At 70.1% G+C, this 57,671-nt stretch carries 47 protein-coding genes, 2 tRNA genes and 1 pseudogene; 25 read left to right on the top strand and 25 right to left on the bottom strand.

The window, feature by feature from the left end; genetic code table 11:
- Nucleotides 1–14: 14 nt before the first annotated feature.
- The 5 genes and pseudogenes from AB0O93_RS14700 to AB0O93_RS14680 all read right to left on the bottom strand — a co-directional run.
- Nucleotides 15–440 (bottom strand): TadE/TadG family type IV pilus assembly protein, encoded by a 426-nt coding sequence (locus AB0O93_RS14700; protein ID WP_363344575.1) that lies wholly within the window; start codon nt 438–440, stop codon nt 15–17.
- 1 nt (nt 441) lies between these two features.
- Nucleotides 442–651: a hypothetical protein gene (locus AB0O93_RS14695; RefSeq protein ID WP_363344573.1), complete on the bottom strand. Its 210-nt coding sequence runs from the start codon at nt 649–651 to the stop codon at nt 442–444.
- 20 nt (nt 652–671) lie between these two features.
- On the bottom strand, nt 672–1,601 hold the full coding sequence (locus tag AB0O93_RS14690; RefSeq protein ID WP_363344571.1) for a type II secretion system F family protein: 930 nt from the start codon (nt 1,599–1,601) through the stop codon (nt 672–674).
- Nucleotides 1,598–2,464, bottom strand: a complete 867-nt coding sequence (locus AB0O93_RS14685; RefSeq protein ID WP_363344569.1) for a type II secretion system F family protein — start codon at nt 2,462–2,464, stop codon at nt 1,598–1,600. The genes AB0O93_RS14690 and AB0O93_RS14685 overlap by 4 nt, the downstream gene beginning before the upstream one ends.
- Nucleotides 2,464–3,591: pseudogene (locus AB0O93_RS14680) on the bottom strand (ATPase, T2SS/T4P/T4SS family); the annotation flags it as partial. The gene AB0O93_RS14685 and the pseudogene AB0O93_RS14680, both read right to left, overlap by 1 nt.
- A 174-nt stretch (nt 3,592–3,765) precedes the next feature.
- On the opposite strand from AB0O93_RS14680, the gene AB0O93_RS14675 reads away from it, so the two are divergent.
- The 3 genes from AB0O93_RS14675 (at nt 3,766) to AB0O93_RS14665 (ending at nt 4,927) form a co-directional block, all read left to right on the top strand.
- Nucleotides 3,766–3,978: a PLDc N-terminal domain-containing protein gene (locus tag AB0O93_RS14675; protein ID WP_363344567.1), complete on the top strand. Its 213-nt coding sequence runs from the start codon at nt 3,766–3,768 to the stop codon at nt 3,976–3,978.
- Nucleotides 3,979–4,018: 40 nt separating this feature from the next.
- Nucleotides 4,019–4,100: transfer RNA gene (locus AB0O93_RS14670), tRNA-Leu, on the top strand.
- A gap of 53 nt (nt 4,101–4,153) precedes the next feature.
- Nucleotides 4,154–4,927, top strand: coding sequence for a DedA family protein (locus tag AB0O93_RS14665; RefSeq protein ID WP_363344565.1), 774 nt, complete (start codon nt 4,154–4,156; stop codon nt 4,925–4,927).
- Nucleotides 4,928–4,940: 13 nt separating this feature from the next.
- Here the strand turns inward: AB0O93_RS14665 and AB0O93_RS14660 are convergent, their stop codons facing one another.
- Entirely contained in the window at nt 4,941–5,786 is an 846-nt protein-coding gene (locus AB0O93_RS14660; protein WP_363344563.1) for a Ku protein, read from the bottom strand.
- Between the two features lie 46 nt (nt 5,787–5,832).
- Here AB0O93_RS14660 and AB0O93_RS14655 point away from each other — a divergent pair, with 46 nt between their 5' ends.
- Nucleotides 5,833–8,265, top strand: coding sequence for an ATP-dependent DNA ligase (locus tag AB0O93_RS14655; RefSeq protein ID WP_363344561.1), 2,433 nt, complete (start codon nt 5,833–5,835; stop codon nt 8,263–8,265).
- 11 nt (nt 8,266–8,276) lie between these two features.
- Here AB0O93_RS14655 and AB0O93_RS14650 read toward each other — a convergent pair whose 3' ends face one another.
- The 3 genes from AB0O93_RS14650 to murI are packed head-to-tail and all read right to left on the bottom strand — an operon-like array spanning nt 8,277 to nt 10,536.
- Nucleotides 8,277–8,912 carry a non-canonical purine NTP pyrophosphatase gene (locus AB0O93_RS14650; protein WP_363344559.1) on the bottom strand — a complete coding sequence of 212 codons (636 nt, stop codon included), beginning with the start codon at nt 8,910–8,912 and terminating at the stop codon, nt 8,277–8,279.
- Nucleotides 8,909–9,661 (bottom strand): ribonuclease PH, encoded by a 753-nt coding sequence (gene rph / locus AB0O93_RS14645; RefSeq protein ID WP_363344557.1) that lies wholly within the window; start codon nt 9,659–9,661, stop codon nt 8,909–8,911. Before rph ends, AB0O93_RS14650 begins: the two co-directional genes overlap by 4 nt.
- A gap of 29 nt (nt 9,662–9,690) precedes the next feature.
- Nucleotides 9,691–10,536 carry a glutamate racemase gene (murI, locus tag AB0O93_RS14640; RefSeq protein WP_363344555.1) on the bottom strand — a complete coding sequence of 282 codons (846 nt, stop codon included), beginning with the start codon at nt 10,534–10,536 and terminating at the stop codon, nt 9,691–9,693.
- A gap of 40 nt (nt 10,537–10,576) precedes the next feature.
- Here murI and AB0O93_RS14635 point away from each other — a divergent pair, with 40 nt between their 5' ends.
- Nucleotides 10,577–11,917, top strand: a complete 1,341-nt coding sequence (locus tag AB0O93_RS14635) for a nicotinate phosphoribosyltransferase (protein WP_363344553.1) — start codon at nt 10,577–10,579, stop codon at nt 11,915–11,917.
- Here AB0O93_RS14635 and AB0O93_RS14630 read toward each other — a convergent pair.
- Genes AB0O93_RS14630 through AB0O93_RS14620 form a run of 3 tightly spaced genes read right to left on the bottom strand, consistent with a single transcriptional unit; the run spans nt 11,887 to nt 15,112 of the window.
- Complete coding sequence (locus AB0O93_RS14630) at nt 11,887–12,162, bottom strand: DUF3039 domain-containing protein (RefSeq protein WP_363344551.1); 276 nt, start codon at nt 12,160–12,162, stop codon at nt 11,887–11,889. The genes AB0O93_RS14635 and AB0O93_RS14630 overlap by 31 nt on opposite strands.
- A gap of 38 nt (nt 12,163–12,200) precedes the next feature.
- A complete protein-coding gene (locus AB0O93_RS14625; protein ID WP_363344549.1) occupies nt 12,201–13,691 on the bottom strand; it encodes a hypothetical protein in 1,491 nt (496 codons plus the stop codon).
- A 53-nt stretch (nt 13,692–13,744) separates the two neighbouring features.
- Complete coding sequence (locus tag AB0O93_RS14620; protein ID WP_363344547.1) at nt 13,745–15,112, bottom strand: ABC transporter ATP-binding protein; 1,368 nt, start codon at nt 15,110–15,112, stop codon at nt 13,745–13,747.
- A gap of 198 nt (nt 15,113–15,310) precedes the next feature.
- On the opposite strand from AB0O93_RS14620, the gene AB0O93_RS14615 reads away from it, so the two are divergent.
- Nucleotides 15,311–16,003, top strand: a complete 693-nt coding sequence (locus AB0O93_RS14615) for an NTP transferase domain-containing protein (RefSeq protein WP_363344545.1) — start codon at nt 15,311–15,313, stop codon at nt 16,001–16,003.
- Between the two features lie 114 nt (nt 16,004–16,117).
- Nucleotides 16,118–17,524 (top strand): phosphotransferase, encoded by a 1,407-nt coding sequence (locus tag AB0O93_RS14610; RefSeq protein WP_363344542.1) that lies wholly within the window; start codon nt 16,118–16,120, stop codon nt 17,522–17,524.
- A 9-nt stretch (nt 17,525–17,533) separates the two neighbouring features.
- Here AB0O93_RS14610 and AB0O93_RS14605 read toward each other — a convergent pair whose 3' ends face one another.
- On the bottom strand, nt 17,534–18,823 hold the full coding sequence (locus AB0O93_RS14605; protein WP_363344540.1) for a CDP-glycerol glycerophosphotransferase family protein: 1,290 nt from the start codon (nt 18,821–18,823) through the stop codon (nt 17,534–17,536).
- A gap of 63 nt (nt 18,824–18,886) precedes the next feature.
- Between AB0O93_RS14605 and AB0O93_RS14600 the strand changes: the two genes are divergently transcribed.
- Nucleotides 18,887–19,981 (top strand): glycosyltransferase family 2 protein, encoded by a 1,095-nt coding sequence (locus AB0O93_RS14600; protein ID WP_363344538.1) that lies wholly within the window; start codon nt 18,887–18,889, stop codon nt 19,979–19,981.
- Between the two features lies 1 nt (nt 19,982).
- On the opposite strand, the gene AB0O93_RS14595 is transcribed toward AB0O93_RS14600, so the two are convergent.
- From AB0O93_RS14595 to AB0O93_RS14585, 3 genes are read right to left on the bottom strand one after another with little or no spacing between them, the layout of a single operon-like run.
- Nucleotides 19,983–21,434, bottom strand: a complete 1,452-nt coding sequence (locus AB0O93_RS14595; protein ID WP_363344536.1) for a CDP-glycerol glycerophosphotransferase family protein — start codon at nt 21,432–21,434, stop codon at nt 19,983–19,985.
- Nucleotides 21,431–22,699: a CDP-glycerol glycerophosphotransferase family protein gene (locus AB0O93_RS14590; RefSeq protein ID WP_363344534.1), complete on the bottom strand. Its 1,269-nt coding sequence runs from the start codon at nt 22,697–22,699 to the stop codon at nt 21,431–21,433. The genes AB0O93_RS14595 and AB0O93_RS14590 overlap by 4 nt, the downstream gene beginning before the upstream one ends.
- A 37-nt stretch (nt 22,700–22,736) precedes the next feature.
- Nucleotides 22,737–24,173 (bottom strand): trypsin-like peptidase domain-containing protein, encoded by a 1,437-nt coding sequence (locus AB0O93_RS14585; RefSeq protein WP_363344532.1) that lies wholly within the window; start codon nt 24,171–24,173, stop codon nt 22,737–22,739.
- Nucleotides 24,174–24,287: 114 nt separating this feature from the next.
- On the opposite strand from AB0O93_RS14585, the gene AB0O93_RS14580 reads away from it, so the two are divergent.
- Complete coding sequence (locus AB0O93_RS14580; RefSeq protein WP_363344530.1) at nt 24,288–25,505, top strand: aminotransferase class I/II-fold pyridoxal phosphate-dependent enzyme; 1,218 nt, start codon at nt 24,288–24,290, stop codon at nt 25,503–25,505.
- Here AB0O93_RS14580 and AB0O93_RS14575 read toward each other — a convergent pair.
- Nucleotides 25,489–26,307, bottom strand: coding sequence for a carbon-nitrogen hydrolase family protein (locus AB0O93_RS14575; RefSeq protein WP_363344528.1), 819 nt, complete (start codon nt 26,305–26,307; stop codon nt 25,489–25,491). The two genes, AB0O93_RS14580 and AB0O93_RS14575, sit on opposite strands and share 17 nt — an antisense overlap.
- A 112-nt stretch (nt 26,308–26,419) precedes the next feature.
- Between AB0O93_RS14575 and AB0O93_RS14570 the strand changes: the two genes are divergently transcribed.
- The 8 genes from AB0O93_RS14570 (at nt 26,420) to AB0O93_RS14535 (ending at nt 32,270) form a co-directional block, all read left to right on the top strand.
- Nucleotides 26,420–26,493, top strand: a tRNA-Met gene (locus AB0O93_RS14570).
- 156 nt (nt 26,494–26,649) lie between these two features.
- Nucleotides 26,650–27,198 carry an isopentenyl-diphosphate Delta-isomerase gene (gene idi, locus AB0O93_RS14565; RefSeq protein WP_363344526.1) on the top strand — a complete coding sequence of 183 codons (549 nt, stop codon included), beginning with the start codon at nt 26,650–26,652 and terminating at the stop codon, nt 27,196–27,198.
- Nucleotides 27,195–28,247, top strand: a complete 1,053-nt coding sequence (locus AB0O93_RS14560) for a polyprenyl synthetase family protein (protein ID WP_363344524.1) — start codon at nt 27,195–27,197, stop codon at nt 28,245–28,247. Before idi ends, AB0O93_RS14560 begins: the two co-directional genes overlap by 4 nt.
- Nucleotides 28,244–29,122 (top strand): squalene/phytoene synthase family protein, encoded by an 879-nt coding sequence (locus AB0O93_RS14555; RefSeq protein ID WP_363344522.1) that lies wholly within the window; start codon nt 28,244–28,246, stop codon nt 29,120–29,122. Before AB0O93_RS14560 ends, AB0O93_RS14555 begins: the two co-directional genes overlap by 4 nt.
- Complete coding sequence (gene crtI / locus AB0O93_RS14550) at nt 29,119–30,711, top strand: phytoene desaturase family protein (protein ID WP_363344520.1); 1,593 nt, start codon at nt 29,119–29,121, stop codon at nt 30,709–30,711. The genes AB0O93_RS14555 and crtI overlap by 4 nt, the downstream gene beginning before the upstream one ends.
- 1 nt (nt 30,712) lies before the next feature.
- The gene (locus tag AB0O93_RS14545) at nt 30,713–31,072 is read left to right on the top strand and encodes a lycopene cyclase domain-containing protein (protein WP_363344518.1); all 360 of its coding nucleotides are present in this window, start codon (nt 30,713–30,715) and stop codon (nt 31,070–31,072) included.
- Nucleotides 31,069–31,383, top strand: a complete 315-nt coding sequence (locus AB0O93_RS14540) for a lycopene cyclase domain-containing protein (RefSeq protein ID WP_363344516.1) — start codon at nt 31,069–31,071, stop codon at nt 31,381–31,383. Before AB0O93_RS14545 ends, AB0O93_RS14540 begins: the two co-directional genes overlap by 4 nt.
- A complete protein-coding gene (locus AB0O93_RS14535; RefSeq protein ID WP_363344514.1) occupies nt 31,380–32,270 on the top strand; it encodes a prenyltransferase in 891 nt (296 codons plus the stop codon). Before AB0O93_RS14540 ends, AB0O93_RS14535 begins: the two co-directional genes overlap by 4 nt.
- Nucleotides 32,271–32,360: 90 nt before the next feature.
- Here AB0O93_RS14535 and AB0O93_RS14530 read toward each other — a convergent pair whose 3' ends face one another.
- Together AB0O93_RS14530 and AB0O93_RS14525 are read right to left on the bottom strand one after the other, a co-directional pair.
- Nucleotides 32,361–35,279 (bottom strand): UPF0182 family protein, encoded by a 2,919-nt coding sequence (locus AB0O93_RS14530; protein WP_363344512.1) that lies wholly within the window; start codon nt 35,277–35,279, stop codon nt 32,361–32,363.
- A gap of 65 nt (nt 35,280–35,344) precedes the next feature.
- Nucleotides 35,345–36,463 carry a PDZ domain-containing protein gene (locus tag AB0O93_RS14525; RefSeq protein ID WP_363344510.1) on the bottom strand — a complete coding sequence of 373 codons (1,119 nt, stop codon included), beginning with the start codon at nt 36,461–36,463 and terminating at the stop codon, nt 35,345–35,347.
- A 126-nt stretch (nt 36,464–36,589) separates the two neighbouring features.
- On the opposite strand from AB0O93_RS14525, the gene AB0O93_RS14520 reads away from it, so the two are divergent.
- Complete coding sequence (locus tag AB0O93_RS14520) at nt 36,590–37,954, top strand: zinc-dependent metalloprotease (protein WP_363344508.1); 1,365 nt, start codon at nt 36,590–36,592, stop codon at nt 37,952–37,954.
- Nucleotides 37,955–38,718: 764 nt separating this feature from the next.
- On the opposite strand, the gene AB0O93_RS14515 is transcribed toward AB0O93_RS14520, so the two are convergent.
- Both AB0O93_RS14515 and nudC read right to left on the bottom strand, forming a co-directional pair.
- Nucleotides 38,719–40,500, bottom strand: a complete 1,782-nt coding sequence (locus AB0O93_RS14515; protein WP_363344506.1) for an ATP-dependent helicase — start codon at nt 40,498–40,500, stop codon at nt 38,719–38,721.
- On the bottom strand, nt 40,497–41,411 hold the full coding sequence (gene nudC, locus AB0O93_RS14510) for an NAD(+) diphosphatase (RefSeq protein WP_363344504.1): 915 nt from the start codon (nt 41,409–41,411) through the stop codon (nt 40,497–40,499). Before nudC ends, AB0O93_RS14515 begins: the two co-directional genes overlap by 4 nt.
- A gap of 26 nt (nt 41,412–41,437) precedes the next feature.
- Here nudC and AB0O93_RS14505 point away from each other — a divergent pair, with 26 nt between their 5' ends.
- On the top strand, nt 41,438–42,700 hold the full coding sequence (locus tag AB0O93_RS14505) for a phosphotransferase (RefSeq protein ID WP_363344502.1): 1,263 nt from the start codon (nt 41,438–41,440) through the stop codon (nt 42,698–42,700).
- A 32-nt stretch (nt 42,701–42,732) separates the two neighbouring features.
- Here the strand turns inward: AB0O93_RS14505 and AB0O93_RS14500 are convergent, their stop codons facing one another.
- Nucleotides 42,733–46,050, bottom strand: a complete 3,318-nt coding sequence (locus AB0O93_RS14500) for an ATP-dependent DNA helicase (protein WP_363344500.1) — start codon at nt 46,048–46,050, stop codon at nt 42,733–42,735.
- Nucleotides 46,047–49,169 (bottom strand): ATP-dependent DNA helicase, encoded by a 3,123-nt coding sequence (locus AB0O93_RS14495; RefSeq protein WP_363344498.1) that lies wholly within the window; start codon nt 49,167–49,169, stop codon nt 46,047–46,049. The genes AB0O93_RS14500 and AB0O93_RS14495 overlap by 4 nt, the downstream gene beginning before the upstream one ends.
- Before the next feature lie 136 nt (nt 49,170–49,305).
- On the opposite strand from AB0O93_RS14495, the gene AB0O93_RS14490 reads away from it, so the two are divergent.
- On the top strand, nt 49,306–49,530 hold the full coding sequence (locus AB0O93_RS14490; protein ID WP_053548434.1) for a DUF3107 domain-containing protein: 225 nt from the start codon (nt 49,306–49,308) through the stop codon (nt 49,528–49,530).
- Nucleotides 49,531–49,533: 3 nt separating this feature from the next.
- Nucleotides 49,534–49,824 (top strand): hypothetical protein, encoded by a 291-nt coding sequence (locus AB0O93_RS14485; protein WP_363344496.1) that lies wholly within the window; start codon nt 49,534–49,536, stop codon nt 49,822–49,824.
- Nucleotides 49,825–49,848: 24 nt separating this feature from the next.
- Here the strand turns inward: AB0O93_RS14485 and AB0O93_RS14480 are convergent, their stop codons facing one another.
- Nucleotides 49,849–50,562, bottom strand: a complete 714-nt coding sequence (locus AB0O93_RS14480; RefSeq protein WP_363344494.1) for a ferritin-like fold-containing protein — start codon at nt 50,560–50,562, stop codon at nt 49,849–49,851.
- 209 nt (nt 50,563–50,771) lie between these two features.
- Here AB0O93_RS14480 and AB0O93_RS14475 point away from each other — a divergent pair, with 209 nt between their 5' ends.
- Nucleotides 50,772–52,271 carry a DEAD/DEAH box helicase gene (locus AB0O93_RS14475; protein ID WP_363344492.1) on the top strand — a complete coding sequence of 500 codons (1,500 nt, stop codon included), beginning with the start codon at nt 50,772–50,774 and terminating at the stop codon, nt 52,269–52,271.
- 37 nt (nt 52,272–52,308) lie between these two features.
- On the opposite strand, the gene AB0O93_RS14470 is transcribed toward AB0O93_RS14475, so the two are convergent.
- Entirely contained in the window at nt 52,309–53,172 is an 864-nt protein-coding gene (locus AB0O93_RS14470; RefSeq protein WP_363344490.1) for a PHP domain-containing protein, read from the bottom strand.
- Nucleotides 53,173–53,259: 87 nt separating this feature from the next.
- Here AB0O93_RS14470 and AB0O93_RS14465 point away from each other — a divergent pair, with 87 nt between their 5' ends.
- The 3 genes from AB0O93_RS14465 to AB0O93_RS14455 all read left to right on the top strand — a co-directional run bounded on the left by AB0O93_RS14465 (nt 53,260) and on the right by AB0O93_RS14455 (nt 57,554).
- Nucleotides 53,260–54,282, top strand: coding sequence for an endonuclease/exonuclease/phosphatase family protein (locus AB0O93_RS14465; RefSeq protein ID WP_363344488.1), 1,023 nt, complete (start codon nt 53,260–53,262; stop codon nt 54,280–54,282).
- Nucleotides 54,283–54,315: 33 nt separating this feature from the next.
- Nucleotides 54,316–55,737 carry an aminopeptidase P family protein gene (locus AB0O93_RS14460; protein WP_363344486.1) on the top strand — a complete coding sequence of 474 codons (1,422 nt, stop codon included), beginning with the start codon at nt 54,316–54,318 and terminating at the stop codon, nt 55,735–55,737.
- 89 nt (nt 55,738–55,826) lie between these two features.
- Nucleotides 55,827–57,554 carry a gamma-glutamyltransferase gene (locus tag AB0O93_RS14455; protein ID WP_363344484.1) on the top strand — a complete coding sequence of 576 codons (1,728 nt, stop codon included), beginning with the start codon at nt 55,827–55,829 and terminating at the stop codon, nt 57,552–57,554.
- Nucleotides 57,555–57,671: the final 117 nt, after the last annotated feature.

Here is a 57,671-nt window from a genome sequence, read left to right as displayed (position 1 = left end):
GGTCACGGGGACGTTCAGTCGAAAGACTCGGCCGGGGCATTCGCGCTCACCTCCCATGCTCCGGGAACACCCCACAGGCCGAGGACCGGCAGCGGTGCCCTCACACGTACCGTGACCGTCGGGGCGCCGGACACGACGCTCTCCGTGACGGCGATGTCCTCCGCGTACGCGGTCCCGATCGCCCGTGTGATGACCTGGCGCGTACGCTCGATTCCCTCGCGGTCCTCGGTGTCGGCGAGCGCCGCATGGAACGCGCCCTCGACCGCTGCGTCGTGGACGACGTTGCGCACGTACACCGCAAGGCCGAGCTGCAGCACACCCAGGGTGAGCGCGGTGAGGATCATTCCGACGAGGATGAACTCCACCGGAGCAGAGCCGGCGTCGTCGCCGCCCGAGCGGTCGGACTCCTCCGCGGCCCGAGATCGCTCACCTCGGGCCACGTCACAACCCGGAGACGCGGGCGATCGCCGACTCGAAGAGCCCGGCGAGGGCCGGCCCCGCCAGCGCCCAGATCAGCACGACGAGCCCCGCGGTCATCAGCGTGATGAGCACCCAGCCGGGTACGTCCCCGGTCTCATCCTCCAGTAGCGGCGGGAGGCCCTGTTCGGCCGATAAGCCCGCGAGCGGGGTGTTCTGCGATGGCGTGTCCATCGTTTCTCCTTTCATCGGCGTCAGCCGAGTCCGATTCGAAGCATGAGGATGCCGGGGAAGACGGCGAAGAGGACGCTCAACGGCAGGATCGCGAACACCAGGGGGATCAGCATGGTGATCTCCTTGCGGCCCGCACCTTCGATGAGGGCCCGCTTCGCCTCCTCCCTGGCATCCGACGCGTGAGCGTGGAGGACCTGGGCGAGCGGGGCGCCGCGACCGAGCGCGGCGACCAGCTGGTCCACCGCACGTGTCAGTGCGGGGAGGTCGAACCGCGTCGCGAGGGCGGCGAGTGCATCCGGCAGAGGCTCGCCCGTGTCGACGGCGAGGACCACTCGACGCAGCTCCGTCGCCAACTCGCCGGATCCCACGGCGCTCACCCGCCGCACGGCGTCGAGCATCCCTTCCCCGGCGGACAGGCACAACGCGAGGAACTCCAAGACGGTGGGGAGTTCTTCCTGCACCCGCGCACGCCGCGCGGATGCCGCACGGGTGAGGGTGGAATCGCAGGCCACGGCGGCGGCGAACGCCGCGAGCAGCGGCACGGCACCGACGAGGGTTCCGCCGCGCTGCGTCATGGTCAGGAGGACGGCGACGAGTCCGCCGACGAACAGACCTGTCAGCGCCCAGAGGATCTGGCGCTGACGGAATCCGCCCGCATCGATCGCCCAGGCCGCTCGACGCAGGCGGCCGGTGATCTCCGCCTCGCCGCCGATGGATCGCGCGAGGCGCGCCCCGAGTCGGGCGCGACTCCCCCCGACATCCGCCCGACCGGGCACGGCGACCGGCTCGATCCCGAGGGGGTCGGCGAGGTCGCGAAGATACGGTGCGATCCGGCGGTGAAGGCTCGCCGCGCCCCAGCGAGGGGTGCGGGAGACGATGAGCAGCACACCCACCCCGAGCGCGACGCCCCACGCGATCGAAACGGCACCCGCGTCCAACGCCGTCGTCACGCGAACCATCTCCTCGGCTCCGGAAGCCGCCCGATGCGCACCATGATCCAGAACGCGGCCGCCGACACGATCGCTCCGACGAGGACCAGCGCGGCACCGGCCGCCGACCCGTATGCCTCCGCGCCCTCCGGACGCAAGGAGAGCAGGATGAGGATCACCCAGGGCGCGCTGACGCCGAGTACGGCAGCCCCGCGGATCCATGACTGGCGCGCTTCGACCTCGGCGCGCAGCGCGGCGTCGGCGCGGACGGATGCCGCGAGGGCACGGAGCACCGCGGTCAGATCGGTTCCCCCGACGTCGCGCGCCATCCGCAGCGTCTCGATGATGCGGTCCGCGACCGGATCCGCGAGTGTTCCCTTCAGGCGCGTCAGTGCCGACGAGAAGTGGCCGCTCGCGGCCAGATCCCGCGCGAAGACCTCGAACGCGGGGCGCAGCGGTGCCGGCACGGAGGTCGAGAGGCTGGCGACCGCGTCCGGCAGCGACATGCCGGCACGTACCGATGCGATGAGGAGGTCGCAGACGTCGGGCCACAGTCCCCGGCGCTCCTTCCGCCGCCGCAGCCGGCGTGCGGGCAGCCACGCGATCGGGGCCAGCGCCGCGGCCGCCGCACCCACGAGCGCGACCACGGCGACCGCGGTGACGAGCCAGAAGACGCCGCCCGCAACGCATCCCGCCAGTCCGCAGAGAGCGGCGAGGCGCGCAGGGGTCAGCGACGAGGCACCGGATTCGGCGATGAGCCGATCGATCGCCGACCTCCGCTCGCGGGAGGTCAGCGCCGGCGAGCCGCCCCGACGCGGCCAGAGCCACGGTGCCGCGATGAGGAGGACTCCCGCCGCCAGAAGCGCACCCCATACGATCGTCATGCGGCACCCGCACGGTAGACGGAACGGGCCGCGACCGATCCGTCGACGACGGCCCCGGTGACCTCGAGGATCTCCTGCACGAACCGTTGTCCCGACTCGTCTCGGCGGCAGTGGACCACCAAGTGCACGCCGCGTGCGACCGCCGGCACCAGGAACTCGGCGTCGATGTTGCGACCCGCCAGGAGCGGCAGGGCGCAGAGCTTGTCCAAGGCCTCGTGGGCCGAATTCGCGTGGATCGTCGCCGCCCCGGGGACGCCGGTGTTCAGCGCCAGGACCAGATCGAGCGCTTCGGCATCGCGGACCTCCCCGACGACGAGGCGATCGGGACGCATCCGCAGTGCTTCCTTGATGAGACGCCGGAGCGTGACCTCGCCGGTCCCTTCGAGACTGGGCTGTCGCCCCTGCAGCGCGACCACGTCGTCGACCATCACCGCGAGCTCGAACGTCTCCTCCACGGTGACCACCCGGGCTCCGGGTGCGGACGCGTCGATGAGGGCGCCGAGCATGGTCGTCTTCCCCGCGTGCGTCGCGCCCGACACGAGGATGCTCCGGCCCGCCCGGACCGCGTCACGGAGGTATCGCGCGGCCCCACGGGTCAGGGATCCCGATTCCACGAGAGCGGCGAGGTTGCCGTATCGGGGCAGGAACTTGCGGATGTTGACCGACCAGTGACGGCGGGTGATGTCGGGGATGACGACATGCAGCCGGCTGCCGTCCGGAAGCGACGCGTCGACGAACGGCTGGCTGAGGTCCACCCGGCGACCGGAGGAATGCAGCATCCGCTCGACGAGATCGCGCACCATTCCGTCCGTGAGCGCCAGCGGCAGACGCTCGGACGTGCCGTTCCTCGCGACGAACACACGGTCCGGCGCGTTGATCCACAGCTCCTCGACCGTCGGATCGTCGAGATAGGGCTGCAGAGGTCCGTACCCCAGCACGCGCGCGAGGATCTCCCGCTCGCATCCTTGCTCGTCCTCGACGACGGTGAGGCCGCGGGCGGCGGCGATGTCGTTGTGCCGGCGGATCTCGTCGCGCGCGACCCGTGCCGCCTCCTCCGCCGGCAGGCGGTCGGACGCCTCTGTCCGAAGGCGGTGCTGCGTGCGCTCCAGGACACCGGTCGGCACGATCGTCGCCGAGGGCGCGGCAGCGGGGACGACGGCTGCAGGGGCGACTCGGAACACGCCGTCATCCTCGCAAGAGCGCGCGCGAGGCGCCGAAAGTTATCCACAGTCGAGGTGAACGCAAGCCCTTCCGGTGGGACATCCCCTCGGGAGAGGATGGCGACGGACGAAGGGACGACCATGACCGCCACGAAGACAGACCTCTCCCCGATAGCCCGCGTCGCGTTCGGCGCGACCGGGCTCGTCCAGGTCGCGTTCGCGTTCCTGGCCTTCTGGGATCTCAGCCACCGGGACGAAGACGAGGTCCGCGGACCCAAGCCCGTCTGGGTCCCGGTCATCCTCGTCAACTGGATCGGCCCGGCTGCGTACTTCCTGTTCGGCATCCGTCGCTGATCACGCGCGACCCGAGCGCTCAGTAGAATGAGCGCACCTCGCGGGAGTGGTGAAATCGGCAGACACGCAGGATTTAGGTTCCTGTGCCTTCGGGCGTGTGGGTTCAAGTCCCACCTTCCGCACGTCGTGGCGTGTCTCCACGACTCCGTCGAAGGCTACGACCGACAGGACCGCCGTGCACCAGATCGCTCTCATCCCCTGGTTGGATCCGGCCGCGATCATCGCGGCGGCGGGTCCGTGGGCGCTCCTGGTTGTGTGCTTCATCGTCTTCGCCGAGACCGGTCTGCTGGTCGGCTTCCTCCTTCCCGGCGACACTCTCCTGATCATGGCGGGGCTGCTCTCCCATCCGAGCGACGTCGCCCCGAACGGCGTGTTCGGCGTCAGTGCGTGGATCGTCGCGCTCCTCATCGGCCTATCGGCGTTCCTCGGGGGTGAAGTCGGGTACCTCATCGGCCACAAGGGCGGGCCTGCGGTGTTCGAGCGGAAGGAATCGGGCGTCTTCAGCAGACGCAACGTGGAGCGGACGAACGCGTTCTTCGAGCGCTACGGCGGGCTCACGATCATCCTCGCCCGGTTCGTGCCCATCGTGCGCACCTTCGCACCGGTCGCCGCCGGCGTCGGCCACATGCCTTGGCGCCGCTACACGCTGTACAACTTCATCGGCGCCGTCATCTGGGGCTTCGGCCTCACGATGATCGGCTACGCGATCGGCTTCATCCCGCTCGTCGGCGACTTCGTCGCCGAGTACATCGACGTCATCCTGCTCGCGGCCGTGGCCGGCACCGTCATCTTCGTGGTGTGGCACTACTTCGGCGAACGGCGCAAAGCGCGCGCGGATGCCGCAGAGGGCCGTGCCACCATCGGCGCCGAAGAAGCCCGGTCGCTGACGCTCGACCCGCAGGTGCTCGAGTACGGCGACCCGGAGATGCGGAAGGACCGACCCGACTGATCCGCCGCGACGATCAGGCCTTCTTCCTCCGCTTCTCCGTCGTCGCGTCGGGGCGCGTCTCCTCGGCCGATCGGGAGGCGCGTGAGCGCTCCACGCTCGCGCGGAGGGCGGCCAGGAGATCGATGACCTCTCCCCCGTCCTCGTCGTCGCGCTCGCCGAACGTCGCCGCGGTGTCGACCGCATCGCCGTCGGCGAGCTTCGCATCGATGAGGGCACGCAGCTCCTGCTGGTATTCGTCGGCGAACTCCGAGGGATCGAAGTCGCCGGAGAAGCTCTCGACCAGGGACGCGGAGAGCTCGAGCTCCTTCGCCGAGATCCGTACCTCCTCGTCCAGAGAGGGGAACGCGGCCTCCCGCACCTCGTCCGCCCAGAGAAGTGTCTGCAGCACGAGGACGGCGCCCCGCACACGAAGAGCCGCCAGGCGGGTCTTCTGGCGAAGGGAGAAGCGGACGATCGCGGTACGGTCCGTCGCTTCAAGGGTGCGACGCAGCAGCACATACGCCTTCGGCGAAGACGAGTCCGGTTCGAGGTAGTAGGCGCGGTCCAGGGTCAGCAGGTCGATCTGCTCGGTGGGCACGAACTCGACGACATCGATCTCCCGGCTCCGCTCGGAGGGCAGAGAAGCGAGGTCGTCCTTGGTCAAGACCACCGTGCGCTCGCCGTCGTCGAAGGCGCGGTCGATCTCCGAGTAGGGCACGACCTCGCCGTCCAGCTCGCAGACCCGTTGGTACCGGATCCGTCCACCGTCGGCGGCGTGGACCTGGTGCAGCGGGACGTCGTGGTCTTCGGTGGCCGAGTACACCTTCACCGGCACGTTCACCAGCCCGAAGGTCAGCGCACCCTTCCAGATCGCTCTCATCACACCAGTAGACACCTGCCACAGCACCGAGGGCTACCCTGAGCGCATGAGCGGGCAGGCGCAGACGGTGCGGGTGGGTACGCGCACGATCCGTCTGACCAACCTCGACAAGATCCTCTATCCGGCGACCCGGACGACCAAGGGCGAGGTCATCGAGTACTACACCCGGGTGGCTCCGGTGATGCTCCCCCACCTCCGCGACCGCCCCGTCACCCGCATCCGCTGGCCGGAGGGAGTGACGGAGCCGGCGTTCTTCGCGAAGGAGCTCGAGGCCGGCGCGCCGAGCTGGCTGCGACGCCGCGGCATCGCCCACTCGCGCGGGCCCAAGATGTACCCGCTGGTGGACGATGTCGCCGGGCTCGTCTACCTCGCCCAGGTCGCCAGTCTCGAGCTGCACACCCCGCAATGGCGGTTCCTGCACGAGGACGCTGACGGGGATGAGCGCCCACGACAGGCGGACAGGCTCGTGTTGGACCTCGATCCCGGCCCGGGGGTCGGACTGGCGGAGTGTGCGGAGGTCGCGCGCTGGGCCAAAGCGGTCCTGGACGACATGGGGATGCCACCGGTTCCCGTCACGAGCGGAAGCAAGGGCATTCATCTCTACGCCGCCCTTCCGGACGGGGTCACGACCGTCGATGCCGGCGCGCTCGCCCATGAGCTCGCGCGCGCGCTCGAGGCGGACCATCCCGATCTCGTCGTGAGCGACATGGCGAAGTCGCGGCGCGAGGGGCGCGTCCTGCTCGACTGGTCGCAGAACAACGGCGCCAAGACGACGATCGCCCCCTACTCGCTGCGTGGGCGGGAACGTCCGGCCGTCGCCGCCCCGCGCACCTGGCAGGAGCTCGAGGATCCCGAACTCGCGCACCTGGACCTCTCCGAGGTCATGCGCCGCGTCGACGCGGGAGGCGATCTCCTCCTGGGTCTCCTCCCCTCCCGACCGGCGCCCGTCACCGGCGATCTCACCGCATACATCGCGAAACGCAACCCCGGACGCACGCCCGAGCCGCTCCCTTCCGCGGCACCCGTGACCCCGTCGCCGCAACTCGACCGCTTCGTGATCCAGGAGCACCACGCCTCCCGGCTCCACTGGGATCTCCGACTCGAGCGCGGGGGCGTCCTGGTCAGCTGGGCGGTGCCGCGCGGAATCCCCGCAACGTCGACGAAGAACGCCCTCGCGGTGATGACAGAGGACCACCCCGTCGACTACCTCGACTTCGCGGGCGAGATCCCGCGCGGCGAATACGGCGCGGGAACCATGTCTGTCTGGGACACCGGTCGTTACGAGCTCGAGAAGTGGCGGGACGATGAGGTCATCTTCACCGCGCAGGGGCGCCCCGGCGGTCCGCTCGGGCGTGTGCGATTCGCTCTCATCCGGACAGCCGGGGTCGGCGAGAAGTCCACCTGGCTCCTGCACCGCATGAAGACGGATGCCGCCGGTCGACCCCAATCCGACGCGCGCGTCGAGGCTCGGGACGACGCCGATCCGCCCGATCATCCCCTGCCGACGTGGGGGGCGCTCCGGCCCATGCTGGCCGTGGCGGCGTCAGCCGCCCACGCGCGTGCGCGGGCGTCCCGACGCGGCGCGTGGGCGGAGGCCAAGTGGGACGGCATCCGAGCACTCATCCGATGGGACGGCGAGGACGTGACGATCCGCGGACGCAGCGGACGCGACATGACCGCAATCTATCCGGAGCTGGGGTCGGGACCCGGCGGTGCTCCCGTCATCCTGGACGGTGAGATCGTCGCCCTGGACAATCGGCACCGCCCGAGCTTCTCCCGCCTCCAGCAGCGGATGAACCTCACTTCCGCCGCCGAGATCGCGGCGGCCAGGGCGCGCATCGGCGTCCACTTCTTCGCCTTCGACCTCCTCGCAGCCGACGGCCTCGATCTCACGTCCGCGCCGTTGCGGGAACGCCGCGGAATCCTCGAACGCGTCCTGGCGGAGGCGGGGCCGACGTTCGTCCTCACGCCTGTGTTCGACGACGTCGATGCGGCCCTCGCGGCGTCGCGCGCGACGGAGCTCGAGGGGATCGTGGTCAAGGACCCCGGCTCCCCCTACCGCGCCGGGGCGCGGGACGACGCGTGGCTGAAGGTGGTGTTCACCCGCCGGCAGGACGTCATCATCGGCGGCATCCGTCCCGGTCGCGCCCACCGGCCGGGAGGCATCGGGTCGCTGCTGGTCGGCATTCCCGACCAGCGCGGTCTCCGCTACGTGGGACGCGTGGGGAGCGGCTTCGACGATGCGTCGCTGCGAGGACTCGCACGCCTGTTGACGCCGCTGCGGACGTCGGCGGTACCGTTCCACGACGTCCCGTCCGCCGACGCGGCGGACGCCCTCTGGGTGCGCCCCGTCGTCGTCGGCGAGGTGGAGTTCGCCCGGTTCACGCCCGACGGCGTTCTCCGTCATGCCCGATGGCGCGGGGTGCGGCCGGACAGGGATCCGCTCGACGTCCGGCTGGAGGGAGACCCGTCGGGGTGACGGGACGAGTGTCAGAGGGACGCCAAGAGCGGGCGCAGAGCCGCGAACGCACGCGCACGGTGCGAGTGCGCGTTCTTCTCCTCCGCCGACCATCGGCCGACCGTCCGCTCGGTGCCGGGTTCCTGTCCGTCGGGGATGAACGCAGGGTCGTAGCCGAACCCGCCTCCGCCGTCCGCGGCGCGGGCGAGGCGACCGGACCACAGGCCCTCCACGACGTGCTCAGCGGCATCCGCGCCCTCCGCCGACGGAACCACCAGCGCGATCGTGCACGCGAAGTGCGCGGAGCGGTGGGGGTCGGCGATGTCAGAGAGCTGGTCCAGGAGGAGCGCGAGGTTCGCGGCGGAGTCCTTGGCGTGACCTGCCCAGTAGGCGGAGAAGATTCCCGGCGCGCCGCCGAGGACGTCGACGCAGATCCCGGAATCGTCGGCGAGCGCCGGGAGTCCCGTGTGCGCCGCAGCCGCACGCGCCTTGATCAGCGCGTTCTCGGCGAAGGTGACGCCGTCCTCGATCGGCTCAGGGCCGTCGTATCCGATGACCTCGAGGTCCGGGCGCGCGCCGGCGACGATCTGCTGGAACTCGGCCACCTTGTGCGCGTTGTGCGTCGCGAGCACGATGGCGGCCGTCGCCCGCGCGGAGGAGCCGGTCACGAGAGCGCCGCCATCTGCCGCTCGCGTAGCTGCGCGCAGCCGGATTCGCCCAGCGCGAGGAGGGCATCGAGCTCGGTCTTGTCGAAGGGCGCCCCTTCCGCGGTTCCCTGCACCTCGACGAACAGGCCGCGACCGGTCATCACGATGTTCATGTCGGTCTCGGCGCGGACGTCCTCGACGTAGGCGAGATCGGCGAGCGGCGTTCCGTTGACGATGCCGACCGACACCGCGGAGACGGAGTCGAACAGGACCCGCGACTTCTGACCAATGAACTTCTTCGCGCGTCCCCATTCGATGGCATCGGCGAGCGCGACATAGGCCCCGGTGATCGCCGCCGTACGCGTCCCGCCGTCGGCCTGCAGCACGTCGCAGTCGATGACGATCGTGTTCTCGCCCAGCGCCTTCGTGTCCACGACCGCCCGAAGCGATCGTCCGATCAGACGGGAGATCTCGTGGGTGCGCCCGCCGATGCGCCCCTTGACGCTCTCGCGGTCGTTGCGACTGTTGGTGGCGCGCGGGAGCATCGCGTACTCCGCGGTGACCCACCCCTTGCCCTTGCCGGTCAGCCAGCGGGGCACGCCGGGCGTGAAGGACGCCGTGCACAGCACGCGCGTGTCACCGAAGGAGATGAGCGCCGAGCCTTCCGCCTGACGCGACCAGCCGCGCTCGATGCGGACGTCTCGGATCTGGTCGGCAGCACGACCGTCGGTGCGACGAATGGCAGGGATCTCGGTGGTCGGGTCGGTCATGATTCTCCTCCGCGGGGACGGCGAACGGTTCAGGGGTGGCCCGGTGCGGCGGCGCGCCGTCCGGGAAGGTCGATCGCGCCGGTCTGCACCAGCCGGACCGCCTGCACCTCGCGTCCCATCAGACGATGAGCGAGTCGCAGGAAGTCGTCGGCGGAGTCACCGGTCGCCTCGTAGAGATGCTGTGCCCGCGCGCCGGGGCCGGCCAGCAGGTCGCGCGAGACCAACTGCCGGTAGACGTCTTTGGCCGTCTCGGTGTCGCTGGAGACCAGACTGACCTCCGAGCCCATCACGTAGCTGATGGCCCCCTCCAGGAACGGATAATGCGTGCACCCCAGGACGAGGGTGTCGACGCCGGCGTGACGCAGGGGGGCGAGGTACTCCTCGGCGACCGCGAGGACCTCGGCGGAGTCCGTGACGCCGGCCTCCACGAACTCGACGAATCGGGGACAGGCGCGCGGGAAGACCGTCAGATGCGCGTTGACCTCGAGCATGTCCTGGTACACCCCCGAGCCGATGGTCCCGGTCGTGCCGATCACCCCGATGCGACCGTTCCGGGTCGTGGACATGGCTGTCCGCACGGCGGGCGCGATCACTTCGACCACGGGGACGTCGTAGCGTTCCCGCGCATCCCGCAGCACGGCCGCGGACGCGGTGTTGCAGGCGATCACGAGCATCTTCACACCCTGTCCGACGAGGTCGTCGAGGATCTCCAGCGCATAGCGACGTACGTCGGCGATGGGCTTGGGGCCGTAGGGCGATCGTGCGGTGTCACCGATGTAGACCAGCGATTCGCGCGGGAGCTGAGCCGAGATCGCCCGTGCGACGGTGAGGCCTCCGACCCCCGAGTCGAAGATGCCGATCGGTGCGTCGTCCACGGTGGACCAGCCTACGCCAGCGCCTCACTAGGCTTGCGCCATGAGCTCCGGGCGCAGCACGGCTTTGCACACCGACCGTTACGAACTGACGATGCTCGACGCGGCGCTCCGCGACGGCACGGCCTCCCGCCGATGCGTCTTCGAGGTGTTCGCCCGACGTCTTCCCGGGGGACGCCGCTTCGGCGTCGTGGCGGGTACGGGCCGACTGCTCTCCCTGATCCGCGACTTCCGGTTCGGGACCGAGGAGCTGCGATTCCTGCGCGACGCCCGCATCGTGGATGCCGCCACCGTCGCGTGGCTCGAGACGTATCGCTTCTCCGGGATCGTGACCGGCTACCGTGAGGGCGAGCTCTACTTCCCCGGGTCGCCGATCCTCACCGTCGAGGGCACGTTCGCCGACGCCGTCATCCTGGAGACCTTGATCCTCAGCGTCATGAACCACGACTCCGCGATCGCCACCGCCGCCGCGCGCATGAGCATCGCCGCCGACGGACGCCCTCTGGCGGAGATGGGCTCCCGTCGCGCCGGCGAGGAGTCCGCCGTCGCCGCGGCCCGGGCCGCGTACATCGCGGGATTCTCCGCGACCTCGAACCTCGAAGCCGGTCGCCGCTGGAACATCCCGACGATGGGTACGGCCGCGCACGCCTGGACTCTGCTCCACGACGACGAGGAGTCGGCGTTCCGCTCGCAGGTCGACGCGATGGGCCCGGAGACGACCCTCCTCGTGGACACGTACGACATCGCCGAAGGCGTGCATACGGCGGTGCGCGTCGCCGGGCCGGCGCTCGGGGGCGTGCGGATCGACTCCGGCGATCTCCCCACCGTGGCCGCCGCGGTTCGCGCCCAGCTGGACACCCTCGGCGCGACCGGGACGAAGATCACGGTCACCAGTGATCTCGACGAGTACGCGATCGCGGCGCTCGCGGCCTCCCCCGTCGATGCGTACGGCGTGGGGACGTCGGTCGTCACCGGGTCGGGTCATCCCACGGCCGGCATGGTCTACAAGCTCGTCGCCCGCGAGAGCGCGTCAGGCGACTGGATCCCGGTGGCCAAGGCGTCCACCGAGAAGTCCTCCCGTGGCGGTCGCAAGCAAGCAGGACGGGTCATCGAGGAGGGGACGGCCACCATGGAGCTCCTCCGCATCGTCGACGCCGGCGACGCGTCCGACACGGTTCCGCGAACAGCGCGCGCACTGCAGGTCCTGCTCGTCGACGGCGGGGAGTCGGATGGCGCGTTCGAGGGTCCACGCGGCGTTGAAGGTGCGCGTCGCCATCACGCGCAGGTACGCGCGGAACTGCCGCTGAGTGGATTCGGCCTCAGCCGTTCGGATCCCGCGATCCCCACCGTGTATCAGGAGGGCCCGCCCCCGAGCGAGGCGTAGATCTCTTTGCAGGTCGGGCACACGGGGAACTTCTCCGGATCCCGCCCCGGCGTCCATTTCTTTCCGCAGAGAGCGCGCACAGGCTTGCCCGTCAAGGCCGACTCGAGGATCTTGTCCTTCTTGACGTAGTGGGAGAACCGCTCGTGGTCGCCGGGTTCCACCGACTCTTCGCGGATGAGTTCTTCCAACTCGCGATCGAGGGTGGCGATACCCCCCTCGTCGGGGCTTCCGATGGGCGTGCTCATGGTCACCGAGTCTATCGTCCGCCTCCGACGAACGGTGCTCAGCTGGCTTCGGCGAACTCCATGATCCGTCCCCCGCGGCGTGCGAACGCGAAAGCCCCGATCGCGGTGCCCCCCAGCAGGACCGCCACGCCCACCCCGACGCCGAGCCACAGCGCCGACACCGCCGCCTCGATGTCCCGGGTGAGGGCCTCCCAGCCGAACCACAGCGCGGGAGCAGCGAGCGCGATCGCGCCCGAGAACACGAGCCCCTGTGCGATCACGCCGCGGGAACTCGTGCGCTGCGGCTGCTGGAACGGACTCTCCCCCGGGGGCGACACCGCGTACGGCGCCACCGCGGATGCGATGCTGGAGAGCCCGAGCGCGGAGAAGAAGAGCGCCACGCAGATACCGATCATGGCCGGCAGCAGTGCCCAACGGCCGTGCACCGCGACGGCCACGGGAATCAGGACCGCCAGAAGGGGTAGTCCGATGAGCATGACCGGAACGAGACGACCCCAGCGGTCGGCGGCACCCCGGACACCGCTCGCGATGTGCATCCAGACGGCGGTGGAGTCGTAGGCGATGTCGTTGTGGGGAAGCCAGCCGAGGAACAGCGCGATGAAGGGCACCGGGATCAGGATGGCCAGGCTGAGGGGCACACCGGCCACGAGCAGGGGCAGAACCGTGACGGCCGCCGCGACCGGCACCACGACGATGTTGACGAGATACCGGCGGTCTCCGAACCAGTAGATCAGGCTTCGCGCGGCGATCACGCCCCCGGGAGTCCCCGGCGCGACGGCGAACCACCCCAATCCCCCGCGCTCGCGCACGGCGGACGGGCGCTCGGTCGTGGTCAGCACCCGCTCCACGACGAGGATCCAGATCACGACGAGTGCCAGAAGCGTCCCGACCGCGACCGTCAGCGACACCCAGGCAGCACCGTCCGACGCGGCGAAGAGGAGGGGAAACGCCCAGGCCGCGCCCAGGGGCGTGACCGAGAGGACCGCCACGGCTTCGGCGAGCTGGCTCGGCACACGGCCGTCCCACTCGAGTGAGGCGAAGAAGACCACGCCGGGGATGACCACGACCAGGACCACGAGGAGGAACAGGCCGGTCAGCTCGCGCGACCGCCTCTCGCGGAGGAGGACCGATGCACCCGCCATGGCGATACGCGCGAAGAGCATGCAGGTCAGGATGCCGAAGACGGCACCGAGCACCGCGCCGAGCACGGGCGCTCCCTGCGCGACCCAGACCGACCCCGCCGCACTCGCGATGACCGCGAGCACGAGCACCGGAAGGCTGATGAGACCGGCCACGATCAGGACGACGGCGAGAGTACGCATCCGGAGGCCGAGGACGGCGAAGCGGCGAGGGTCCAGGGGGTCGGATGTGGAGGCGATCGCGGGTGCCGCCGCGAATCCCGTCGTGACCGCCGCGCCCGCGAGGACGGTCACGGTGAGGACGACCTCGGGCCCCGCCTGCTGCAGCGACACGATCGCCCAGCAGACCGCCGCGACGCCGGCGGCGAGGGTCAGGAGTGCAAGTATCACCCTCGTGACGTGAGAGGCATCGCCGCGCAGGCTCCCGAGGAGCAGAGCGGCCCTCAGCCGGAGAATGTATGCAGCCACTCGAGCCCTTCCACGTCGCTCAGGCCTCCGGCCAGCTCGACGAAACGCTGCTCGAGGGTGAGCTCCCCTCGCACCTCTTCGATCGACCCCTCGGCGAGCACCTGGCCCGCGACGATCACGGCGACGCGGGAGCAGACCCGCTCCACGAGATCCATGCCGTGACTGGAGAGGATGACGGTGCCGCCGTGCGCCACATAGGTGGAGAGGATGTCGAGGATGACGGCGCTGGAGACGGGGTCCACGGCTTCGAAGGGCTCATCGAGCACGAGGAGCCGCGGGGAGTGGATCATCGCACCCGCGAGCATCACCTTCTTCGCCATGCCGGCCGAGTAGTCGGAGACGACGCGGCCGAGGGCCTCGGTGAGGTCGAACGCGCGCGCGAGATCCGCCGTCCGGCTCTCGACCACCGCCGGGCGCAGACCCCGCAGCACGCCGTAGTAGTAGAGGAGCTGTCGGCCGGTGAGTCGGTCGAATGTGCGCAGCCGATCGGGGAGCACCCCCATCATCTGCTTCGCGGCGTACGGATCCGCCGCGAAGTCGACCCCACCCACGCGGATCGACCCCCTGTCCGGAGAGAGCAGGCCGGCGATCATCGACAGAGTCGTCGTCTTGCCGGCCCCGTTGGGACCGACGATTCCGTAGAAGCTTCCCGCCTGCACGGTGAGGTCGATTCCGTCGACGGCTCGCGTGCTGCCGAAGGCCTTGACGACGCTGCGCAGGACGAGGACGTCGTCGTCGCCTTCGGCGGCCGTCAGCGGGGTGGCGATGTCGACGAAGGCGAGAGCCCCCGGGTCCACCGGACCGGACGTGACCGGTTCGGGATCGGATTCGTCACCGGCGACGGTGCCGTCGTGGTCGAGCTCCGCCGGCGCGTCCGTGACGTCCGACGACGTCTCCACGACCTCGCTCGAGTCCGGGCGCTCCTCGGAGTCGTCGACGTCGGGGGCGTCGGCGTCGAGATCCTCGCCGCCGGACTCGTCGGACGTGACGTCGTCGTCAATCGCTTCGGTGTCGACCTCGACATCAGCATCCACGTCGTCGACGTCGTGCTCCGGGCCCACCTCGTCGACGCCCTCGGGCGTGTCGTGGACGAGCTCCGGCTCGATCGGATCGTCCGTCTCATCGGTCGCCGCATCGACGGCAACCTCATCCTGGCGATGCGGCGTCGGCAGAGGCGGGCGCGGGGGGATGACGAGGTCGGCCGCCGCGACGCTCGGAAGCGGAGGAAGCGGCGGACGCGGCGGAATCTTCACCGCGCGGGGCAGGTGCACGACGGGCGCGACTCGGCCTCCGTCCGGCTGATCCGGATCGGCGTCACGGGGCACCGGGAGAGAGGGAGTCACCCCTCCAAAGTAGCAAGGCGGGCCGACACCCCGAAGACGGCGTCGAAGAGTGTCGGCAAACCCTCGGATTGTCACGAATCCACAACGGAGAGCGGACATTCTGCACGTTCCCAGGTGCCATCGCTACCATTGCCCCGGCACGAGGAGGTGTCTCACCGATGAATCTCCGGTGAATCCCACTCTCTTTAGGAGAAGACCGTGACTCTTCAGACCGTCATCCTCGCAGCCGGCATGGGCTCGCGCCTCGGGCGGAGCCTTCCCAAGCCGCTGACCGAGCTCAGCGACGGCCGCACGATCATGCGGCAGCAGCACGACAACATCGTCGCCGCTTTCGGTGACGACGCACGGATCACGACGGTCGTGGGATACCGGGCCGAAACGATCGTCGAGGCCTTCCCCTCCGCGGACTACGTCTACAACGAGCGATACGACCAGACGAACACGTCCAAGAGTCTCCTCCGTGCGCTGGCAGCCACCGGCAAAGCCGGAGTGCTCTGGATGAACGGTGACGTCGTGTTCGACCCGCGCATCCTCGGCCGTGCGATCGCCTACATCGAGCGTGACCAGTCGTTCGTCACGGTGAACACCGCGAAGGTGTCCGACGAGGAGGTCAAGTACACCGTCGATGCGGCCGGCCACATCGACGAGCTGTCCAAGACCGTGTCGAACGGGATCGGCGAAGCGGTCGGCATCAACTACATCTCCGCCCGCGACAAGAAGGCCTTCATGCGCCAGCTCGGCCGCGTCGGCGACCAGGACTACTTCGAGCGCGGCCTGGAGCTGGCGATCCGTCATGACGGCGTGCGGCTCGCGCCGATGGACATCTCGGACCTGTACGCCGTGGAGGTCGACTTCGCCGAAGACCTCGAGCGGGCGAATCTCTTCGTCTGACCGCTCCGCGACGGTCGGCGGATTGCTCGAGGCACCTTAGCCCGTGCGTCGCCACCGCGCCAGGCCCTGCCCGCGGCTCGACACGTAGGCCGAGCCCCGCCTACGCTCGCGGGTATGGACAGCACGCTCGCATGTCTGACGGCCTGGATGCCGCGCCAACGCTGGTACGCGACCAAGGGACGCTCGCCGCGCCTGCGCATGGTGTCGTGGTGGGACCTCGAGCCGGGTGCGTCGGCGACATCTGCTGCCGGCGCGGGCGAGGTCCTCTTCGTCCGGACCTACCTCGTCGCAGACGATGCTTCCGACCCCGCCGTGCTCTATCAGGTGCCGGTCGTCGCGCGCGCGACCCCGCAGGTCTCGGCGGACGATTCACATGAGATCGGCAGGCCTGCAGCAGACGTGATCCTGCGGGACGGACCCCATGACGATGCTTATGCGCAGGCGCTCCTCTCCCTCGTGACCCACGGGGGAACCGTCAACGGGCCGGGGTCTCAGGCCACAGGGCACCCTGCCGCCGCGCACGACGGACGTCCGCGCGTGAGCCGGGTGATGACCGGCGAACAGTCGAACACCTCCCTCGTGTTCGAGGGGCCCGCGGCCATGCCCGTCATCTGCAAGATCTACCGGCAGCTGCATCCGGGCCACAATCCCGACATCGAGCTGCCCGGCGCTCTCGCGGCCGGCGGCTCATCTCACGTTCCCACGGTCGTGGGCTGGGTCGAGGGCAGCTGGCCGAACCCCTCGGGCGACGCCGCGAGCGTCGTCCGCGGATCGCTCGCCTCCGCACAGGAGTTCCTCCCCGGCGTCCAGGACGCCTGGCGGGTCGCGCTGAACGCGGCCGCCGACAGCGAGGACTTCCGCGCCGCGGCCGAAGAGCTCGGTGTCGCGACGGCCGATGTGCACGTCGCCCTCGCGCGTCTGTTCCCCCGTGAGGAATGCACCCCCGCCCAGCGTGACGCCGTCGCGGCCGTCTGGAATCGTCGCCTGTCCATCGCGCTCGAGGAGGTGCCGGCGCTCTCGCCGTGGCGCACGGACATCGAGGCCGTGTACGCGACGGCGCTGACGATGCCGTGGCCCGCGTTGCAGAGGATCCACGGCGACTACCATCTGGGCCAGGTCCTCCGGGTACCGGGACGCGGCTGGGTGCTCCTCGATTTCGAAGGAGAGCCGTTGCGGCCGATGGACGAACGCACCCTTCCGGATCTCGCCCTCCGGGACGTCGCCGGCATGCTGCGATCGTTCGACTACGTCGCGGGTTCCCTCGAACTCGAGCGTCCCGACCAAGCGTCCGACGTCCGGGACTGGGCCCGGACGGCGCGGGAGGCTTTCCTGCGGGGATACGCCGCCGCGTCCTCCGTGGACCTGACGACGGTGGCGGGACTGCTGACGGCGCTGGAGATGGACAAGGCCGTCTACGAGGCGATCTACGAGGTGCGCAACAGGCCGTCGTGGATGGAAATACCGCTCGGGGCGGTGAAGCGGCTCATCACCGAAGTCTCCTCCCCGTCCGATCGCGGGTGAGGTGCGGGTTCAGGTCTCGGCGCCGTCTTCGAGCTCAGCCTCGTCCTCATCGCCGTCCGTCGCACTCGACGGGTCGGTGGACGCGGTGTACCAGCGCTCCCATTCGGTCATGAGGAAGCCGATCGCGGCGTGGAAACGGCGCGTGGACGAGCCGGGCGCGGTGTCGCCGAAGTAGTGGTGCACCCAGTGCGCGAGCTTCGCCACGGCTGCCGGGTCGGTCCGCACGCGGTCGATGTCGGCGACGAACTCGGCGGACCGCGACGCATCGAGCCATTCGCAGTCCGCAAGATACCCGTGCGTGTCGACGACCGCTTCGGGGTCGACCGGGCGCGTGATGAGCAGCGGCCTGTCCGCCGCCAGGCGGTCGTAGACCATCGCCGACACATCGACGACCGCGACATCCGCCGAGGAGAGCTGCCAGCCCAGCTCGGGCCCGTCGTCGTACACGTGCTGAGCGCGCGCGTCCGCGGCATTGGCGGCGGCGATCGCCGCGACGATCCGCTGGTGCGCACGGCCGTAGACGGCCGACACCACGCCGGACCGCGGATGCGGGCGATACACGACGCGATGGCGTCCGGTGGCCAGAAGCGCGGACACGAGCGATTCGCCGTGGCTGAGGATCGAGCCGTAGTGCGCGGAGGGACGATCCCCCTCCCACGTGGGCGCGTAGAGGACCACGATGCGATCGTCGGGCGTGTAGGGCAACGCCCCGGAGTAATGATCCGCCTGGGGACGACCGATCTCGATCGTCCGCGTGGTGACGTCGTAATCCCAGAGGACGCGGGACAGCCGATCGCGCGCGGCTTGGCCGGCTACCAGGGCGTAGTCGTAGGCCTTGTACTGGTTCGTCGTCATGTACATCTTGTCGGACTCGCCGTGGTTGATGAAGACGTGCCAGCGGCGGCCGTAGCGGAACATCTGGAAGTTCCGCGTGTTCTGGTTCACGTAGAGGACGACGCGGATCTCCTGAGTCGCGACGAAGCGCTCGAGGTCGCGCACGGTCGGGACGAAGGCCACCGGCGGCGCGTCCTCCGCCATCAGCGCCCGCGCACCCGTCGCCGACCGGCTCAGCACCACGACCGGCCAGGTGCGGGCGAGCTCCGCGAGCGGTTTGTACCACTGCCGCATCTGGTACATGTTCACATCGCCGTCGGCGAAGTACACCGCGACCCGGAAATGGGATCGTGGATGCCCGCCGAGACGGGCCGCTTCACGTCGGACGTGGACGGCCGCCGAGCGGTTGTCCAGCGCCTTTCGCACGAACGCGACGGTCTTCTTGACGTCTGAGAGCACACCCACGCTTCGAGCCTACCGACCGTGCCGAACCGCGATCCCCGGCGAGCGCGTGACATGATCGGACGCGTGCAGCGCGAATCCGACGGCCGACGCGATGCTCCGGTGGTCCGCGCGGACGCGGGGGTCTCGTACGTCATGCCCGTGCTGAACGAGCGCGGTTACCTGCGTCGTGCGGTGGAGTCCGTTCTCGCGCAGGAGACCGGCGGGCCGATCGAACTGATCGTGGCTCTCGGTCCGTCCACCGACGGGACGACGGAACTGGCTCGGGAACTCGCAGCGGCAGACCCGCGGATCGTACTCGTGGCCAACCCGGCCGCCGACATCCCGGTGGGCCTGAACCTCGCCGTCCGCACGGGCCGCTACCCGACGATCATCCGCGTCGACGCGCACTCGGAACTGGCGGAAGGCTATGCGCAGCGCGCGCTGGAGACGTTGGCACGGGTCCGCGCCGCCAACGTCGGCGGCGTCATGCGGGCCGAAGGGCGGACCCCGTTCCAGCGGGCCGTGGCACGCGCCTACAATTCCCCGTTCGGGCTGGGAGGCGGTGCGTATCACGGGGGAACCGTCGAGGGCGAGGCCGAGTCCGCGTATCTCGGAGTTCTCCGACGATCTGTTCTGGAGGAGGTCGGCGGCTTCGATGAGTCGATCCGTCGCGGCGAGGACTGGGAGCTGAACCTCCGGATCCGTCGAGCGGGATACCGGGTGTGGTTCGACCCGGATCTCTCGGTGACGTACTGGCCGCGCGAGAGCTGGTCCCGCCTCGGACGCCAGTTCGTGGCCACCGGGCGCTGGCGGGGCGAGCTGGTGCGGCGGTTCGGGCGGGGGAACTCGGTGCGATTCTTCGCTCCCCCGCTCCTGGTGCTGAATCTGGTCCTGGCGCTCCTCGTCGGCGTCGGCCAGGCCGCGGGGCTGGTCACCGGGATTCTCGGCCTGATCGCCTCCCTCGTCTACCTTCCGATCGCGGCCTACGTCGTGCTGATCGTCGCGGTCGCGCTCGGCCGCGGCGGCGGGACGGGCTGGCGGGACCGGCTGTGGACCGCAGCGGTCCTTCCGACGATGCACCTCGCCTGGGGCGCCGGTTTCCTCGTCGGGCTCCTCCGCGGCGCTGACGACACCGTCGACACGTCACGCCTCGGACAGCGCAACACACCGCTGCCCTGAGTCAGCGCCCGACGAATCCCTGGTCGAGGATGCGTGCGACCACGCGCTCCGCCGCCATGCCGTCGTCGCGGGAATTGAAACGCGCGCGCCATCGCTCGTAGCGCTCGGCGAACTCCCCCGGATCGCCGTGGCGGATGGCCTCGACGAGTTCGGACGCGGATCCGAGCAGAGGACCGGGCGCGTGCCGAGCCAGATCGAAGTAGAAGCCGCGGAGCTCGCCGCGGTAGTGCTCGATGTCGGGTACCAGGAAGTACATGGGGCGCCCGGTGACGGAGAAATCGAACATCACGGACGAGTAGTCGGTGATGAGGGCGTCCGCGGCCAGAAGCAGCTGGGCGGTGTCCGGAAAGCCTGTGACATCGATCACCCGGGGCCCCTCGACGTCCCTCCCGGGCCGCAGCGTCCGGGAGTGCCCGCGCACCAGCACGACGGCGTCCGTCTCGCGCGCGAACACGGCCGGGTCGAGGAAGTCGACCATCTCGGAGCGGTCGTCCCTCCACGTGGGGGCGTAGAGCAGGACGCGCTCTTCATCGCCGATCCCCAGCATGTGACGGATGCCGGAGCCGTCGCCCGTGACGAGCACGTCGTTTCGCGGGTAGCCCTCGACCCAGATCGGGCGGCGGAGGAAGGCGTAGGCCTTGCGGAGGATCCGCTCCGCATAGGCGTTCTGCGCGAGGAGGACGTTCCAGCGCAACGATTCACGAGCCACGGCGAGCATCCGCCGCGGATCGAAGCCGGGCCGGTGCAGGGCGAGGCGCTTCAGCGGGGTTCCGTGCCAGGTCTGCAGCACGCGTTGCCCCGGGCGTCGGACGAATCGGCGTCGCAGCCAATCGTTGACGACGAGCAGTCGCGCGGCGCCTCGGGCTCGCCACCACTCAGGGCTCCCCTCCACGACCGCGACCGCGCCGTCGGGAACCACGACGGAGTGGTCCACGACGCTCCAGTAGCGGACGACGTGCGGGGCCACCCGCGCCAGCTCACGATCGATGGCGAGCGGATTGCACCCGGCGTTGCGTCCGTAGAAGCTCTCGAAGAAGACCGCGTTCTCGAGGGGCGTCGTGCGCGTCGCATAGCGCCGCTCCAATGCGGCCTGGCCCTCACCCGAATCGTAGGCGGGGTCGAGGGGCGGCCCCACGTGCACGACACCGTCGCGGAGCTCGGCGCGCAGGAGGGCGCCGGTGGCCAAGGGAGCGTCGTCGACGGGCGAGGAGGGCTCGGCCTCGGACGACGCAACGACGACCACCGCGTACTCGCCGGTGGGCAGCGGGAGCTCGGGCCCACCCCACTTCGACGCACGAAGCGGGAACACCGCCCTCCAGGTCTTCCCTCGTCCCGTGAGCGTCGCCGACACGCGAGCGCGTGGCCCGACGAGTTCCGCGCGCGCGGGCCTCGCGCCGGTTCCGGAGAGGACGAGCGTCAGTTCGCCCTCGGTGTCGAAGCGGGCCTGCGTCATCGATCTCCCTCTGTCGCGCGCCCGCGGCGCGCCATCACGGCACGGTACACCCTCTCGGCATTGCGCCCGTCGCGATGCCGGTGGACGCGGTCGCTCAGACGCCGGCTGCGCGCGACACGACGCTCCGACTCCCCCGTCGCGGGATCGAGCACAGCGTCGAGGACGGGCAGGACCTGATACCAGGAACGCGCGATGTCCGTTCCCGCCACATCCTCGTACCGGCCGTAGAAGCCCCGGCGTTCGGCGTACTCCCCCACGTCGGGGGCGAGGAAGACGACGGGAAGCGGCACGAGCGCGGCGTCGTACACGAGCGATGAGTAGTCGGTGATGAGAGCGTCGATCCCCGGAAGCAACGGCGTGATGTCCGGGACCACCGTCGACGGAACGGCACGGACGCGGGTCGTCGGTTCCGGCGGAGCGTACTCCCCCGAGCCCAAGGGATGAGATCTGACGAGCAGGACGGCATCCCGCCGTTCAAGCACGTCGAGGATCGCGTGCCAATCGGCCGGGCCGGGAACCGCGGGGTCCGGCCCGCCGTCCCGCCACGTGGGCGCGTACAGCACGACAGCGGACGGGGATCCCTCCGCACCGGTCGCCCGGAGCACCGCTTCGCGCGCCGTGGCGCGGCGCGTCTGCGCGTCGCCGGTGCTCAGGACGTCCACGCGCGGCTCGCCGGTCTCCACGACGACGTGATCCCGCACTCCGAACGCGGAGACCAATCGCCCGCGGACGAGGCCGGAGGCGGCCGGCATCACGTCGATCCGAGAGGCGGCCGCGCGGTACATCACCGCGAGGAGTCGCCGCAGGAGCGGACGCGACGGTCCGTGGTCCAGCCACCGCGGGGGGCGGAGGGTCTCGGGCGAATCCAGACCGATCCGTTTCAGAGGGATGCCGTGCCACAGCTGGACGACGAACGCACCCGACACGGCGTAGCGGTGGACGTCGCCGAACCCGTGCGTGATCACGATGACACCCGCGCGGGCGGTCGCCCAGAGCCCGGCGACGGAGGACTTCTTCGCCGCCCTCACCCCGAGCCTCGCGGCGTCGCGTGCCTGCGTGTCGTCGTCGACCAGCCACAGCGCCGGATGCCGCGGCGCCACCTGCTGCCACAGCGCCAGCGCGCCCTCTGCGACTCCGGTCGCGCACCCGAACACCCACAGGTCGCGACGCCGGGGAACAAGGGCGGTCAGGACACGCCCGGCGGCGTAGAGAGGAAGCGCGACGATCTTGCGCGCGTTGCCCGAACCGAAGGAGAACGCCGCCACCCCGCGAGCCTATCGCGGGGTGGCGGCGCCGTGCGGGTCAGCCTCCGAGCGTACCCAGGGTCACGTCGACCTGCTCGGTCGCGTCGCCTCGGACGAAGGTCACGGTCGCCGTGCTGCCGGCCGCGGCGGCGCGCACCTGCGCGGTGAGATCGGTGGCGTTGGAGATCGGTACGCCGTTGAACGCCGTCACGATGTCACCCTGGCGAAGGCCCGCCGCCTCGGCGGCCCCACCCGCAACGGCCTCTTGGATGTACGCACCGGTGATCTGAGACCCCTCGACGGATGCCGCGGACCGGACGTTCGCACCGAGCAGACCGTGCGTCGCCGCACCGGTGTCGATGATCTCCTCGGCGATGCGTTGGACGATGTCCGACGGGATGGCGAAGCCGACCCCGATCGACCCCGCCTGCCCGGACGATCCTCCGGCCGAGGCGATGGCGACGTTGATGCCGATCAGGCGACCATCGCTGTCCACGAGTGCACCGCCGGAGTTCCCGGGGTTGATCGCGGCGTCGGTCTGGATCACCGCGATCGAGATCGTCTCGCCGGAGCCGGGTGTCGCGCGTCCCTGGCCGAAGTCGAAGTAGAAGGGCGCGTCCCCCTCGCCGTCCTCCGCGTCGGGCGTCTCGGGTGCCGCGGCCGATGCGATCGCGATGGAGCGGTTCAGCGCGCTGACGATCCCGGTTGTGACGGTGTTGGAGAGCCCGAGCGGCGCGCCCACCGCGGCCGTGGTGTCGCCGACGTTGAGATCGGCGGACGAGGCGAACTCGATCGGCGTCAGATCCGCTGCTCCCTCGAGCTTGATCACGGCGAGATCGTAGGTGGGGTCGGTGCCGACGATCTCGGCGTCGAAGACCTGACCGTCGGAGGTCGTGGCACGGATGGAGGCATCGGCGCTCGCGCCGTCGAGCGTCACGACGTGCGTGTTGGTGACCACGTATCCGTCGGCGCTGAGGATGACACCGGAACCGGAGCCGCTGCCGCTGGTCCCGCTCGCCGAGATCGTCACGACACTCGGCAGCGTGCGGGCGGCGATCCCCGTCGCCTCGGTGACGCTGTCGGTGTCGTTCACCGTCACCGACACCGGACCGGATGCCGGAGCAGACGCCGACGTGGAGAAGAGGTTCACGCCCGCGTAGGCGCCTCCGAGCCCCGCGGCACCGCCGACGACCGCCGCCGCCACCAGGAGCCCGACCACGGCGCCCGCGGAGGTCCGACGCGGAGCGGGTGCCGGCACCGGAGCCGGGGTCGCGGCGAAGTCCATCGGGATCGTCGCCGCGGGTCCGGTCGGGGTCGCCGCGTTCGAGGCATACGGCGGGACGGCGCCGGGCAGGACGTACCCCTGCGGCGGCGCGTAGGCGGTCTGGGGCGGCAGCGGAGGACGCGGCGGCGCCGCGGGGTGAGCGCTGGCCTCGGTCGCGGACGTCGGGTCCGTGGGGCGGTCGATGGGCTCTGCGTCCTGCGGATCGTTCATGGGTGCTCCTTCTTCCTGGCGTGATCCACTGTCGTCGGCGTTCCTGTGGATTGCTTATGCCGGGAGTGGGACCGGACTATGCGAACATCGTGAGCACGTCGAAAGGATGCGGCTGTGCACGAAGTGACCGGGAGCTGGCGACGCATCGCCGCGGGAGCGGGACTGCTGGGGACCGACGGGACGGTGCATCCCACCATCTTCGCCGAGATGAGCGCACTCGCGGGCCTTACGGGGGCCATCAACCTGGGGCAGGGGTTTCCCGACGAGGACGGGCCGGCGGACATCCTCGAGGCGGCGCGTCGAGCCATCTCCGATGGCGAGAATCAGTATCCGCCGGGACGCGGCATCCTCGACCTCCGGATGTCGATCGCGGAGCATCAACGGCGCTTCTACGGGTTGGAGGTGGACCCGGAGCGCGAAGTGCTCGTCACCGCCGGAGCCACCGAGGCACTCACGGCCACGCTGCTCGCGCTCATCGACGGCCCCGACGACGAGGTGGTCGTCTTCGAGCCGTTCTACGACTCGTACGCCGCCGCCGCGGCGATGGCGGGGGCACGCCTCGTCCCGGTGTCGCTGGTGGCGCCGTCCTTCCAGCCCGACCTCCAGGTGCTCCGGGACGCCGTGACGGACCGCACCCGGATCATCCTGGTCAACGACCCCCACAACCCCACCGGAACGGTGTTCACCGCGGAAGTGCGGGCGGAGGTGCTCCGCCTCGCCGAACGGCACGACGCGGTGGTCGTGACCGACGAGGTCTACGAGCACCTCGTGTTCGAGGGACCGCACGTGCCGATTGCCACGATGCCCGGCGCGCGCGAGAGGACGGTGTCGATCTCCTCCGCCGGCAAGACCTTCTCCGTCACCGGTTGGAAGATCGGATGGGTCGCCGCGTCCCCCGAGCTCATCGACGCGATCCTCACCGTCAAGCAGTTCCTCACCTACGTCAACGGCAGCCCGTTCCAGCCCGCGATCGCCGCCGGCCTCCGACTCCCGCAGGCCTTCTTCGACGGTCTCGCAGAGACGATGCATGCGAAGGCACGGCTGCTCGGCGAGGGGCTGCGTGCGGCGGGCTTCACCGTGACACCCCCCGCGGGTTCCTACTTCACCGTGGCGGACGCCGCAGGCCTGGGCGTGCGCGATGCCGCTGCGTTCTGCCGGACCCTGCCCGAACGCGTCGGGGTGGTGGCCGTCCCGCTCACCGCCTTCGTCACCCGCGCGCACCACGACCGGTACGACACGATGCTGCGCTTCGCTGCATGCAAACGGGTCGACGTCCTCCGCGACGCAGCCGAGCGGCTCGCCGCACTCGGACGCGTCAGTTGCGCGAGCTGACGGTGTAGCGCCGCAACGAGAGCACCGGATTGATCCGACGCACGCGCTCCAGCTGTGCGCGTTCGAGGTCCGACACCGCGATTCCGGTACCCGTCCCGATGGACGCGCGGACGACGCCCTGCGGATCGATGATCGCGGAGTTTCCCACTCCGAGCGGCGGCGGGTGGTCGGCCGCCGCCACGAAGACCGTGTTCTCGATCGCCCTCGCCTGGAGAAGGGTCTGCCAATGCAGCTCCTTCAGCGGTCCGCGCACCCACTCGGCCGGGATCGCGAAGACGTCGACGCCGGCGTCCGCCAGCACCCGACCGACCTCGGGGAACCGCAGGTCGTAACAGGTCATCAGGCCGAATCGAAGTCCGCGGACCTCGAAGGTCTGCACCCCGCTCGTCTCACCGGGTTCCACCCAGTCCGATTCCCGTTGGCCGAAGGCGTCGTAGAGGTGGACCTTCCGGTAGACCGCCTCCACCCCCGCCCCGTCGACGGCCACCACCGTGTTGCGCACCAGGCCGGGGTCCGAGGCCTCCTCGAGCAATCCCGCGACGATCGTGATCCCGAGCGCGGCCGCATGGCGACGCAGAGCGCGGACGAACGGTCCGTCCAGGGACTGCGCGTGCGCCGCGAGGGTGGCGTCGAACGGATCGATGAAGTAGCTGGAGTACTCCGGGAAGACCACGACGTCGGCACCGAGCCCGCTCGCGCGGGCGGCGAGCACCGCGATCTCGGCGAGGTTGACCTCTTCGTCAGAGGCCGGAGCGAACTGTGCGACCGCGATCCGTACGTCGTCGTGGTCCTCGGTACCCATGGTCGTCTCCCGCCTTCGCTCGCTCCTCCACCTTGCCATGACCGGTCGCGCGACCGAAGGAGGGCCACGATTCGCGCCGGCCCGGAAGCCGTGATAGTGTCTTCTCTTGTGCCGCGGGGTGGAGCAGTTCGGTAGCTCGCTGGGCTCATAACCCAGAGGTCGCAGGTTCAAATCCTGTCCCCGCAACAAGAAGAAGAGGGCGTCTCGGAAGAGGCGCCCTCTTCGTTTCTGCTTCGCCCCCTGTCACCCCGCGGTGCGGCAGGATGGACACTCCCGTGCACCGCTTGTATCATCGGGCACAGCAGATCGCTAGATAAACTAGCGAAATACCTGGAGTGTGTGATGACAGCTGGCGACGATGTGGTGCTCCTCGACGATGAGGGGACGATGATCGGCACCGCGCCGAAGAGCAGCGTGCACGACCTCGACACCGCGTTGCACCTCGCCTTCTCTTGCCATGTCGTGAACGAGCGAGGCGATGTCCTCGTCACCCGCCGCGCGCTGAGCAAGGTCGCGTGGCCGGGCGTGTGGACCAACTCGTTCTGCGGTCATCCGCGCCCGGGTGAGGATATCCCCGACGCCGTGCACCGCCGAGCTGCCGATGAACTCGGGATGCGGGTGGAGGAGGTCCGCGTGACGTTGCCCGACTTCCGGTACCGCGCGGTGGACGCCAGCGGGATCGTCGAGAACGAGATCTGCCCCGTGTACACCGCCCGCGCGGCATCCGAACCGGTCCCCCACCCGGATGAGGTCATGGAGATCCGCTGGGTCGAGCCCGAGCGCCTCGCCGACGCCGTGCGTGCGACGCCGTGGGCGTTCAGCCCGTGGCTGGTCCTGCAGGCCGCACAGCTTCCGCTGCTCACCGACGCGTCCAGGTCACGACGGCCATGATCGCACTCTCCCCGCATCCGCAGATCGACGACACGATCCATGAGGCGCTGGCGCGGATGCGATGTCGACGTGGTGCGCTCGGCGAGGCGTTCGACGCATTGATCGACGCCTCCGACCGTGCAGCCCGCGGCGGCAAGCGTTTCCGTCCCGCGCTCGTCGTCGCCGCCTTCGAGAGCCTCGGCGGCGACCTCGGTGCGGCTCCGGGCGTGTTCCCGGTCGCCGCGGCCTTCGAGTTGCTCCACACGGCATTCGTCGTCCACGACGACGTGATCGATCACGACACCGTCCGTCGCGGCATCCCCAACGTCGCCGGGGAGTTCCGCCGCCGGGCCGAGGAGCAGGGAGCGGACGCCGCCGGCGCCGCCCTCCTCGGAGACGCGGCGGCCATCCTCGCCGGCGACCTCCTGCTGCACGAGGCGTTCCGGCTCATCGCCCTCGCACCGGTGGATCTGACCGCCCGCGTGCGGCTGATGGAGCTCCTCGACGAGGCCATGTACGTCTCCGCGGCCGGCGAGCTGGCCGACGTGGAGAACAGTGTCGTCGACGACGCGCCGCATCACGCCGTCCTCGACGCCGCGTACAACAAGACCGCCGTCTACTCGTTCAGCGCTCCGCTGTGCGCGGGTGCGGCGCTGGCCGGGGCGACCCCGGAGGTCACCGGGCTCCTCGAGCGGGCAGGTGGTCAGCTCGGTCTCGCATTCCAGTTCGTGGACGACCTCATCGGCGCGTTCGGCACCGACGATCAGGCAGGACGCGAGAGCGGGGGCGATCTGCGCGAAGGAAAGCGGACACCGCTGGTCTCGCTCGCCCGTGAGAGTGCGACCTGGGCTCAGGTCAACGACGCCATCGCCGTCGCACACACCGGCCCCATCGCCGTGCAGGAGGCGCAGCGGATCCTCGAGGCCAGCGGAGCCCGGGCGCAGATGCGCGCGCTCGTCGACGGCGCGCTCGCCGAAGTGCGAGCGGTCTCCGCTGATCCCGCACTGCCGGCGTCCGCGGGGTCCCTCTTGCGCGCGCTCGCCGACGGGGTCGAAAGTCGCATCCCATGACCGAAGAGACCGAGGGCATCACGGGACTGGCCCTCTACGACAAAACCGCGCGCGACGCCGCGGACATCGTGATCGCGCGGTACTCGACGTCCTTCGCCCTCGCGTGCCGCCTTCTCGGGCCCCGCCCCCGCACGCACGTCCGGACCATCTATGCGCTGGTGCGCGTGGCCGACGAGATCGTCGACGGTCCGGCCGTCGCCGCAGGCCTCTCGGTGCCGGAAGCCGAAGCGATGCTGGACGAACTCGAGGCCGAGACCTACCGGGCGATCGCACAGGGCTTCAGCGCGAATCTCGTCGTGCACGCCTTCGCCCTCACCGCCCGCGAGTGCGGCATCGGGGAAGACCTCGTGGCCCCGTTCTTCGCCTCCATGCGGACGGACCTGTCCACATCGACGCATGACGACGCCTCGCACGATCACTACGTGTACGGGTCTGCGGAGGTCGTGGGCCTGATGTGCCTGCAGGTCTTCGTCAACGCCGGGGAGCCTCGCCCCCGCCCTGCCGACGCCCGACTTGTCGACGGCGCCCGACGCCTCGGGGCCGCGTTCCAGGACGTCAACTTCCTCCGGGACCTCGATCATGACGCATTCGCGCTCGGTCGTGATTACCTCGGGATAGGCTCGGGATCTGTGAGCCGCGACGCCGTTCTGGACCGTATCGATGCGGACCTCGCCGCGGCCGCGGCCACCGTCCCCCACCTTCCCAAGGACTGTCGTCGCGCCGTCACCGCGGCACACGATCTGTTCTCGGAACTGTCCCGCCGACTGCGCGCAGCCGAGCCGGGCGCAGGCCGCGTGCGGGTGCCGGACCCGGTCAAAGCCCGCTTGGCGGCCCGCGCCTGGCTGGGGTTCTCGCCACGGAAGGTTCTCTCATGAGCGACTCTGCTTCCTCTTCGCGCACGGCCATCGTCATCGGCGGGGGTATCGCGGGTCTCGCCACCTCCGCACTCCTCGCGGAGGAGGGATGGTCCGTCCGGCTCCTCGAAGCGCGCGACGATCTGGGGGGCCGCGCCGGATCGTGGGATCAGGATGGGTTCCGTTTCGACACCGGTCCGAGCTGGTATCTCATGCCGGAGGTCTTCGACCACTTCTTCCGCCTGCTCGGAACCAGCGCCGACGCCGAGCTGGATCTCGTCCGCCTCGACCCCGCCTACCGGGTCTACTCCGACCCGGCGACCGGGCGGCAGCCGCTGGACGTCCGCACGGGCCGCGAGCTCGCCACCGAGCTGTTCGAGAGCGTCGAGCCGGGGGCGGGCGCGCGCCTTGCGGACTACCTCGACTCGGCCGAGGATGCCTACGATCTCGCGGTGTCCCGCTTCCTCTACGACACCTACGAGACGACCGCGGGGCTGCGGGACCCCGCGATCCTCCGCCGCATCCCGACCCTCGCACCTCTCCTCACGCGTTCGTTGGCCTCTCACGTGGATCGGAAGTTCACCGATCCCCGGCTGCGCCAGATCCTCGAATATCCGGCGGTGTTCCTCGGCGGTTCCCCTTACGGCGTCCCGAGTCTCTACCACCTCATGAGCCACCTCGATCTCGATGACGGGGTGCTGTACCCCCGTGGTGGATTCGTCGAGGTGATCAAGGCGATCCAGCGCCTCGCCGAGGCGAGGGGGGTCGAGATCGTGACCGGCGCAGAGGTCGTCGAGATCGTCACCGGAGCGCCCGATCGCGGATCACGCGCCCGGGCGCGCGCGACCGGCGTCCGCACGCTGGACGGCACACTTGTCGAGGCCGACCTCGTGGTGTCCACGGCAGACCTGCACCACACCGAGACCTCGCTCCTCCCGCCGGAGCTGCAGACCTATCCGCAGTCGTGGTGGGACACCAAGACCCCCAGTCCAGGGGCTCTCCTCCTTCTGCTCGGCGTCGAGGGCGAGCTCCCGGAACTCGCCCACCACACGCTTCTGTTCGCCGATGATTGGCGGACCAACTTCGACGACATCTTCGGCGACCGCCCCCGCATCCCCGACCCCGCCTCTCTCTACATCTGCCGGCCGAGCGCGACCGATGCCGACGTCGCACCGACCGGTTCGGAGAACCTGTTCGTCCTGGTGCCGGTGCCCGCCGACCCCGGATCCGGACACGGGGGGATCGACGGGGACGGGGACCCCCGCACCGAGGCGGCCGCTGACCGCATCATCGAGCAGATCTCGCAGTGGTGCGGCATCCCCGATCTGAAGGACCGCATCATCGTGCGGCGGACGATCTCTCCCGCGGACTTCGCGACCGACCTGCACTCCTGGCGCGGCAACTCCCTCGGCCTCGCGCACACCCTCGGTCAGAGTGCGATGTTCCGTCCGCGCAACGCGTCACGCAGGGTGGAGGCGCTCGCCTACGCGGGAACCTCGGCTCTTCCGGGCATCGGACTGCCGATGTGCCTCATCTCCGCCGAGCTCGTCGTGAAACGGCTCCGCGGTGACCGCACCCCCGGTCCCCTTGCGGAGCCCGCGAGAGTCTGACATGCCGGGGCTCTACCTCGCCGCTCTCGTCCTCTCCCTGGCCGGCGTGGCGCTCACCGACGCGCGCCTCAAGCTCGCCGCGTGGCGGGATCCGCGCCGGACGATCGTGGCCGTCATCCTCGGCACCGTGTTCTTCCTGATCTGGGATGCGGTCGGAATCGCAACGGGCGTCTTCGTCAAGGGAGACAGTCCGCTCCTGCTGGGGATCGACCTCGCTCCCCATCTCCCGCTGGAGGAACCGGTCTTCCTCATCTTCCTGTCCTACCTCGCCCTCGTCCTCTACGGAGCGGCGGTGCGTCTGCGCGCCCACCGCGCGGGGCGCCGGCCCGTGCGCGGCCAGGGGGGAGAATCGGCGGTATGACCTATCCGCTGATCGTCGTCCCCTTCGTGGTGATCACGATCCTCGTCACGCTCGCCACGCGGCGACGCCCTCGTTTCCGAGAGCGCATGGTCGCCTCCGGTTGGGCAGCGGGCGGACTTCTGATCCTGACGGCGATCTTCGACAACCTCATGATCGCCGCCGACCTGTTCACCTACCCTCCGGAGCACCTCAGTGGGTTGCGGATCGGCCTCGCTCCCATCGAGGACTTCTCCTACCCCTTATGCGCGGCCTTCCTGATCCCCGCCGTCTTCGAGCTCCTCTCCCCCCGTCTCCCCCAGGAAGCGTCATGACCGCCCTCCCGCTGCGACCGGCCGCGGTCTCCCGGCAGCTGTTCGTCTCGTCCCGCCCCGTCAGTTGGGTCAACACCGCGTTCCCGTTCGCGGCCGCGTATCTGCTGACGACCCGACAGATCGATCTGACCCTGGTCCTCGGCGTCCTGTTCTTCCTTGTGCCCTACAACCTCGCGATGTACGGGATCAACGACGTCTTCGACTACGAGTCTGACCTCCGAAACCCACGCAAGGGGGGCGCCCACGGCGCGATCCTCGACCGTCGACTGCACCCCGTCACCCTCTGGGCGGCGGGTCTGTCCTGTCTGCCCTTCGTCGTCTATCTGGTGATCGTCGGGTCGCCCACCTCATGGTTGATCCTTGGCGCGAGCCTCTTCTTCGTCGTCTTCTACAGCGCGCCGCCCCTGCGATTGAAGGAGCGGCCGTTCGCGGATTCGGTGACCAGCAGCATCCACTTCTTCTCCCCCGCCGTGTATGGGCTCGTGCTGGCCGGTGCGACGTGGACGTGGCAGCTCGGACTCGTGGTGGCGTCCTTCGCGCTCTGGGGAATCGCATCGCACGCCTTCGGCGCAGTCCAGGATGTCGTCGCGGACCGCGAGGCGGGGATCGCGTCCATCGCCACGGTGCGCGGAGCACGCTTCACCGTCCGCTTCGCACTGGCGTGCTATACCCTCTCCGGGCTTGCGATGCTCGCCACCGCGTGGCCCGGGCCGCTCGCCGCGATCCTCGCCGTGCCCTACCTCCTGACGGTGTGGCCCTATCGGTCCATCACCGATGCCGGTGCGGCCGGGGCGACCCGCGGATGGGACCGCTTCCTGTGGCTCAACCAGCTCACCGGGTTCGGCGTGACGCTCCTGCTCATCTGGTACGCCATCCTCAACGGCTGACTCGTCCGCATCGTCGGACCTCCCCCACGGCGGGACGAAGAGGGGCGGGGCGGGAATGAACCCGCTCCGCCCCTCGTCCGATGTTCCCCGTCAGTCGCCGCTGAGTTCCAGCAGCTGCTCGACGGCCGCGGTCAGCCGCTCGTCCGCCTCGGCGAAGGCCGTGAGGTCACCGGCGCGAAGCGCCTCCTCACGAGCCATCATGGCCTCGCGGGCATCCTGCAGGGCGGCCTCGTAGGATCCGGCCTCCGGGGCCGGCGCCGGCTCCTCGTCACCCGGCTCGGCCGGTGCGGTCGGCTCGGGGGTCGGGGTCGCGTCCGGCTCCACCGGAACGACCTCGCCGTCACCCGCCGTCGCGCCGGAGTCCCCACCGAAGAGCACGTCGAGCGCTTCCGCCAGCGTGTCCTCGAACGCGATGTCGTCACCGAAGGCGACCAGGATCTTCCGGAGCGTCGGGAGCTGGGTGCCCTGGGAGGCCTGCACGAAGACCGGCTGGACGTAGAGCAGACCACCACCCACCGGAAGGGTGAGGAGGTTCCCGTTCAGCACCTCGGACTGGCCCTGCTGCAGGATGTTGATCTGCGAGGACACGGCGGTGTCGGAGTCGAACGTGTTCTGCACCTGCCCGGGCCCGGGCACCGTCGTGGACGCGGCGATCTCGAGAAGACGGAGCTTTCCGTAGTCCTCGCCCTTCACACCCGCTTCCTGACCGGCATTGGAATCGACGGCGAGGTAGCCCATGAGGACGTTCCGACTCGCCGCCCCGGTCGACGACGGGATGAAGGTCGTGAACATCGAGAACGAGGGCGCCTCCTGACCAGGCATCTGCATGGTCAGGTAATACGGCGGCTGCAGCTGGTTGGGGTTCTGCGGATCCTCCGGTGTCGCCCAGGCGTTGTCCCGCTCGTAGAAGGACTGCGCGTCGTCGACGTGGTAGATCTGCAGCATCGCACGCTGGACCTTGAACAAGTCCGTCGGATACCGGACGTGACTCATCAGGTCCGCGGACATCTCACTGATCGGCTGCACCGCGGTCGGGTAGACGTTCTGCCACGCCTGGAGCAACGGGTCCTCAGGATCCCACGCGTACAGCGTCACCGAACCGTCGTACGCGTCGACGGTCGCCTTCACCGAGTTGCGGATGTAGTTGATGTCGTCGAGCGCGAATCGCGGCTGGGTGTTGTTGGAGTCCGCGATGGCCTGCGAAAGCGGGACCGTCGTGGAGTACGGATAGTTCGAGCTGAGCGTGTATCCGTCCACGACCCAGACGATGCGCCCGTCGACGACCGTCGGGTACGGGTCGCTGTCCAGCTCGAGGTACGGGGCCACCTTCTCGACGCGAGTCAGCGGGTCGCGGTCGTAGAGGATCTGCGATTCTTCGTTGACGTCCTCGGAGAAGAGGATCTGCTCGGACTGGAAGCGGAGCGCGTAGATCAGGCGGTGGAACATGTTGCCCACGGAAGGACCGCCGTCACCCTCGAAGGTCACACGCGGACCTGCGCCGCCATCGGCGCCCGACGGGTAGTCGAGCTCGATCGGCGTCGCGCCCTCGGGTGCACCGACGATGGAGTACGTCGGCGAGTATTCGCCGAAGTACACGCGCGGTTCGAAGTCGGGGTTGTCCGAGAGGAAGCCCTGGGCGGGGATCCCGCGCTCGAGGAAGACGGGGTTGCCGTCGCTCGTCCGCTCGTTTCCGGCGGCGGCGACGAGACCGTATCCGTGGGTGTAGACGAGGGTCTCGTTGACCCACGAGGAGCCGGCGCCGAGCTGGTCGACATTGAGTTCGCGGACGGACACGATCGTGTCCTGCATCTCGCCGTCGATCTCATATCGGTCCACGTCCAGGGGCTCCTGGAACTGGTAGTACGCCCGGTACTGTTCGAGCTGCCGCACGGTGGGTCCGATGATCGCGGGGTCCATGATGCGGATCTGCGTCGTCGTCTGCGCGTCCGCGCGAAGCTGCCCCTCCTCCGCCGAGGTCTCAGCCGTGAACTCGATCTTCTCCAGACCGTCGATGCCGTAGGCCTTCTTGGTCATCTCGAGGTTGCGCTCATAGAACGGACGCTCGAAGGCCGCCTGATTGGGCAGGACCTGGAAGGTGTTGACGACCCACGGGTAGCCGACTCCGACCACGAGCGAGGAGACGATCAGCAGCGCCGTCGCGATGAGCGGGTAGCGCCAGCGTCCGATGACAGCCGTGACGAAGAAGAGCACGGCGACGAGCGCAGCCACGATCGAGAGGATCGTCAGCCCCGGGATCACCGCGTTGACGCCGGTGTAGCCGGGACCGGTGATGCGGTCCCCCTGCTCGACGAGCAGGCGGTACCGGTCGAGGAACAGGCTGACCGCCTGCACGGCCAGGTAGAGACCGGCGAGGATCGCCAGTTGGATCCGCGCCGCCTTCGAGATGCGCAGCTCACGCTGTCCGACCCGGACGGAGCCGTAGAGGTAGGACACGACGGCGGTCACCAGGAGGCAGATGAGCAGGACCGCCGAGACGAATCCCACGACCGCGCCGTAGAACGGCAGTGCGAAGAGGTAGAACCCGGTGTCGAGACCGAACTCGGGGTCGACATCGCCGGTGGGCACTCCGTTGAACCACAACCAGGTCGTCTGCCACTGGGCGGACGCGGCGAACCCCGCGAAGAAGCCGAAGAACACCGGGATACCCCACATCGCCAGCCGACGAAGCGGCTCGACCACCTCCTGGTAGCGATCGAGCTGGGAGCTGAGCCGCGCGTAGACCGGCCGGAGGCGGTAGGCGAGCTGGATCGCCAACCAGACGGGCACGGCCATTCCGAGGAACCCGATCGCGAACATCGCGATCCGCGCCACCCACTGGGTCAGTAGCACCCCCTCGAACTCGAGTTGCCGATACCAGAGCCAATCGGCGTAGAGGCTGGCGAAGACGAAGAACGCCACAACGAGGGCGGCGACGATCGCCACGGTGATGCCGAGTATTCGTCGAGGTCGGGAGGGCGTGGCCGGGGCCGGCGCAGAGGTCGTGGTCACCCCTCCATCCTAGGCGCGCCGTTCTGGAGGGTCGCCGAGGGTGTGCTGAGGGAAAGCCGGTCGGGTCACGTGCCGCATGTGGGGAGCGCGTCGAGGTCGCCGCCCGTCGCCACCGCGTCCAGCGCCCGCATCGCGTCGTCGAGGTCCTCGACGGCGAAGACACGGAGTCCGTCCGGGACATGGCCGACGATCTCGCCGCAGTTCGCTTCCGCCGCGAGGAAGTACGAAGCGCCGTCCCCCACCGCGCCCCAGAGCTTCTGACGCACCCCGCCGATCGGACCCACGACCCCCTGGGCAGTGATCGTCCCGGAGCCCGCGACACGTTCACCGCCGTTGAGCTCACCCGGCGTGAGGACATCGATGATCCCGAGGGCGAACATCATGCCCGCGCTCGGACCGCCGACGTTGTCCAGCTGGATCTCGACATCGACGGGGAAGTCGTAGTCGCTCATCAGCGTGACGCCGATCAGCCAGGGCGCGTCGGGATCCTCACCTTCCTGCTGCGGCACCAGCGAGAGGGAACGCGTGGCGCCGTCGCGGAGGATGGTGAGGTCGACAGGCGCTCCCCCGGACGCGTCCACGATCTCCCGCAGAGCGGCGACATCCGTCGCCTGCTCACCGTCCGCGGCGAGGATGACGTCGTCCTCGCGCAGGACCCCGTCGGCGGCGGATTCCTCCACGACGGAGTAGACGCGAAGCTGAGGGGACACGTCGTAACCGAGCTCGCCGAGCGCGGCCGCCGTGGCCTCCTGCTGCGAGTCGACCATGAGCGCGGCGTTCTCGCTCTGACGCTGCTCCACGGTCTGGTCGGACGGGAAGACCGCCTCGATCGGCAGCACAGCACGGGTGCGATCGAACCACGCCGTCGCCAGCTCGAACCACGAGGGCGTGCGCTCTCGACTTCCCACCACCTGAACGGTGAGGAGATCGAGAGCGCCCTCGGTGGGGTAGGTCTCGGCGCCCTGCACCGTGATGAGCGGAACCTCCTCGCCATCCGGGCCGGGCGCCGAGCCGAGGGTGTTGTACACGGGCCCCGGTCGCTGGATGACGTAACCGGTGGGGAGGAAGGTCAGGATGAGCAGGACGACGAGGGCGGCCGAGAGGGACCAGATGCCCGCCACGACGGCACGCGATGGGCGTCGGGGTCCGGGGCTGACGGGTGCGGAATCGTCGAAGAGCGTCACAGGAGACCTTTCTCAGCCGGGTCGTTCGCGGCCGGCTTAAGGGTTCGGGTCTCGGCCGAGACGGGGAAGGGAATGCTGCGACTAGCGTAGATCCGTAGATCCGCGACCGGCTGAAAGGCGGCTGAAGTGGAAGACGACGATCGCTCTCCCGAAGAAGAATTCCAGGACCTCCTCCGTCAGCTGCTCGGCGGCGGAGGCTCGATCGACCCCGAACAGCTGTCCCAGCTCTCGCAACTCTCGGGCATGAACATCGATCCCGCGATGATGCAGACGATCATGAGTCAGATGCAGCAGGCCTTCGCGGGCGGCGGGGACGGTGCGATCTCCTGGGACATGGCCGAGAGGCAGGCTCTCCACATCGCGGGCCAGCACGGGCTGGCGATCGGAGACGGGCAGCGGAGCGAACTGGATCAGGCCTTCGTTCTGGCGGGCCTGTGGCTCAGCGAGGTCACCACGATCTCGGAGCTGCCGAGCCCGGCGAGGTCCATCACACGCGCCGAGTGGGTCACGGCAACCCTGCCGGTGTGGCAGGAGCTGGCGGAGCCGGTCGCCACGAGCATCGCGGATGCGCTCACCGAATCGTTGCGGTCCCAGGCGCCCGAGGACATGCAGGACCTCGTCCAGGGCGCCGGACGCCTCATGCGGTCCGTCGGCGGATCCCTGTTCGCGTCTCAGCTCGGCCAGGTCATCGGCAACCTGTCCAAGGAGGTCGTCAGCGGCGGCGACGTGGGTATCCCGCTCATGCCGGACGGCCGCGCCGCGATCCTCCCCCAGAACTTCAGTGACTTCGGTCACGACCTGGAGATCCCGGAGGATCAGCTGGCCCTTGCCGTGGCCACTCGGGAACTCGCTCACGCGCGCCTGTTCCGCCACGCCAAGTGGCTCCGGCTGCACGTGATCTCCCAGGTGACGGACTTCGCACGCGGCGTGCGGGTCGACACCGATGCCCTGGAAGATCTCGCGTCTCGCTTCGACCCCTCGGAACCGGAGGAGCTGCGGCGCGCCCTGGAGAGCGGTGCCCTCCTCCCGGCGCGGTCGGAAGCCCAGGAGGATGCGCTCCGCCGACTCGAGAATCTCCTCGCGACGATCGAGGGATGGGTGGACGTCGTCACCGCCGACGCGACGACGCGGCTGCCGCAGGCCGATCGCGTGGCCGAGTCCGTGCGCCGCCGCCGTGCGGTCGGCGGGCCGGCGGAGCGCGCCCTCGGTTCCCTCGTCGGACTCGAGCTGCGGCCTCGACGGATGCGGGAGGCGGCGGCGATGTGGCGCGCGATCACAGACGCCGTGGGGCCGGAGGCGCGGGACGCGCTGTGGGATTACCCGGACCTGATGCCGGGCGCGGACGACATCGACGACCCGACCGCGCTCGTGACCCGCCTGCAGGCCCGGGCGCGCGGAGAAGAGCCCGCACCGGACGCCATGGACGACGCACTGGCGCAGCTGCTCGCCGAGTCCGATCAGACGGGCGACGGGGACGAAGACCGCGGCTGACCCTCCTCCCCATCAGGGATGGGGCACCTCGTCCGCGGGCCGGCCTGTGGAAAGCCGTGTCCGGCATCACCGGCGCCACCAGAATCGGGCCATGCTCCGATTGAATCCGGCCCACCCACCGCTGTGGCGATCGGGCACGGAGGTGCAGTTCGGCGTACCCGCGGTCGCCGTGCTGCGCGATCCGCTGCCGTGGCAGGAGCGTCTCGTGCGTGAGCTCGAGACGGGTGTGAGCGCGGATGCCGCCGAAGTGCTCGCCCGATCGTGGGGCGCATCACCCGGTGATTGCGCGCTCCTGTTGACCCGTCTCGCTCCCGCGCTGTCCCCTTCCTCTCCCCCGGTGACGGGGGGACGGATCATCGTCGCCGGCGCGGCCGCCGTCCCCCCGTCGGCGACGCGGACGATCGCCGACGGAGTGTCCGCCGGCGGAGGTCGCGTCGACGGGCCCGGATCCGACCTCGGATGGAACGCGATCGGCACGCCGGACGATGTCGTGATCGTCGTCGCGCACCACCTCCTGCACCCCGCGATCGCCCGGACCCTGCTCTCGCGCGATGTTCCGCACGTCCCGCTCGCCCTGCAGGGCGAGCGGATCGACGTGGGTCCCGTGATCGCTCCCGGCCGGACGGCCTGCGCCGCGTGCGTCGCGGACGAGTACACCCGTGAGGATCCGGCGTGGCCCGTGCTGGCCGCTCAGCTCGTCACGCGCGACTCGGGCACCGTACGTCCGGGACTGATGTGGGAAGCCGGGCTCGTCGCGATGGAACTCATCGCGCGGGCTGCGGACGCGCACGGGGCGACGTCGCATTCCGTGACCGTCCGGTCCGGTTCCCTCCAGCGGACGGTGCGGACCCACGCTCCGTCTGCAGGATGCGGGTGCCGATCTCTCGGAGGAACCGGGAGGGATGGCGTTCTCGAGATCCGCGGGCCCAGGTCAGAGAGAGGGTTCGCGCAGCCCGCGTGATCCCCACGTAGGCCAGGCGCCGCTCCTCGTCGACGGCGTCGAACGTCTGCGCGTACGAGATCGGGAGGAGCCCCTCCGCGAGACCCACCATGTGCACGTGCGGCCATTCCAGTCCCTTGGCAGCGTGCAGCGTCGACAGTGTCACCGTCGACAATGCCGGTTCGTCGTGCGCGCGCGCCCGCGCGGCGAGATCATCGGTGAAGGCACGGAGGGTGGTCCCCTCGGGAGCCTCCTCTGCCAGTTGGAGGAGCGCGGCGCGTGCCTCCCAGGCATCGCGCACGGCTCCCCCCGCCGCGGGGGGCTCGTCGGTCAACCCGAGCGAGCGGAGGACGTCTCGGACCGCATCGACCAGTCCACCCCGGACCGGGGCGACCGACGCACCGCGCAGCGCCATGACCGCTTGACGGACCTCCGGCAGGTCGAAGTATCGACGACCGCCGAGCACGGTGGTCGCGATCCCGGCATCCGTCAATGCACGCAGGAGTTCCGCGGACTGCGAGTGGGATCGGTACAGCACAGCGATGTCGCGCACGGCGATTCCCTGTCTCTGCTGCGCCAGGATGCGCGAAGCGACCGCTCGAGCCTCATCGGCGTCGTCTTCGAAGGCGGTCACCGTCGTCGCCGGAGCCCCCGGGTCCGCCTCCGGTGGGCGTGCTTCGGTCGCCGCCACCAGGCGCAGTGCACCCGGACGGTCGCGCATGAGCTCGTTCGCCGCGTCCAGGATCGGCTGCTCCGAACGGTAGTTCCGCAACAGCTGCACCACGCGCGCGTCGTCGTAGCGACTGTCGAACTCGAGGAGGAAGCGCGCGTCGGCCCCCGCGAAGGAGTAGATCGTCTGACTGGCATCGCCGACGACGCACACGTCGCGGCGTCCCCCGAGCCACAGCTCGAGCAGCCGGTGCTGCAGGGGCGAGACATCCTGGAACTCGTCGACCGTGAAGTGGCGGTACTGCTCGTGCACCGCGCGCGCCACCCTCGGCTCGGCTTCCAGCATCCCGGCGCACGCGAGGAGGACGTCCTCGAAGTCCATCTGTCGTCGTTCGTCCTTGAGACGCTCGTATGCGCGCTGCAGGTCGAGCACCCGTTCGAGGCCGAGACGGCCCGCACCCTCCGGCCGCGCCTGCGCATACTGCTCTATCGATCGCATGGTGACCTTCCGCCATTCGATCTGTGCCGCGACGTCCCGGAGCGTCGCGACATCCGGAGACATGCCGATGCCGTCCGCCGCGTGGGCGAGCAGACGTACCTTGTTGTCGACCACCGTGGGTGCCGGAGATCCCGCGATCGCCGGCCAGAAGTAGTTCAGCTGCGCCAGAGCCGCCGCATGGAAGGTGCGGGCAGACACACCCTCGATCCCGAGCGCGCGCAGTCGGCCACGCATCTCCCCCGCGGCCTTGGCGGTGAAGGTCACCGCCATCACCCGACCGGGCGAGTAGGTGCCGGTGTTCACGCCGTGGGCGATGCGGCGTGTGATCACCCGGGTCTTTCCGGTCCCCGCTCCGGCGAGCACCGCGACGGGACCGCGCAGAGCCGTCGCCGCCTCCCGTTGCTGCTCGTCGAGATCGTCCAGAGGTCCACCGGTCATGCGCGCTCCTCGAACCAGTCGGTGATCAGCATGTGCGCGATCGATGCAGGCCCGGGCAGGATGATCTCCCCGACGCCGTCGAGGGCCGCTCCGATCTCCGCACGGGAGAACCATCGGACATCGACGATCTCCTCTCCATCCGCTCGGGCCTTGACGGCGTCGTCCGCCTCGGCGAAGAAGCCCAGCATCAGGGAGCGGGGGTACGGCCACGCCTGGGAGCCGTGATACCGGACCGATCGCGGCCGGACGCCTGCCTCCTCCTCCACCTCCCGGACAACCGCGGACTCGAGGGATTCTCCCGCCTCGACGAAGCCCGCGAAGCACGAGTAGCGTTCGCGGGCCCACGCCGCGTTCGATCCGAGGAGGAGCAGATCGGGATCGTCCGCGTGGGTGACGGCGACGATGACCGCGGGATCGGTCCGCGGAAAATGCGTCCGACCGCATCCGGGACACCGTCGCGACCAGCCCGCGTCGAGGATGTGCGTGCGCGTGCCGCAGAAGGAGCAGAACGGGGCGTCGAGCAGCCACCTCCCGAGGCTCAGTGCCTCGACGAATCGCGCGGCGTCGTGCGGGGTGAGCACACCACCCGAGGCGCGGAGAGAAGCCCAACCCGCCGCCGCGGCGAACACCTCCGCGGCCTCACTCGGGAATGCGCACAGGAGCAGGGGGGCGCCGGCGTCATCCCTGCCGAGGAAGGCCCACTCGCCCCCCTCGGGCGCGTGGTCCGAGGAGACCCAGGCCAGGCGATCGTCGGTGGCGAGGGGCGCACGATCGCCGACGAGGACGAGGACCTTCGCACTCTCCTGGGCACGCGTCTCGGCGAGCAGATCCGGAACGGTCCGCTCCGACGCCGCGCGATCACCGCCGAGGTGACCGAGGGGCGCAAGGCGCGGGGTGTCGGGCGCCGTCATCGAGGATCACTCCCTAACCTGGGCACATGGCACGCTCTCCGTTCACTCTAGCCGCCTCCGTGACGTCGGCCCTGCCTCAGGCAGGCGTGGTCTCGGCCGGGGCATTGACCGAGGGCACAGCCGGTCGATACGATTCCGCGCTCGTCGATCTCGCCGACGGCCGGCGGGTGGTCGCGCGGGTTCCCGCCGACGCCGACGCCGCATCCGAGCTCCTGACCGAAACGCGCGCACTGCGGGCACTCACCGCCGGGGTCCGGGCGCTCCTCCCCTTCCGCGCCCCCACCCTCCTCGGAGAGATGCGACTCGAGGGCGCGACCGGCATCGTCGTGGATTTCCTTCCCGGCTACCGCGTCGACGCCGTGCACCTGCCCCCCGGACGAGGGGCCGCGACGTCCCTCGGTGCGGCCCTGGCAGCCGTGCACGCCCTCCCGACGTCGATCGTGCGCTCGGAGGGCCTGTCCTCGCGTGCACCGGAGCAGGTGCGGGCGGATGTGGCGACACTCGTCGATCGGGCCGAGGAGAGCGACCGCGTGCCGTTCCCCCTTCTCCGGCGCTGGCGGCGCGCGATCGCCGCGGAGCAGCTGTGGGGATTCGAACCGCGGGTGATGCTGGGCGGAGTGAATCCGGCGTCCTTCGTCTTCGACGACGTCGCCGACGTACCGCGCGTGACAGGACTCCTGGAGTGGCACGGGCTCCAGGTCGGGGATCCGGCTCTCGATCTGCACTGGCTCGCCGGTGCGCCGAACGCCGCCGACGACGTGTTCGGCTCCTACCTCGCGCACAGCGATCGCGCTCCCGATCCGCACATGCGTGACCGCTCGCGCTTCTACGCGGAGCTCGAGTTCGCGAAGTGGCTCCTGCACGGACTCGCTGTGGGACTCCCCGACGTGGTCGACGACGCCACCGAGCTCCTCTCGTCGCTGTCCACGGGAGTGGCCGACGACGACGTGCTCGGGCACGGTGGTGCAGACGTCGACGATGCGCTGACCTTCGTCGATCGGATGCCGGAGGGCGCGGCATCCGGCATCGACACCTCCATGCAGACCGACGCCTACGATCCGGCGGAGCTGTCGTTCTGGACGGAGGACACCGACACCGGGACCCTCCGGGACAGCACGGAGGAGCAGGCGGAGAGCGACGCCGAGACCGGTGTGGTGGACGATACGCCCGCGCACACGGATTCCGGCCCCCTCGCACCCTGGCCCGGCCCGCTCACCGGCTCCGCCGATACGGATGAGGAGACCGATCGGGCATCCCGCGAGGCACTGCGTCGGTGGCGCGCGCGGTGAGCACACCGCGGTGAGCACATCGCGGTGACGCCTCAGGCGCGCAGAACGAGCCCGTCCGCCACGTAGAAGAGGACGACGTCGATCTCGGCCAGCGGTATGCCCCGCGCGATGTGGTACGCCCGGCGGTAGAGCTCGAGCTGGACCAGACGGTCCTGACGCTCGGACTCGGTCCGAGGCGCCCGCCCGGTCTTCCAGTCCACGATCTCGATCCGGCCGCCTCGGTCATCCCGACGATAGACGGCGTCGATGCGACAGACGATCACGCGGGGTGTGCCGTCGAGCTCGGTGTCGGTGAAGTCGATCTCGCACTCGACCTCGATGGGGCGCAGGTGCGCCCACTCGGACGCCAGGAACGCAGCCTGGAGCTGCGCGAGACCTGCCGCCTCGTCCGTCGACGCCGCCGACTGTTCGACATCGGGGAGAGTCTCCTCGTCGTCCTCCCACAGGGCCTCGTCCCAGACACTGCGTCCACCGATCAGACCCGACCGTTCTTCGACCCACGAATGGAAGAGGGTTCCCAGCCGGGTCTGCCGGTAGGGGCGTTCCGGCAGCGGCCGCGCGATCCGCCCGACGGCACCCTCGTAGTCCGCGAGGAACTCCTTGTACCGGGAGGCGGCGATCCTCGTCGGTGCGCGGACCTCCCGCGCTGATGCACGCGCGTCGCGCTCCTGCAGCAACAGCAGGATGTCGTCCTCCGGCGTGACATCCTCCGCGCGCACCGCCGCGACGGCGTCCGCCGCCCGGGTCACCGCCGCGCGCCGTGCGCCCAGAGGATCGAGCGGCCACCGGAGGGTACGCCGCTCGCCGTCGTACGGATCGTCCGTGTCCTCCACAGCGGGCACGCCGAGTCCCAACGCGGTGCACATCTCATCGAGGAACACGCTGCGCGCGCGAGGCTTGCGGGTGCCCGACCACGTCGCGCCGCTCAGAAGCAGGTGATCCCGCGCGCGGGTCACCGCGACGTACGCGAGACGCCGATCCTCTTCGAGCTGACGCGTTCGATGTGCGAGGACGAAATCCGCGAAATTGTCTCGGAGATCCTGCTGGGTCGCCGCACGCTCCGCCTCCCAGGCCAGGTCGGGGAGCCAGCGCCGGTCGCCGCGGAACTCGTACGGGAGCACGCCGAAACCGAGCCAGCCTCGGGTGTCGCGCGCAGCTCCGGGCAGTTCGTCCGTCACCAGCCGGACCACGGCCACGGCATCCCACTCGAGCCCCTTCGATCCGTGGATCGTCAGCAGCTGGACCACATCCTCCTCGGGAGGCTCTGTCCGCGGTGCGAGGTCGTCCTGACGCTCCGCGTGGTCGAGCCACGCGAGGAGGCTGGACACGGTGCCGGTGTCGTCGGCGTCGAGGAACGCGTGCACCTCGTCCACGAACGCACGCAACTGGGCGGACGCGATGCGCGCCGGGCCGCGCGTCTCATTCGCCGCCAGTTCGATGTCGAGCCGCAGCTCCGCCTCGATCAGGCGGACGAGTTCGCCGATCGGAGCCCCTACCGCTCGCCGGAGCCCGCCGAACGTCAGACCCGCGTCCTTCAAGCGCGCGCGACCCTGCTCCGAGAAGTCGGGCAACCACCCGTGGGTCCCGGGCTGGCGCGCGAGGAAGTCGAGAGCATCGATCAGTGACACGCCGTCGTCCGATGCGCTGGAACGGAGCGTTGCGACGATCGCCGGGGGAAGCGGCGCGAGCGCAGTGTCGTGCCGGGCCAGACGGGACGCGAGATCTCGAAGCGCACGGAGGTCGGGGAGCCCGATCGACCAGCGCGGCCCACTCAGCAGACGCAGCAACGCAGAGCCGGCGTCGGGGTCGCTCAGGACCCGGAGGACCGCGACGACGTCCACCACCTCCGGTGTGGAGAGCAACCCGCCGAGACCGAGGATGCGGTGCGGGATCCCGTGCCGGCCGAGCGCATCCGCGAAACGCACCATGTGCTTCTTGTTGCGGAAGAGGACGGCCCCCGTCGTCGCCCGGCCCTCCGCCGCACGCCGGCTGCGTACGCGGTCGAACCACTCGGCGACCCGATCGGATTCGGTATCGATGTCGGGCTCGAACACCACGTCCACGTCCCCCTCCGGCGCGTCCGGCCGGGACCGCAGAGGTGGCACGTCGACCGGTGCGGAGTCGGTCAGCGGAGCCAGAACGGCGTTCGCGGCATCGAGGACTCTCCCGGCATTGCGCCAGCTGGTCATGAGTGCGAAGCTCTGGCACGCGGTACGCCGCGCGAACGCGTCGGCGAAGCCGCCCAGATTGCCTGCGCTCGCACCGCGCCACCCGTAGATCGCCTGATGCGGATCGCCGACCGCCATCACCGCGGTATCGGCGAACAGAGCCGCCAGAAGATCCGTCTGGACGACCGAGGTGTCCTGGTACTCGTCCAGCAGAACGACACGGTAGCGGCTGCGCATCTGCTCGCCCACCTCCGGATGCCGCGAGACGGCCTCGAAGGCGCCGGCCACCTGGTCGGAGAAATCGATCAGACCGCGGCGTCGCTTGGCGTCGTCGTAGTCGCGCGCGAGTCCGGCGAGGAGGGCCAGGGCCTCGACCCTCTCGACCGACGATGCGACGTCGGCGTAGACCGTCACTCCACGCGAGACGGAAGGCCGCTCGAGCACGTCACGGAATCGCTCCGGGAATCGGGCCAGGTCCTCTAAGGAGACGAGGTTGTCCACCCGGTCCCGCGCGATCCGCAGCGCGGCGTCCACGATGGTGCGCAGCGCCTCCCCTCTCGTCTCGAGCCTCGGGTCGTCCGAGGCGAGCACGACGCGCCGCATGAGGAGCCAGGCGGCGGACTCCGACAGCACCGCGGCCTCAGGGTCTCGCCCCAGTCTCACGGCGTGCTCACGCACGATCTGATCCGCGAAGCTGTTGTAGGTCGCCACGCTGGGCCGGTGCAGGAGAGCGTCGTCCTCGAGCTCACGCGGCACCGCCCCGGTGGCGCCGACCAGTGTTGCGAGGTGAGCGTCTCGCGATGCCTGTCGGTCGCCCGAGGACCTCTCGATGGTCCCGAAGACGTCGAGGTGTCCGTCCCGGTGGAGCGCCGCCAGATGCGGGAGAAGGCCGAGCCGCTCGAACTCGGCCAGGCGGGCCAGACGCCGTTGGATGCGCTCGGCGAGTTCGCCGGCAGCCTTCCGCGTGAAGGTGAGCCCGAGGATCTCGTCGCGCGAGACGATGCCGTTGGCCACGAGCCACACGACCCGAGAGGCCATGGTCTCGGTCTTCCCGCTGCCCGCGCCGGCCACCACGAGGGCCGGGGCGAGTCCTGACTCGATGACGGCGGTCTGCTCCGCCGTGGGCGGGAACTGGCCGAGGGCGGCCGCGATCGTCTGCGCGGAAAGTCGTGGAGAGCTCACGCGCGACTCACCGCGCCGACCGTGTGGATGCGGCACACGCCGTGCGAGAACTCGTCCCGGCAGTGCTGTTCGTACGGGGCCGAGAACGTCTCCCCTCGCATGGCGGCGACAGCGGAGCGGACGCGCGAGAGGAACTCTTCACGGGCATCGTCCGAGAGCGGGGGCTGTCGCGGCTCCGCATAGGGCTTCGATTTCGCGGTGGGGCGGAGGACTAGCAGTTTCGCGCCGCCCGGGGCGAACCCCTTCGCCTCGGGTATCGCCCCGGTGTGGAACGCCAGCTGATACGCCGCGAGCTGCGGGTTGTCCTGAACTTTGGCGTCGGTCTGCGGCTCGCTCTTGCCGGTCTTCAGGTCGACGATGACGACGCGGTCGTCGGATGTGAGCTCGACCCGATCGATGTAGCCCGAAACCACCGCGTCCGCCTCCCCGCCCGCTGTCGCCACGGGCACCTCGAAGTGCGGTTCTGCGCCGAGGAGACGTCCTCCGGCGTCATCGAATCGCCGGAGGTACAGATGAAGGCGATGGACGAGATCCCGCGCGCGGGTCCTTTCGGCGCGCTCCCGCCAGGCCGATTCGAACTGCAGCTCCTGCCATCTCGCTTCGACGTGCGCCCAGAGGGCGTCCTCGTCGCTGCCGACGGCGTGCTCCAGGGCGGAGTGGAGGATCGTCCCGAGTCCCGCGGTCGCCCCGCCGGTGTCGCCGCCGAGCTCCGCGATCAACCAGTTGAGCTCGCATTCCTCCAGCGCGTGAAGCCGGGACGGGGACACGCGGACCGGGCGGGGATCCTCTTCGAAGAGGGATCCCGCTCTGGACACCGGGAGGACCCCGTACCATTCGCTCGGCGCGGCCCCGGGAACGCCCGCCCGGGCGAGCACCGCCAGTTGCGCCGCCGCACCCGCCTCGGCGTCGGCAGGGCCGCCGGTGAGGAGCCGCCGATGACGGGCCACCTGCCCGCGCAACGACAGCGGATGCTCACCGCGATACGGCTGCAGCGGAGGCAGCAGCTCGAAGAAGGCGCTGGGCCCCGTGTCGTCATCGTCGACCGCGGTGATGACCGTCAGACGGCGTGCACGGGTGAGGGACCGCACCAGCAGTCGAAGCTCGTCGTGCAGCGCTGCGCGACGCCGGTCCACCGGCGCGGGCGCTTCGCGGACCCCCTCGGCCGCATCCGCGAGGCGCCAGGTGTGCAGGAGACCGCCGCGCGTGCGCGTGTTCGGCCAGATGCCCTCCTGGACTCCGGCCACGACGACGGTGTCGAACTCCCGTCCGAGCGAGCCCGCGGGAGTGAGGACGGCGACGCGGCCCGCCGCAGGTGCCGCCTCGAGACGGTCGTCGGCCACAGCACTGTCCAGGAGCGTACGGACGAACACACGCGGGTCGACGGCTCGCTCCCGGTCGACCGCACGCTTGGCGGCCTGGAAGAGCGCCACCACCGCATCGAGGTCGCGATGAGCCTGCTCCGCCACCGGGCCCTGCCCCGCCGCGATGTCGAGCCAGACCCGTTCGGACCCGCTGCGCTCCCACGCGGTCCACAGAAGCTGATGTACGTCGTCGCCGGCCTCCAAGCCCGCGCGCACCGCCTGCACGGTTGTCGCCACGGAAGCCGCGCGCCGCGCCTCCCTGGTGTCCACGAGGACGAACTCCACCGGATGGCGCATACCGGAGATCAGGAGCTCGTTCCCGAGACGCGCTCCGCCGGAGGCGAGTTCGGCCGTGCGCAGGGTCGTTCTCAAACGCCGCAGCTCGATCGCGTCCAGACGCCCGTACAACCCCGTCAGGACGGCGATGACGTCGTCGACCTCGTCGAAGTCCCCCATCGCCGCTTCCACCAGCCGGAGAAGGTCGCGCGCGGCGGGGACGGTTCCAAGCGGTCGGGCTGCACCGTCGGACCGCGCCGGCACCTCTCGCGCCGTCAGTTCCCGCTCCAAGGCGACCACCTGGCGGGCGTCGTGCGCGATCACCGCGCATGACGACCACGCCACGCCATCGCGCACGTGACGCTCCCGGAGGATGCGGGCGATGGCGTCGTGTTCCTCCGCGGGCGAGCGGGCCACGAGGCAGCGGACGGACCCGTCGTCGGAGGCATCCGAGGGCGCCCTTCGATGGGCCACGACGCCGGCGGCCCCGATGCGCTGCGTCACCCGACGGGCGACGGCGCCCTGCCACGCGGACCCGCGATGGGTGCCGTCGAGGACCCCGCGCAGGCCCCACAGCGACACTGCTCGCGCGAAGTTCTCGGGTCTCGCTCCTCGAAACGCCCCGGAGCCGAGGTCGGGGTCGCCGAAGGCCACGACCGCGATCCCCCGCCGCCGGCATGCCTCCAGCAGCTCGATCGCGCCGAGCGTCAGCTCCTGCACATCGTCGACGAGGAGGACCCGGATGTCATCGAGCGGTGCCCATCCGGCCGCGGCCGTGCGCACCACACCGAGCGCCTCCCGCACGAGGCCCGCCGCGTCACGGTGCGCGCCCCGCATTCCGGCCCGGACGTCGAGGTACTCGCGGAAGAACGACGCGGCGGCCGTCCATTCGACGAGACCGAGGTCGCGTCCGAGCTCCTCCAGCCGATCAGGCTCGAGGCCGAGGGTCGTGCACTCGGCGAAGAACGCGCGGAGCTCCGCACGGAACCCCGGCGAGGAGCGCACGGCGACGGGCAGGCTCGACGGCCATCGGGAGCCGTGGCGGCCTTCGTCCTCGGCATCGCCGTCGAGAAGGTCCTCGAGCAGCTGATCCTCGTCGGCACCGGTCAACAGCTGAGGTGCCTCACGGCCCGCGGCCACGTTCGCCGCCCGGACCAGGTGGTAGGCGAACGAGGCCACCGAACGCGCGGGCGGCCCCGAGGTCGCCACCGCGAGGGTCAGGGCGATCCGGTCCCGGAGCGCGGTCGCCGTCTGCCGGGAAGACGTCAGTGTCAGGACCGCGTCGGCCGGGAGCCCGTCGGCGACCAGCCGGCGGGCGCGCGCCACCAGCGTCTCGGTCTTTCCCGACCCCGCTGCTCCCACGACGACACCGGAGGCGTCCGGAGGCAACTCGACGACCGCTCTCTGCGCAGGGTCTTCCCGCGGGTGGGCCTCCTTCACCGGAGTCACCGGCGTGGGCGTCGACGAGGGTGACACGGGCATGCTCCGACGTTAGCCGCAGCCGCCGACGTCGTTCGCCCAGAGCGTTCGCGACCGGCGTCCGCCCCGGATGCCCGTGTCGTAAAGTGTCCGAGAGCCCGCGAAACCGCGGGCCCGCAGAGCGAAAAGGGGCACGACCGTGGACATCCGCATCGGCATCGCCAACACCGGCCGCGAACTCACCTTCGAGACCAACGATTCGGCGACGGAGGTCAAGAAGACCGTGTCCGACGCCCTCTCCACGGGCGCGACCCACATCGAGTTCACCGATGCGCGCGGCAGCTCCTACCTCGTCCCGACCGCCGGTCTCGCCTACATCGAACTCGGCAGCGACCAGTCGCGTCGCGTCGGCTTCGTCGCCTGACCCGTGCAGATCCTTCTCGGGCTGGTCGCCGGAGCGGTCATCGGACTCGTCGTCCACGTCACCCTGGGCCACAGGGACGTCCGCGGGGCCGCTCTCCTGCCGATGGTGGGCGCCGCCTCGGCCGGAATCGCCTGGACGGCGGCCACGTGGGCGGGCGCGGGGATCGACAGCGCCTGGCCCTGGCTGGGGGCGATCCTCGTCCCCGGGGCCGTGGTCCTCGCCCTCGCCGTGGTGATCACCCGACGTCGACGCGAGCACGATGCGCAGATGCGGCACGCCCTGCGCATCGGCTGATCCGAGCGCGCGGTCGGACGGCCGTCAGGCCGCGAGCCCCATCGCGTCCATCCTCCGGGAGTGCGCGGCCAGCAGTTGAGTGAAGACCGGCTCGACCGTCGCTTCGTCGGCCGATTCGAGGGTCAGGGGTCGAAGCGCCGCACGAGCGATCAGCAGCGTGTCACCGACGAGGCGCCTGCCCCACAGGGCGAGCAGCCAGGCCCACTGCGGGTCGTCCGCGATCGTGGTCGAGATGATGTCGACGATGGCCTCGCGATCGTCGTCGGCGAGGAGGGCGCGCGCCACGCGTCGCCCGGTCTCGCCGTAGCTGGACGAGAGCGCGAGATAGAAATCGTCGAGCATGCCGGCGGTGATGTGCACCGACAGCATCGTCTCCTGCGGGCGGACGCCGTGCGTGCTCCGTCGGAAGGCGTCCAGGGGCTCGCGGAACGGGAGCATGACGGCCGTCGGATCCCCGCCGCGTTCGCGGATGATCGCCACGAGGGCTTCGTGCTTGGTCAGCGCCGCGCCGGCGGCTCGCGACAGGGATTCCTTCTGCGCCAGCGCCGGGGTGAGCGCGATGAGTTCGCTCAGCGTCTCGAAGTAGCCGAGCTGCAGGTACGCCGCCTGGCCGAGGAAGGTGTCCACGTCGGGAGCGAGCTGCGCGAAGTCCACGCGCAGCGCCTCGCCGAGCTCGTCACGGGAGCGCAACTGAAGACGTCGGCCGGGCTCGCGTCTCTGCCAGAACCACTTCACCACTCCCACAGCCTACGCCGCCCGCCTTCCGCGTCGTACCGGGGGCTCTGCGCCCGGCGCGCTAGCATGGACTCCGGCCCCGACGACGGATCGGGGATGCCGCGCCTGTGGAAGAGAAGAGGGCGTGGATCGCACTCCGCCCCGACGGCGCCGCTGGACAGCACGCCCGGGCATGGACCAGGCAGCCTCTCACTGCCGGACAGGCACACATCGTGACCACTTTCGCCGACCTCGGTGTCGACCGGGACATCGTCGACGCGCTCGCACACAAGGGCATCGTCGATGCCTTCCCGATCCAGGAGCAGACCATCCCCCTCGGCCTCCCGGGGCAGGACATCATCGGCCAGGCCAAGACCGGCACGGGCAAGACCTTCGGCTTCGGCATCCCCGTGGTCCAGCGCCTCGGCCTCGACCCGGCGCCCGGAGTGAAGGCCCTCATCGTCGTCCCGACCCGCGAGCTCGCCGTCCAGGTCTACGAGGACATGGACATGCTCACCTCGAACCGTTCCACGAGCGTCGTGGCCATCTACGGAGGGAAGGCCTACGAGGGGCAGATCGATCAGCTCAAGGCGGGAGCGCAGATCGTCGTCGGCACCCCCGGTCGCCTCATCGATCTCAGCAACCAGCGGCTCCTGGATCTCTCCGGCGCGGTCGAAGTCGTCCTCGACGAGGCCGACAAGATGCTCGACCTCGGCTTCCTCGCCGACATCGAGAAGATCTTCCAGAAGGTACCCGCCGTCCGCCACACGCAGCTGTTCTCGGCGACGATGCCGGGCCCGATCGTGGCGCTGGCCCGTCGCTTCATGTCGAACCCGATCCACATGCGGGCGAATGATCCCGACGAAGGCCTCACCCAGGCCAACATCAAGCACCTCGTCTACCGCGCGCATTCGCTCGACAAGGATGAGGTGATCGCGCGGATCCTGCAGGCGGAGGGGCGCGGCAAGACCGTGATCTTCACCCGCACCAAGCGTGCGGCGCAGAAGCTGGTGGACGAGCTCGGCGATCGGGGGTTCAACGCCGCCGCCGTGCACGGCGACATGAGCCAGGAGGCTCGCGAACGCTCCATGGCCGCTTTCAAGGCCGGGAAGCGGGACGTGCTCATCGCCACGGATGTCGCCGCCCGCGGTATCGACGTGAACGACGTCACACACGTCATCAACCACACCATCCCCGATGACGAGAAGACCTACCTGCACCGCGCCGGCCGGACCGGCCGCGCGGGCAAGACCGGCATCGCCGTGACGTTCGTCGATTGGGACGACCTCCACAAGTGGGCGCTGATCAACCGTGCGCTCGAGTTCGGGCAGCCCGAGCCCACGGAGACCTACTCCTCGAGCCCGCACCTCTACAGTGATCTCGACATTCCCGCAGGAACGAAGGGCCGCATCGTCACGGCTCCGAAGACACAGCCCGCGCGGACCCAGCCGGCTCGCGCCGCGGATGCGGCCGGCGACGATCCGCCGGCGGGGACCACTCGCCGGCGGCGACGTCGCTCGCGCGCCTCCGGCGACGAGCGGGTGGGAACCTCGTTCGCGGCGGACGGCGGGACGACTCCGGCAGCCACGGACGAGCCGGCTCCCGAGCGCAACGCCGAAGGAGCGGGAACCCATGACGGCGGCGGTGCCGAGCACCACGACGGCCGTCCGGCACCGCGCCGCCGTCGGCGCCGGGGATCGCGCGGCGGACAGACGGCCTCACCGGGAGTGTGATCGGCGGGGGGTGGAAGCCGCACGGCTTCCACCCCGATCACGGGTAGACGGGTGCGCTGCCCGATCCCCGGTCGACGATACGTGCCACCATCTCGTCGGATGTGGTGTACTCCCCGGGCTGGTTGGGCTTGCCGAGTCCGTGGTAATCGCTCGAACCGGTGACGATCAGATCCCGGGAGCGGCACAGGCGCGCCAGCACCTCCGTCGCCGCCGGCAGGTTCTCCCTGTGCCCCAACTCGAATCCGGCGAGGCCGGCCTCGAGCATCCGCTCGATGACGGGCTCGGGGAGAAGTCCCGCCCGGCCGGCCGGATGCGCGATGATGGCCACTCCCCCGGCCTCGGTCACCCGCTGCACGGCGGTGACGGGATCGGGCGCGTACAGCGCCACGTAGTAGTCGCCCGCCGGACTCAGGATGTCGGCGAACGCCTGCGTCCGGTCCGCGACGAAGCCCCGCGCGACCAGGGCGTCGGCGATGTGGGGACGCCCCACGGTCGCCCCTTCCGATGTCTGGGCGAGGATGTCGTCCCAGGTGACGTCGAAGTCGCGCGCGATGCGATCGGCCATCAGACGCGCCCGGTCCATGCGCGAGGCGCGGATACGGTCCGTGAGGGCGCGCAGGTGTGTCTCATCCGGATCGAAGAGATAGGCCAGGACGTGGACGCTGCGCCACTCGTGTTTCGCGGAGAGCTCCATCCCCGGGATGAAGGTCACCCCCAGCGAACCTGCGGCATCGGCGGCCTCCGCCCACCCGGCTGTGGTGTCGTGGTCGGTGAGCGCCACGGTGTGCACCCCATGACGATGCGCGGCGTCGAGGACGCCCGCGGCCGATTCGGTCCCGTCCGAATGGACGGAGTGCAGATGCAGGTCGCTCGGCCCCTGAAAACGCTGCGAAGCCGACATTCATCGAGCGTATCGCGACGATCGGAACCCGTCGTCGGAACGTGCGCCACTGGTCGATCTCCCAGCGGACAAGTCTAGAGTCTTGGGGTGCCACGCCTCCTCGGGATCCTCGTCGCGGTGCTGTTCGCCGTCGGTGCGGCGGTGTTGACCTGGCCGGACTTCTTCCGGGTCGAGCGCTACTACCCCGTGGCGCAGATCATCTCCTTCCGAGGTGCGGTGACGGTCGCCCTGGCCGCGGTCGTCGTCCTCGCTCTGCTTCTCGCGCTGGCGCGCGGGCCTCGCCCCTTCGCGCTGACGATCGCGCTGATCGCCGCGGTGGCCACAGGGGTGAGCGGTGCGACCCTCGTCGCGCGCGGGCTCGGTGCCGACTCCCTCCCGGCGAAGTCCGATGCCGCCGTCCGGGTCATGACCTGGAACACCGCGGGCCCCGCGACCGCGCCCGACGCCGTGGCACGTCTGGCCGTCGCGATGGAGGCGGACATCGTCTCCCTCCCGGAGACCACGATCGAGACGGGAGAGGCGGTGGCGATCGCGATGCGCGAGCTCGGCCACCCCATGTGGGCGCATCATGCCGAGGACCCTTCCACCGAGTGGGACGCGGGATCGACCACGCTCCTCATCAGCCCCGACCTCGGGGACTACGCCGTGATCGAATCGTCGGTGGACGGCACCAGCAACACCTCCACCGTTCCGAGCGCCGTGGCGATGCCCGTCGCCGGAGACGGACCCATCGTCGTCGCCGCCCACGCCGTCGCCCCACGCCCGAGCTACATGAGCGAATGGCGGGAGGACCTGCGCTGGCTTGCCGACCAGTGTGCGAGCGACAACGTGATCCTGGCCGGCGATTTCAACGCCACCGTGGACCACATGAATGGCCTCGGAGTGGCCGGAGGAACACTGGGGCTCTGCCGGGACACGGCTGCAGCGACGGGGAACGGAGGGGTCGGAACCTGGCCGGCGGACGCGCCGCGCGTCCTCGGGGCACCCATCGACCATGTGATGGCCACGTCCGAGTGGGTCGCGACCGGATCCCTGGTGCTCGACCGGAACGACTCATCGACGTCCGACCACCGCCCCGTCGTCGTCCAGCTCGAGCGTGCCGGCGACTGATCCCGCGGCATCGGTGCGTGCGAGACTGGGGTGATGAGCACAGCAGGCGAGCCGGACACGATCACGGCGACCGACGAGGAGAGGGCGGCCACGAACCGCCGCCAGCGTTTCGGTCAGGGTTTTCTCGACGGGATCTCTCAGGGATGGGCGGAACGCCCCGACATCACGCCTCCCACCCGCCCGTCGGCCGTGCACGCCGCGGCACGTCGGGCGAGCGTCGCCGCCGCATTTCCCGGCGCCCGCGTCGTGATCCCTGCCGGATCGCTCAAGGAGCGCAGTAACGACACCGACTACCCCTTCCGACCTCACTCCGCCTTCGCCCACCTCACGGGGTGGGGGGCCGATGCCGAACCCGACTCGGTCCTCGTGCTCGATCCGCGACCGGGCGGGGCGTACCAGGCGACCCTGTATTTCCGTGAGCGAGCGGATCGGACGACCCACGAGTTCTACGCGGACGCGACGGTGGGCGAATTCTGGATCGGCCCCCGCCCCTCCGCATCCGCCGTCGCCGCCGAGCTCGGCATCGATACTGCGCCCGTGGACGCCTTCGCTCGCGGCACCGACGATCTCGTCGTGGGCGAGCACCCCGATCTCACCCGATTCGTCTCGGAGATGCGACTCGTCAAGGACGAGTACGAGATCGCTCAGCTGAACCTCGCGGTCGAGGCCACGGCTCGCGGGTTCGACGACATCGTCCGCGATCTTCCCCGCATCGCCGCGCATCCTCGCGGGGAGCGTGTCGTCGAGGGCCTCTTCCATCAGCGGGCACGGACGGACGGGAACAGCGTCGGATACGACACGATCGCCGCGTCCGGCCCTCACGCGTGCTACCTGCACTGGACTCGGAACGACGGCCGGGTCGTCCCCGGCGACCTGATCCTGATCGACGCGGGAGTAGAGGTCGACAGCCTCTACACCGCAGACATCACCCGCACCCTTCCGATCAACGGCAGGTTCAGCGACGTCCAGCGACGTGTCTACGAGGCGGTGCGGGAAGCGGCGGACGCCGCCTTCGCGGCGGCACGGCCGGGCGCTCGATTCCGAGAGGTCCACGAGGCCGCGATGTCCGTCATCGCCGAGCGCGTCGCGGACTGGGGGCTTCTGCCCGTCACGGCACAGGAAGCACTCGACGCCGACCGCGGCGGTCACCACCGCCGGTACATGGTGCACGGCACGAGTCACCATCTGGGTCTCGACGTCCACGATTGCGCGCAGGCGCGTCGCGAGATGTACTACGACGGCGTCCTCGAGCCGGGGATGGTGTTCACGATCGAACCCGGGCTGTACTTCCAGATCGACGATCTGACCGTCCCGATCGAGTACCGCGGCATCGGCGTGCGCATCGAGGACGACATCCTGATGGGCGCGGACGGGCCGGTGAACCTCTCCGCCGGGATTCCCCGCACGGCGGACGAAGTCGAGGCGTGGATCGCGCGGCTGCGGGAATCCGCGTGACGCGATCGGCGGATCCGTCCCGCCGAGGCAGGACCTTCACTCCGCCACCCGCCTTCACCACCCGTCCGACACTCAGCGGGACCTTCGGGATGGTGGCCTCGACACACTGGATGGCCTCCGCCGCCGCCCACGGCATCCTCGAGCGCGGGGGCAACGCCTTCGACGCCGCCGTCGCCGGCGGATTCGTGCTTCACGTGGTCGAGCCTCACCTGAACGGTCCGGGCGGTGACCTCGTCGGGCTTTTCGCCACCTCCGACGCCCCGCGAGATGCCAGGGTGCTCGTCGGACAGGGGCCGGCCCCCGCAGGAGCCGACATCGCGCATTTCCGTGCCGAGGGACTCGATCTCGTACCCGGCGCGGGGGGCCTGGCCGCCGCCGTACCCGGCGCCGTCGACGCCTGGCTGCTCCTTCTGCGCGACCACGGCTCCATGGAACTCTCCGACGTCCTGGCCCCCGCGATCCAGATCGCCCGCGACGGCGCCCCGCTTCTTCCCACCACCGTGGCCACCATCGCCCGCGTCGCGGATCTCTTCCGAGAACACTGGCCCACCTCCGCCGAACTCTGGCTCCCCGACGGCGCAGTCCCGAGCGCGGGAGACCTGCACCGCAATCCGCGATACGCCGACGTGCTCGAAGACCTCCTCGCGCACGCTGACGGCCACGCATCCCGCGAGGGGCGGATCGACGCCGCTCGGACCGCATGGGCGACCGGCCGGGTGGCACACGCCGCGGCCGAGTTCCTCACAACGCCCCACCGGCACTCCTCCGGGACCGATCACGCCGCGGTCATCCGCGCCAGCGACTTCGCGGACTTCCGCGCGACCTACGAGGACAGCGTCGTCGCGCAGTTCCGCGGTCATACCATCGCGAAGGCGGGGACCTGGACACAGGGTCCCGCCCTTCTCGCAGCGCTGAAGATCCTCGAGCCGCTCGATGACGAGCTCCTCGACCCGAGCACCGGCGCGGGAGCGCACACCATCCTCGAGGCCCTGACGTTGGCCCTGGCCGACCGCGACGCGCACTTCGGCGATGGAACGGATGCGGTACCGCTGCTCTCGGACGAGTACATCGCCTCCCGACGAGCCGAGATCGGCGAGCGGGCGGCGCGGGAATGGCGGCCGGGCCGTCCGACGCGTCACTCTCCTGCCGCGCCGCCCTTGCGGCGGGCCGGCACCGCCGCCGATGCCGCCGGAACCGGCGAACCCACCGTCCAACCGACGGGCGAGACCCGCGGCGACACCTGCCATATCGATGTGGTCGATCGGTGGGGCAACCTCGTATCCGTCACGCCCTCCGGCGGCTGGCTGCAGTCGTCTCCCACCATTCCCGAGCTCGGCTTCTGCCTCGGTACGCGCCTGCAGATGACCTGGCTCGATCCGGACGCCGCCGCGGCGCTGAAGCCGGGACGACGGCCGCGGACAACTCTGTCTCCGACGCTTGCGTTCACCGCTGACGGCGGGAGGATGGCGCTGGGGACGCCCGGCGGTGACCAGCAGGATCAGTGGCAGCTACCCTTCCTCCTGCGCGTCCTCGTCGGAGGCTATGAGCCGCAACAGGCGATCGACGCCCCGACCCTCCACACCACGGCTCTGATCGACTCGTTCTGGCCGCGGGAATGGGATCCCGCAGGAGTGGTCGTCGAAGACCGCCTCGGAGACGACGTGATCGACGAGCTGGTCGCGCGCGGGCATGACGTGCGTCGAGCCGGCCCGTGGCGTCTCGGTCGCCTCTCCGCCGTCGGCGTTCTTCCCGACGGCGTCCGCCTGTGGGGCGCCGCCAACCCGAGGGGCATGCAGGGGTACGCAATCGGCCGATGACGTCACCGTCGTGACGTCATCGGTTCGGTTGCGTGTGGGTGTTGTTAACGCGAAAGGGCCACCCAGCGTTGGGTGGCCCTTTCGTTTAAAAGAAGTCCGGCGGTGTCCTACTCTCCC

The organism is Microbacterium sp. NPDC077184, from assembly GCF_040687055.1.
GTDB lineage: Bacteria > Actinomycetota > Actinomycetes > Actinomycetales > Microbacteriaceae > Microbacterium.
This window is presented reverse-complemented; position numbering and strand designations above follow the sequence as displayed.

Excerpts from the sequence above, each read along its gene's own strand:
- AB0O93_RS14555 (WP_363344522.1), top strand. The coding sequence starts at position 28,244 with ATGACCGAAGAGACCGAGGGCATCACGGGACTGGCCCTCTACGACAAA.
- rph (WP_363344557.1), bottom strand. The coding sequence starts at position 9,661 with ATGACCGACCCGACCACCGAGATCCCTGCCATTCGTCGCACCGACGGT.
- AB0O93_RS14560 (WP_363344524.1), top strand. The coding sequence starts at position 27,195 with ATGATCGCACTCTCCCCGCATCCGCAGATCGACGACACGATCCATGAG.
- AB0O93_RS14635 (WP_363344553.1), top strand. The coding sequence starts at position 10,577 with ATGAGCTCCGGGCGCAGCACGGCTTTGCACACCGACCGTTACGAACTG.
- AB0O93_RS14685 (WP_363344569.1), bottom strand. The coding sequence starts at position 2,464 with ATGACGATCGTATGGGGTGCGCTTCTGGCGGCGGGAGTCCTCCTCATC.
- AB0O93_RS14660 (WP_363344563.1), bottom strand. The coding sequence starts at position 5,786 with ATGAGAGCGATCTGGAAGGGTGCGCTGACCTTCGGGCTGGTGAACGTG.
- AB0O93_RS14675 (WP_363344567.1), top strand. The coding sequence starts at position 3,766 with ATGACCGCCACGAAGACAGACCTCTCCCCGATAGCCCGCGTCGCGTTC.
- AB0O93_RS14540 (WP_363344516.1), top strand. The coding sequence starts at position 31,069 with ATGACCTATCCGCTGATCGTCGTCCCCTTCGTGGTGATCACGATCCTC.
- AB0O93_RS14595 (WP_363344536.1), bottom strand. The coding sequence starts at position 21,434 with ATGACGCAGGCCCGCTTCGACACCGAGGGCGAACTGACGCTCGTCCTC.
- AB0O93_RS14505 (WP_363344502.1), top strand. The coding sequence starts at position 41,438 with ATGGCACGCTCTCCGTTCACTCTAGCCGCCTCCGTGACGTCGGCCCTG.
- AB0O93_RS14610 (WP_363344542.1), top strand. The coding sequence starts at position 16,118 with ATGGACAGCACGCTCGCATGTCTGACGGCCTGGATGCCGCGCCAACGC.
- AB0O93_RS14545 (WP_363344518.1), top strand. The coding sequence starts at position 30,713 with ATGCCGGGGCTCTACCTCGCCGCTCTCGTCCTCTCCCTGGCCGGCGTG.
- AB0O93_RS14585 (WP_363344532.1), bottom strand. The coding sequence starts at position 24,173 with ATGAACGATCCGCAGGACGCAGAGCCCATCGACCGCCCCACGGACCCG.
- AB0O93_RS14460 (WP_363344486.1), top strand. The coding sequence starts at position 54,316 with ATGAGCACAGCAGGCGAGCCGGACACGATCACGGCGACCGACGAGGAG.
- AB0O93_RS14535 (WP_363344514.1), top strand. The coding sequence starts at position 31,380 with ATGACCGCCCTCCCGCTGCGACCGGCCGCGGTCTCCCGGCAGCTGTTC.
- AB0O93_RS14470 (WP_363344490.1), bottom strand. The coding sequence starts at position 53,172 with ATGTCGGCTTCGCAGCGTTTTCAGGGGCCGAGCGACCTGCATCTGCAC.
- AB0O93_RS14630 (WP_363344551.1), bottom strand. The coding sequence starts at position 12,162 with ATGAGCACGCCCATCGGAAGCCCCGACGAGGGGGGTATCGCCACCCTC.
- AB0O93_RS14515 (WP_363344506.1), bottom strand. The coding sequence starts at position 40,500 with ATGACCGGTGGACCTCTGGACGATCTCGACGAGCAGCAACGGGAGGCG.
- AB0O93_RS14655 (WP_363344561.1), top strand. The coding sequence starts at position 5,833 with ATGAGCGGGCAGGCGCAGACGGTGCGGGTGGGTACGCGCACGATCCGT.
- AB0O93_RS14495 (WP_363344498.1), bottom strand. The coding sequence starts at position 49,169 with ATGCCCGTGTCACCCTCGTCGACGCCCACGCCGGTGACTCCGGTGAAG.
- idi (WP_363344526.1), top strand. The coding sequence starts at position 26,650 with ATGACAGCTGGCGACGATGTGGTGCTCCTCGACGATGAGGGGACGATG.
- crtI (WP_363344520.1), top strand. The coding sequence starts at position 29,119 with ATGAGCGACTCTGCTTCCTCTTCGCGCACGGCCATCGTCATCGGCGGG.
- AB0O93_RS14455 (WP_363344484.1), top strand. The coding sequence starts at position 55,827 with ATGGTGGCCTCGACACACTGGATGGCCTCCGCCGCCGCCCACGGCATC.
- nudC (WP_363344504.1), bottom strand. The coding sequence starts at position 41,411 with ATGACGGCGCCCGACACCCCGCGCCTTGCGCCCCTCGGTCACCTCGGC.
- AB0O93_RS14575 (WP_363344528.1), bottom strand. The coding sequence starts at position 26,307 with ATGGGTACCGAGGACCACGACGACGTACGGATCGCGGTCGCACAGTTC.
- AB0O93_RS14695 (WP_363344573.1), bottom strand. The coding sequence starts at position 651 with ATGGACACGCCATCGCAGAACACCCCGCTCGCGGGCTTATCGGCCGAA.